The organism is Paenibacillus sonchi (genome assembly GCF_016772475.1).
Taxonomy (GTDB): domain Bacteria; phylum Bacillota; class Bacilli; order Paenibacillales; family Paenibacillaceae; genus Paenibacillus_AQ; species Paenibacillus_AQ sonchi.
This window is the reverse complement of the sequence record NZ_CP068595.1, coordinates 7,317,129-7,374,799: the sequence shown is the minus strand read 5'-3', so window position 1 is coordinate 7,374,799 and position 57,671 is coordinate 7,317,129. Positions and strand designations below refer to the sequence as shown.

General features: G+C 41.8%; 62 protein-coding genes, 1 tRNA gene and 1 pseudogene (2 of these 64 cut by a window edge). 21 read left to right on the top strand and 43 right to left on the bottom strand.

Going from position 1 to position 57,671, the window contains the following annotated elements; all coding sequences use genetic code 11:
* Positions 1-418, top strand: the 3' portion of a protein-coding gene (locus JI735_RS33190) for a carbohydrate ABC transporter permease (RefSeq protein ID WP_039834009.1). It extends 470 nt beyond the left edge of the window; the window shows 418 of its 888 coding nt (coding positions 471-888); its start codon lies beyond the left edge, outside the window; its stop codon occupies positions 416-418.
* Positions 419-521: 103 nt separating this feature from the next.
* Positions 522-2,303: an extracellular solute-binding protein gene (locus tag JI735_RS33185; RefSeq protein WP_039834008.1), complete on the top strand. Its 1,782-nt coding sequence runs from the start codon at positions 522-524 to the stop codon at positions 2,301-2,303.
* Between the two features lie 63 nt (positions 2,304-2,366).
* Here the strand turns inward: JI735_RS33185 and JI735_RS33180 are convergent, their stop codons facing one another.
* Both JI735_RS33180 and JI735_RS33175 read right to left on the bottom strand, forming a co-directional pair.
* On the bottom strand, positions 2,367-3,647 hold the full coding sequence (locus JI735_RS33180; protein ID WP_202676855.1) for a glycoside hydrolase family 27 protein: 1,281 nt from the start codon (positions 3,645-3,647) through the stop codon (positions 2,367-2,369).
* 108 nt (positions 3,648-3,755) lie between these two features.
* Positions 3,756-4,637 (bottom strand): helix-turn-helix domain-containing protein, encoded by an 882-nt coding sequence (locus tag JI735_RS33175; RefSeq protein WP_039834003.1) that lies wholly within the window; start codon positions 4,635-4,637, stop codon positions 3,756-3,758.
* 128 nt (positions 4,638-4,765) lie between these two features.
* Between JI735_RS33175 and JI735_RS33170 the strand changes: the two genes are divergently transcribed.
* From JI735_RS33170 to JI735_RS33120, 11 genes are all read left to right on the top strand, one after another.
* Positions 4,766-5,833: an SGNH/GDSL hydrolase family protein gene (locus JI735_RS33170; protein WP_039834001.1), complete on the top strand. Its 1,068-nt coding sequence runs from the start codon at positions 4,766-4,768 to the stop codon at positions 5,831-5,833.
* A gap of 472 nt (positions 5,834-6,305) precedes the next feature.
* Positions 6,306-6,587, top strand: coding sequence for a YolD-like family protein (locus JI735_RS33165; RefSeq protein ID WP_039834000.1), 282 nt, complete (start codon positions 6,306-6,308; stop codon positions 6,585-6,587).
* Between the two features lie 236 nt (positions 6,588-6,823).
* Positions 6,824-7,942, top strand: a complete 1,119-nt coding sequence (locus JI735_RS33160; RefSeq protein WP_051051613.1) for a DUF4238 domain-containing protein — start codon at positions 6,824-6,826, stop codon at positions 7,940-7,942.
* A gap of 280 nt (positions 7,943-8,222) precedes the next feature.
* The gene (locus JI735_RS33155; protein WP_039833999.1) at positions 8,223-8,822 is read left to right on the top strand and encodes a hypothetical protein; all 600 of its coding nucleotides are present in this window, start codon (positions 8,223-8,225) and stop codon (positions 8,820-8,822) included.
* A gap of 213 nt (positions 8,823-9,035) precedes the next feature.
* On the top strand, positions 9,036-9,776 hold the full coding sequence (locus tag JI735_RS33150; protein WP_202676854.1) for a hypothetical protein: 741 nt from the start codon (positions 9,036-9,038) through the stop codon (positions 9,774-9,776).
* A 299-nt stretch (positions 9,777-10,075) separates the two neighbouring features.
* Positions 10,076-10,549: a hypothetical protein gene (locus JI735_RS33145; protein WP_157771300.1), complete on the top strand. Its 474-nt coding sequence runs from the start codon at positions 10,076-10,078 to the stop codon at positions 10,547-10,549.
* A 274-nt stretch (positions 10,550-10,823) separates the two neighbouring features.
* Complete coding sequence (locus JI735_RS33140) at positions 10,824-10,970, top strand: hypothetical protein (RefSeq protein ID WP_167330790.1); 147 nt, start codon at positions 10,824-10,826, stop codon at positions 10,968-10,970.
* Positions 10,971-11,046: 76 nt separating this feature from the next.
* A complete protein-coding gene (locus JI735_RS33135) occupies positions 11,047-11,217 on the top strand; it encodes a hypothetical protein (RefSeq protein ID WP_202677734.1) in 171 nt (56 codons plus the stop codon).
* A 59-nt stretch (positions 11,218-11,276) separates the two neighbouring features.
* Positions 11,277-12,125 carry a hypothetical protein gene (locus JI735_RS33130; RefSeq protein WP_039833995.1) on the top strand — a complete coding sequence of 283 codons (849 nt, stop codon included), beginning with the start codon at positions 11,277-11,279 and terminating at the stop codon, positions 12,123-12,125.
* Positions 12,126-12,241: 116 nt separating this feature from the next.
* Complete coding sequence (locus JI735_RS33125) at positions 12,242-13,255, top strand: TIR domain-containing protein (protein WP_039833994.1); 1,014 nt, start codon at positions 12,242-12,244, stop codon at positions 13,253-13,255.
* Positions 13,252-13,584: a hypothetical protein gene (locus JI735_RS33120; RefSeq protein ID WP_039833993.1), complete on the top strand. Its 333-nt coding sequence runs from the start codon at positions 13,252-13,254 to the stop codon at positions 13,582-13,584. The genes JI735_RS33125 and JI735_RS33120 overlap by 4 nt, the downstream gene beginning before the upstream one ends.
* A gap of 127 nt (positions 13,585-13,711) precedes the next feature.
* Here the strand turns inward: JI735_RS33120 and JI735_RS36675 are convergent, their stop codons facing one another.
* The 32 genes and pseudogenes from JI735_RS36675 to JI735_RS32955 form a co-directional block, all read right to left on the bottom strand.
* The gene (locus JI735_RS36675) at positions 13,712-14,725 is read right to left on the bottom strand and encodes a hypothetical protein (RefSeq protein ID WP_233476183.1); all 1,014 of its coding nucleotides are present in this window, start codon (positions 14,723-14,725) and stop codon (positions 13,712-13,714) included.
* 95 nt (positions 14,726-14,820) lie between these two features.
* Positions 14,821-15,321: a type IV secretory system conjugative DNA transfer family protein gene (locus tag JI735_RS33110; protein WP_233476182.1), complete on the bottom strand. Its 501-nt coding sequence runs from the start codon at positions 15,319-15,321 to the stop codon at positions 14,821-14,823.
* Between the two features lie 151 nt (positions 15,322-15,472).
* Positions 15,473-16,636 carry a VirB4 family type IV secretion system protein gene (locus JI735_RS33105; RefSeq protein ID WP_202676851.1) on the bottom strand — a complete coding sequence of 388 codons (1,164 nt, stop codon included), beginning with the start codon at positions 16,634-16,636 and terminating at the stop codon, positions 15,473-15,475.
* A 4-nt stretch (positions 16,637-16,640) separates the two neighbouring features.
* Positions 16,641-17,474 carry a C39 family peptidase gene (locus JI735_RS33100; protein ID WP_233476181.1) on the bottom strand — a complete coding sequence of 278 codons (834 nt, stop codon included), beginning with the start codon at positions 17,472-17,474 and terminating at the stop codon, positions 16,641-16,643.
* Between the two features lie 3 nt (positions 17,475-17,477).
* The gene (locus JI735_RS33095) at positions 17,478-18,158 is read right to left on the bottom strand and encodes a TraC-like domain-containing protein (RefSeq protein WP_202676850.1); all 681 of its coding nucleotides are present in this window, start codon (positions 18,156-18,158) and stop codon (positions 17,478-17,480) included.
* Between the two features lie 18 nt (positions 18,159-18,176).
* Entirely contained in the window at positions 18,177-19,916 is a 1,740-nt protein-coding gene (locus JI735_RS33090; RefSeq protein WP_202676849.1) for a DUF8193 domain-containing protein, read from the bottom strand.
* A 71-nt stretch (positions 19,917-19,987) separates the two neighbouring features.
* Entirely contained in the window at positions 19,988-20,338 is a 351-nt protein-coding gene (locus JI735_RS38050; RefSeq protein WP_411830149.1) for a DUF6550 family protein, read from the bottom strand.
* 332 nt (positions 20,339-20,670) lie between these two features.
* A complete protein-coding gene (locus JI735_RS33080; RefSeq protein WP_039832485.1) occupies positions 20,671-21,216 on the bottom strand; it encodes a hypothetical protein in 546 nt (181 codons plus the stop codon).
* Positions 21,213-21,605 (bottom strand): DUF4320 family protein, encoded by a 393-nt coding sequence (locus JI735_RS33075; RefSeq protein ID WP_039832486.1) that lies wholly within the window; start codon positions 21,603-21,605, stop codon positions 21,213-21,215. The genes JI735_RS33080 and JI735_RS33075 overlap by 4 nt, the downstream gene beginning before the upstream one ends.
* Before the next feature lie 34 nt (positions 21,606-21,639).
* A complete protein-coding gene (locus JI735_RS33070; RefSeq protein WP_233476180.1) occupies positions 21,640-22,017 on the bottom strand; it encodes a hypothetical protein in 378 nt (125 codons plus the stop codon).
* Positions 21,945-22,514, bottom strand: a complete 570-nt coding sequence (locus JI735_RS33065) for a hypothetical protein (protein WP_202676846.1) — start codon at positions 22,512-22,514, stop codon at positions 21,945-21,947. Before JI735_RS33065 ends, JI735_RS33070 begins: the two co-directional genes overlap by 73 nt.
* A 15-nt stretch (positions 22,515-22,529) precedes the next feature.
* On the bottom strand, positions 22,530-23,279 hold the full coding sequence (locus tag JI735_RS33060; protein ID WP_202676845.1) for a JAB domain-containing protein: 750 nt from the start codon (positions 23,277-23,279) through the stop codon (positions 22,530-22,532).
* Positions 23,260-23,496, bottom strand: a complete 237-nt coding sequence (locus tag JI735_RS33055) for a hypothetical protein (RefSeq protein ID WP_039835030.1) — start codon at positions 23,494-23,496, stop codon at positions 23,260-23,262. Before JI735_RS33055 ends, JI735_RS33060 begins: the two co-directional genes overlap by 20 nt.
* Before the next feature lie 15 nt (positions 23,497-23,511).
* Positions 23,512-24,450, bottom strand: coding sequence for a type II secretion system F family protein (locus JI735_RS33050; RefSeq protein WP_202676844.1), 939 nt, complete (start codon positions 24,448-24,450; stop codon positions 23,512-23,514).
* On the bottom strand, positions 24,447-25,796 hold the full coding sequence (locus JI735_RS33045; RefSeq protein ID WP_202676843.1) for a CpaF/VirB11 family protein: 1,350 nt from the start codon (positions 25,794-25,796) through the stop codon (positions 24,447-24,449). Before JI735_RS33045 ends, JI735_RS33050 begins: the two co-directional genes overlap by 4 nt.
* The gene (locus tag JI735_RS33040) at positions 25,793-26,359 is read right to left on the bottom strand and encodes a hypothetical protein (protein ID WP_202676842.1); all 567 of its coding nucleotides are present in this window, start codon (positions 26,357-26,359) and stop codon (positions 25,793-25,795) included. The genes JI735_RS33045 and JI735_RS33040 overlap by 4 nt, the downstream gene beginning before the upstream one ends.
* Positions 26,317-26,658, bottom strand: coding sequence for a hypothetical protein (locus JI735_RS33035; RefSeq protein WP_202676841.1), 342 nt, complete (start codon positions 26,656-26,658; stop codon positions 26,317-26,319). The genes JI735_RS33040 and JI735_RS33035 overlap by 43 nt, the downstream gene beginning before the upstream one ends.
* Positions 26,651-27,400, bottom strand: coding sequence for a Flp pilus assembly protein CpaB (cpaB, locus tag JI735_RS33030; RefSeq protein WP_039835704.1), 750 nt, complete (start codon positions 27,398-27,400; stop codon positions 26,651-26,653). Before cpaB ends, JI735_RS33035 begins: the two co-directional genes overlap by 8 nt.
* A gap of 27 nt (positions 27,401-27,427) precedes the next feature.
* Positions 27,428-27,868: a prepilin peptidase gene (locus JI735_RS33025; RefSeq protein WP_039835703.1), complete on the bottom strand. Its 441-nt coding sequence runs from the start codon at positions 27,866-27,868 to the stop codon at positions 27,428-27,430.
* Positions 27,865-28,203, bottom strand: a complete 339-nt coding sequence (locus JI735_RS33020; RefSeq protein WP_039835702.1) for a hypothetical protein — start codon at positions 28,201-28,203, stop codon at positions 27,865-27,867. Before JI735_RS33020 ends, JI735_RS33025 begins: the two co-directional genes overlap by 4 nt.
* A 10-nt stretch (positions 28,204-28,213) precedes the next feature.
* The gene (locus JI735_RS33015) at positions 28,214-28,423 is read right to left on the bottom strand and encodes a hypothetical protein (RefSeq protein ID WP_039835701.1); all 210 of its coding nucleotides are present in this window, start codon (positions 28,421-28,423) and stop codon (positions 28,214-28,216) included.
* Between the two features lie 4 nt (positions 28,424-28,427).
* Positions 28,428-29,209: pseudogene (locus tag JI735_RS36670) on the bottom strand (conjugal transfer protein TrbL family protein).
* Between the two features lie 111 nt (positions 29,210-29,320).
* On the bottom strand, positions 29,321-29,551 hold the full coding sequence (locus JI735_RS33000) for a DUF6133 family protein (protein WP_039835699.1): 231 nt from the start codon (positions 29,549-29,551) through the stop codon (positions 29,321-29,323).
* Between the two features lie 65 nt (positions 29,552-29,616).
* Entirely contained in the window at positions 29,617-29,895 is a 279-nt protein-coding gene (locus tag JI735_RS32995; RefSeq protein WP_202676838.1) for an Mbov_0395 family pilin-like conjugal transfer protein, read from the bottom strand.
* A gap of 65 nt (positions 29,896-29,960) precedes the next feature.
* Positions 29,961-31,559 (bottom strand): VirD4-like conjugal transfer protein, CD1115 family, encoded by a 1,599-nt coding sequence (locus tag JI735_RS32990; RefSeq protein ID WP_233476544.1) that lies wholly within the window; start codon positions 31,557-31,559, stop codon positions 29,961-29,963.
* Complete coding sequence (locus JI735_RS32985; RefSeq protein ID WP_202676836.1) at positions 31,516-32,055, bottom strand: hypothetical protein; 540 nt, start codon at positions 32,053-32,055, stop codon at positions 31,516-31,518. The genes JI735_RS32990 and JI735_RS32985 overlap by 44 nt, the downstream gene beginning before the upstream one ends.
* Entirely contained in the window at positions 32,027-32,866 is an 840-nt protein-coding gene (locus tag JI735_RS32980; protein ID WP_202676835.1) for a hypothetical protein, read from the bottom strand. Before JI735_RS32980 ends, JI735_RS32985 begins: the two co-directional genes overlap by 29 nt.
* Before the next feature lie 33 nt (positions 32,867-32,899).
* The gene (locus JI735_RS32975; RefSeq protein WP_233476543.1) at positions 32,900-33,616 is read right to left on the bottom strand and encodes a hypothetical protein; all 717 of its coding nucleotides are present in this window, start codon (positions 33,614-33,616) and stop codon (positions 32,900-32,902) included.
* 15 nt (positions 33,617-33,631) lie between these two features.
* Positions 33,632-34,282, bottom strand: a complete 651-nt coding sequence (locus JI735_RS32970; protein ID WP_051051932.1) for a hypothetical protein — start codon at positions 34,280-34,282, stop codon at positions 33,632-33,634.
* Between the two features lie 189 nt (positions 34,283-34,471).
* Complete coding sequence (mobP3, locus tag JI735_RS32965) at positions 34,472-35,707, bottom strand: MobP3 family relaxase (protein ID WP_202676834.1); 1,236 nt, start codon at positions 35,705-35,707, stop codon at positions 34,472-34,474.
* Positions 35,688-36,380 (bottom strand): hypothetical protein, encoded by a 693-nt coding sequence (locus tag JI735_RS32960; RefSeq protein ID WP_202676833.1) that lies wholly within the window; start codon positions 36,378-36,380, stop codon positions 35,688-35,690. The genes mobP3 and JI735_RS32960 overlap by 20 nt, the downstream gene beginning before the upstream one ends.
* Positions 36,370-37,356: a DUF3991 domain-containing protein gene (locus tag JI735_RS32955; protein ID WP_202676832.1), complete on the bottom strand. Its 987-nt coding sequence runs from the start codon at positions 37,354-37,356 to the stop codon at positions 36,370-36,372. Before JI735_RS32955 ends, JI735_RS32960 begins: the two co-directional genes overlap by 11 nt.
* A 56-nt stretch (positions 37,357-37,412) precedes the next feature.
* Between JI735_RS32955 and JI735_RS32950 the strand changes: the two genes are divergently transcribed.
* The 5 genes from JI735_RS32950 to JI735_RS32930 all read left to right on the top strand — a co-directional run bounded on the left by JI735_RS32950 (position 37,413) and on the right by JI735_RS32930 (position 44,580).
* Complete coding sequence (locus JI735_RS32950) at positions 37,413-39,560, top strand: ATP-dependent nuclease (protein WP_325175561.1); 2,148 nt, start codon at positions 37,413-37,415, stop codon at positions 39,558-39,560.
* Positions 39,561-39,565: 5 nt separating this feature from the next.
* Positions 39,566-41,497, top strand: coding sequence for a UvrD-helicase domain-containing protein (locus tag JI735_RS32945; RefSeq protein WP_051051392.1), 1,932 nt, complete (start codon positions 39,566-39,568; stop codon positions 41,495-41,497).
* 294 nt (positions 41,498-41,791) lie between these two features.
* Positions 41,792-42,460 carry a hypothetical protein gene (locus JI735_RS32940; protein WP_039832577.1) on the top strand — a complete coding sequence of 223 codons (669 nt, stop codon included), beginning with the start codon at positions 41,792-41,794 and terminating at the stop codon, positions 42,458-42,460.
* 2 nt (positions 42,461-42,462) lie between these two features.
* Entirely contained in the window at positions 42,463-43,431 is a 969-nt protein-coding gene (locus tag JI735_RS32935; protein ID WP_039832576.1) for a PD-(D/E)XK nuclease domain-containing protein, read from the top strand.
* Between the two features lie 18 nt (positions 43,432-43,449).
* Positions 43,450-44,580, top strand: coding sequence for a hypothetical protein (locus JI735_RS32930; protein ID WP_039832574.1), 1,131 nt, complete (start codon positions 43,450-43,452; stop codon positions 44,578-44,580).
* A gap of 83 nt (positions 44,581-44,663) precedes the next feature.
* Here the strand turns inward: JI735_RS32930 and JI735_RS32925 are convergent, their stop codons facing one another.
* From JI735_RS32925 to JI735_RS32900, 5 genes are all read right to left on the bottom strand, one after another.
* The gene (locus JI735_RS32925) at positions 44,664-45,002 is read right to left on the bottom strand and encodes a hypothetical protein (RefSeq protein ID WP_157771227.1); all 339 of its coding nucleotides are present in this window, start codon (positions 45,000-45,002) and stop codon (positions 44,664-44,666) included.
* Between the two features lie 355 nt (positions 45,003-45,357).
* Positions 45,358-51,930, bottom strand: coding sequence for an N-6 DNA methylase (locus JI735_RS32920; RefSeq protein WP_039832573.1), 6,573 nt, complete (start codon positions 51,928-51,930; stop codon positions 45,358-45,360).
* A 38-nt stretch (positions 51,931-51,968) separates the two neighbouring features.
* Complete coding sequence (locus JI735_RS32910) at positions 51,969-52,397, bottom strand: DUF6075 family protein (protein WP_202676831.1); 429 nt, start codon at positions 52,395-52,397, stop codon at positions 51,969-51,971.
* Entirely contained in the window at positions 52,397-53,437 is a 1,041-nt protein-coding gene (locus JI735_RS32905; RefSeq protein WP_202676830.1) for a ParB N-terminal domain-containing protein, read from the bottom strand. The genes JI735_RS32910 and JI735_RS32905 overlap by 1 nt, the downstream gene beginning before the upstream one ends.
* Positions 53,427-54,218 carry a ParA family protein gene (locus JI735_RS32900; RefSeq protein ID WP_202676829.1) on the bottom strand — a complete coding sequence of 264 codons (792 nt, stop codon included), beginning with the start codon at positions 54,216-54,218 and terminating at the stop codon, positions 53,427-53,429. The genes JI735_RS32905 and JI735_RS32900 overlap by 11 nt, the downstream gene beginning before the upstream one ends.
* 233 nt (positions 54,219-54,451) lie before the next feature.
* Between JI735_RS32900 and JI735_RS32895 the strand changes: the two genes are divergently transcribed.
* Positions 54,452-54,537, top strand: a tRNA-Leu gene (locus JI735_RS32895).
* Positions 54,538-54,627: 90 nt separating this feature from the next.
* Here the strand turns inward: JI735_RS32895 and JI735_RS32890 are convergent.
* Positions 54,628-54,918, bottom strand: coding sequence for a hypothetical protein (locus JI735_RS32890; RefSeq protein ID WP_039833139.1), 291 nt, complete (start codon positions 54,916-54,918; stop codon positions 54,628-54,630).
* A 136-nt stretch (positions 54,919-55,054) separates the two neighbouring features.
* Here JI735_RS32890 and JI735_RS32885 point away from each other — a divergent pair, with 136 nt between their 5' ends.
* Complete coding sequence (locus JI735_RS32885) at positions 55,055-55,267, top strand: helix-turn-helix domain-containing protein (RefSeq protein ID WP_039833140.1); 213 nt, start codon at positions 55,055-55,057, stop codon at positions 55,265-55,267.
* A 321-nt stretch (positions 55,268-55,588) separates the two neighbouring features.
* Here the strand turns inward: JI735_RS32885 and JI735_RS32880 are convergent, their stop codons facing one another.
* The 3 genes from JI735_RS32880 to JI735_RS36665 form a co-directional block, all read right to left on the bottom strand.
* Positions 55,589-55,828 carry a hypothetical protein gene (locus JI735_RS32880; protein WP_039833141.1) on the bottom strand — a complete coding sequence of 80 codons (240 nt, stop codon included), beginning with the start codon at positions 55,826-55,828 and terminating at the stop codon, positions 55,589-55,591.
* Between the two features lie 170 nt (positions 55,829-55,998).
* Positions 55,999-56,556 carry a class I SAM-dependent methyltransferase gene (locus JI735_RS32875; protein WP_039833142.1) on the bottom strand — a complete coding sequence of 186 codons (558 nt, stop codon included), beginning with the start codon at positions 56,554-56,556 and terminating at the stop codon, positions 55,999-56,001.
* An 86-nt stretch (positions 56,557-56,642) separates the two neighbouring features.
* Entirely contained in the window at positions 56,643-56,939 is a 297-nt protein-coding gene (locus JI735_RS36665) for a hypothetical protein (RefSeq protein WP_233476179.1), read from the bottom strand.
* Between the two features lie 334 nt (positions 56,940-57,273).
* Between JI735_RS36665 and JI735_RS32870 the strand changes: the two genes are divergently transcribed.
* A protein-coding gene (locus JI735_RS32870) for an RES family NAD+ phosphorylase (protein WP_157771264.1) crosses the window boundary here: on the top strand, positions 57,274-57,671 show its 5' portion. The gene runs 634 nt beyond the window's last position; only the first 398 of its 1,032 coding nucleotides appear in the window; the start codon lies at positions 57,274-57,276; its stop codon lies beyond the right edge, outside the window.

Here is a 57,671-nt window from a genome sequence, read left to right as displayed (position 1 = left end):
CTTCGTTGAATCTACGCCGATAGCCCTGCAGGAGTCGGCACAAATTGACGGAGCCGGTTATTTCAAGGTGTTCACAAGTATCATATTACCACTGATTACACCGATTCTGGCTACTATTGCCATCTTCTCGTCGGTTACCCAATGGAACAGCTTCACCGATACACTATTTCTGGTCACGGATCAGAAACTGTTCACACTTCAGTTCATTCTCTACCGGTACATGAATGAAGCTACGTCTATAGCCCAATTAATGAAGCAATCTACAGGCGCTATGGATCTGGATCTGGCCAATATGGCAACACCGACCTCCATTCGCACCACCGTATCTATGGTCGTTGTGCTGCCGATTCTGCTCGTGTATCCGTTCTTCCAGCGGTTTTTTGTCAAAGGGATTATGATTGGCGCAGTCAAAGGTTAAGCTGTCCTGCTTACGCTTGAAGGGGGTGAATTTCTTCTACTGAACGGTGTTGTATTCAATATTTAGAATTCCAAAGAGTATGAACAGGGGAGGATTTAGCATTATGAAAAAGAGATGGGCCGGGACTGCGCTTACCGCAGCAATGTGTGCAATACTCGTATTTACTTCAGCGTGCAGCAGCAGTAACAATGGTGGAAATGCGGCGAACAGCGGAACAAATACACCATCCACTTCTGCTAACAACAGTAATTCAGAAACTGCGGATAAAAAAGAAATCACCATTGATGTGTTCTCCATGCTAGCTAACTATGCCGGGGAACAGCCAGGATGGTTCGCTAAGCTGGTCAAAGACAAGTTCAATATCAAGCTCAACATTATCGCCTCAAACCTTGCAGGCGGACAGCAAAAAGTCGCTACAATGATGGCCTCCGGCGACCTGGGCGACCTGGTAGTGTTTGGTACTAACGGCAAGGATTATCAGGATGCCATCAAAGCAGGTCTACTGCTAGACTTTACGAAGAATGATATGCTGAATAAATATGGTCAAGGCTTGCTCGCCAATGCTCCAGAAGCGATTGAAGCCAATAAGAAGCAATTTGGCGGCGGCACGGCGGTATACGGAGTCGGATTTGATGTGGGAACAGGAGAAGGGCCATCGGAAGGGGCGACGATGACCTACGGACCGAACCTCCGCTGGGATTTGTATCAGAAGCTTGGTAGTCCGAAAATCACAACACTGAATGATTACTTGCCGCTGCTTAAGAAAATGCAAGAGCTCGAACCCAAGAGTGAAAACGGACGCCCGACTTACGGAATTTCACTCTGGTCCGATTGGGATGGCAGCTATATGACACTTGCCAAAGTTATCGCCCAGTTCCACGGCTATAATGAAGGCGACGGTCTGAATCCGGCTGGATTGACACTGACCCACCAGAATAAAGATGAATGGCAAGGTGTGCTTGATGAGGATGGATATTATCTTCAAGGGCTGAAGTTCTACTACGATGCGAATCAAATGGGACTTCTGGATCCGGATTCCTTAACGCAGAAGTTCTCGGATGTATCCAACAAGATCAAGGACGGGCAAGTCTTGTTCTCGCACTTCCCTTGGGTGGATAACGTGTACAACACTCCTGAACGTACAGCTGAGGGCAAGGGGTTTGCTCTAGTACCTTATGCCGAGGAGAAAATCACCTCTTACGGGCAGAGCCCTTACGGCGGAAACCGTGTTTGGGCGATTGGTGCAAAAGCGAAAGAGCCTGAGCGCATTATGGAATTCCTGAGCTGGCTGTACTCGCCAGAAGGTGTAATGGAATCGAATTATGGCCCTAAGGGATTGGCATGGGATATTGATGAGAGTGGTAAACCGTTCGTCACCGATTTCGGCTGGAAGGCACTGCCTGCCAATGCTGAGCCGGTTCCGGCGGAATATGGCGGAGGCACGTTCAAGGATGGAACGAACCAGATCAATAATACAACCTTGAAACTGACCAACATCAACCCGGATACCGGAGAAACGTATGACTACAACTTGTGGACTTCTACGCTAAACCATAATCCGGACCCGGTTACGAAGAGCTGGCGCGAAGCGATGGGAGTTATGACGGCGAAAGAATATTTTGTGAAGAACAATATGATTGAAGTCTCGAAGCCGTTCTTTACAACGGAAACCCCGGTTACCGTACCTGCTCAGCTGCAGCAGAAGATTGACGGAATCGGCAAGATCATCAAAGAGTACTCTTGGAAAATGGTCTTTGCTAAAAATGATGCTGAATATAACAAGCTCAAGGAAGAAATGATTACGAAATCCAAAGGCCTTGGTTATGACGAGGCGGTAGCCTTTGAAGTCGGAAATGCCGAAAAAATGGTATTCCCGAACAGATAAGCCTCTATATTTGCAGAATAAGAAAGCCGGTTGTCCAGAGGAATCTGGTTAACCGGCTTTTCCTTACAAGAAGCTATACAGGCGTACGCCATGTGGCGGTACAGTGGTCTGAAGCACATTGGCGTCAACTTCGGCTGGCGTCCCGCTCCACAATTCGGTGCCGGAGGCTGCACTGCTGAAGCCAATCTCTTCAAGCGCCAGTTCCAGCGGTAGCGGGCTGTCGCCGACGTTGAATATAGCAGCATACCGGGTTCCATCGCTGTGTCCGGCAGTCCAGACGATAAGTTCATCCTGGCAGAGCGCCTCTCTGGCTCCGCAGCTCTCGCGGTGCATGCGCAGCACCGCGCGGTTGGTCAGCAGCGACAGTGTCCAGTCGTCATTGTCACGCAGTTCGCCACCGAAGATCAGCGGAGAGCGGAAAATACTCCAGAGCGACATCATCGTCAGCTGTTCGTCGCGCGTGAACCGGGTCCAGCGGTCTTCCCCGCCACCATCCACAGAGCGGATGCCGATATGACCGAGCGGGAGCATGTCGCAGTCCGGCCAGGATCCGGCTTGTGGAACGCCCTGCCATTTCCGGCAGCGGTCGAACATGTCCAGCAGCAGCGGCCACAGGTCCCAGAAGTCATCCGTTACGCGCCACATGTTGGCATGCTCTACGAAGAAGTCCGAGTATTCCACCGGAGCAGGACCAGGTGAGAGGCTCAGCACCATAGGCCGGCCGCAGCGTTCGATCGCTTTGGAGATCAGGGCGATTTCCGGCTGATGAGTATCGTACAGCCGGGAAGCCGCGATGTCATCGACCTTCACCAGGTCAACGCCCCACTCTGCGTACAGTTTAAAGAGCGAATCGTAGTAGGCCTGTGCCCCTTCTTTTGAGGCATCCACACCGTACATATCCGTATTCCATGGACAGATGGAGTTCGTATGCGCAATATCGCGTGCCGTCGCGACTGTACCCAGAATCGGAGTGGCAGCGTGGGCGGCCTGCCGCGGAATACCGCGCATAATATGAATGCCGAATTGCAGTCCGAGACTGTGGACATAATCAGCTAACGGCTTGAACCCTTGGCCGCCGGCTACAGAAGGAAAGCGGTTCTCGGCAGGCATCAGCCGGGAATATTCATCCATCACTAGCGGGACGAAGGGACGGTATTGTGAAGAATTTGCCAAGGGCTCGTACCATTGAATATCGACGGTAATGTAGCTCCAGCCGAAGTCCTTGAGATGCTCGGCCATGTATTCCGCATTGCCGCGGATTTCCTCTTCTGTTACCGCTGCACCGTAGCAGTCCCAGCTGTTCCAGCCAAGCGGCGGAGTAGTTGCTGCAAGCTTATGATCCATTGTAAATCTCCTTTACTGATGTATTATTGCTCTTGTTACATTCATCATAATAAAGGGAATTAGCAATATCTATAGTAATCTTACAAATCCAATAGCACTATATTGCGGTTAATCGAAAAACAGGCGGCGGTAGGTCAGGCTTTCGCCCCCACTGCGGAACTCTCCCGGCGTAAGTCCGGTAAGGCTGCGGAACGCCTTAATGAAGTAACTTCCGCTAGAGTAACCGATCTGCTCAGCGATGGCTTCAATGCTCAGGCTGGATCCCCGAAGCAGCTCCATGGCCTTCTCGGTGCGGACACGGGTTAGATAAGCACCGGGCGTCAGTCCCGTGCTGGCCGAAAACCGGCGGATCAGATGATATTTGGATAGGGAGACATGCTCGGATAGCAGATCGATGCTGATCATCCGTGAGTAATTGCTCTCTATGAATTCAGCTGCGCGCCTAATATTCGCTGACCAGTTATCCCTGTCCCGAAAAGTGGTAACCTGCATTCTCGCCAGCTCTGTCACGAACTGATAGACACAGGATGACGCGATCAGCGGATCCGAGATTCTTCCTGCACCCGCATCAACTACAATCATTCGCGACAGCCGGACAGGCGTGCTGTCTGCGGGCAGATGTGGCACTTCCCCTGCAACGCGCAGGAATTTGCGCCAATGGGGCAGAATCAGGGTAGGCCGGAACAGCAGAAACAGGAATTGCCATGGCTCTTTTGAATCCGGGTGGTAGTAATAACGGTGGGGGCCGGGAATTTCGGCCAGAAAAGCCTGTCCGGCAGAGACCCGGTAAGTCCGGTTCTCCGACTCAAACACGCCTTCACCGGAGAAAGTGTACTGGAACAACAGAAGAGGGCCGTCATTGCGCTCCAACCCATCCCAGCGGTAAGCGGGATCGGTGATTGAATCATAACCGGCCGCAAATAATACGCACAACTGCAGCTCCTTATCTTCGGCGAACCTAAAGCCGTAGGTGCCTCTGGGGATATCCATGAATGTCCTCCTAGTAATTCATTAAAGATGCTTCAGCATTGATCTTAACATAAAACATGCAGCTTATTGAAAACAGAGAACGCCTTTGTTACTGTTACAAATATGAATCAGAGAAAGTAGGTTTAAGAATGTCTCAGATGCAAGTGTATAAAGCAAAAGAGAACAATGTGAAAGTCATCGGGCGGACCCACTACTGCAATAATGTGCTGTGGCTGGCGCTCTCGGGCGGTGGTGTGGAGTTTTCATTCCGTGGTACCAAAGCGGTGATCACCTTAATGGGTGATGCTGTTGCGTCAACCGGTAATAATCTGGCCCGGATTGGGATCAGCGTAAACGGTAAACGGATGATTGACGATCAGGTGGATCAGCCGCTCAAAACGTATACGGTGTTTGAAAGCGATACAGAGCAGGATGTCACAGTAAGAATCACAAAGCTGTCAGAGGCAGCGATGTCAACGGTTGGAATTCAGGAGATCGCTGTTGATGCTGCGGATGGTATTAAGCCAACCCCGCCTAAAGTACATACTATTGAATTCATCGGGGATTCCATTACCTGCGGCTACGGCGTAGATGATGAGCATGAGCTGCATTCTTTTTCCACGGCAACAGAAGATGTTACGAAAGCCTATGCCTATCTGACCGCAGAGCAACTTGAGGCTGACTACAGCATGGTTTCGTACAGCGGATACGGCATTATTACAGGCTATACGGAAAATGACGAAAAGCTGCTTACACATCTTCTTCCGGATTATTATGAAAAAGTGGGCAAGTCTGAAGGGAAGTTTGACGATTGTCTGTTGCCCCAAGATGTACCCTGGGATTTTAGCAAATTCACCCCCGATATAATTGTCATCAACCTTGGAACAAACGATGATTCCTATACCCAAGAGGATAAAAGCAAACAGACAGAATATGCTGAAAAGTATGTTGAGTTCCTCAAAATGGTCAGACGCAATAATTCCCGGAGTCTCATTCTCTGCACGCTGGGGATCATGGGGGACAGGCTATATCCCTTTGTTGAGCAAGTCGTGAAGCAATATACTCAGGGAACAGGCGACAGCAATATTTCGACAATGAAATTTGACGTACAACTGGCAGCCGATGGATACGCAGCTGATTTCCACCCGTCCCAAGCCACACATTGTAAAGCAGCGGAAAAATTAACGGCTCATATCAGGGGATTATTAAAGTGGTAATTATAGGTGGGGAATAATTGATATAGTGGATTTTGAGTTTGGACTTTTGGAATTGTTATGTGCCGTTTCTTGTGCGATTTGGTGTGTTTACTTTTAAGTACTAGGCTTTATAGTAATCTGAATAAAATATACTGATAGATGTATATATTAAAGAAAAGTTGAATATACTTTAATATAGAACCATCAAATAGGCGAAGCTTGCTGCTAAGACAAAGACTGTATACTCGTTGTTGAGTTACAGTCTTTGTTTTTGTGTAATCAAAATTCATTTTAGCCATTTCGAAGGTACGTTAACTACTACTGATGTAAGTTATCATTTAATAAATTTATAACGCCACCACTGATCAATATATGCAAGTGATACTTGCTAAGTTAATCATTGATAAAAGATGTTCGCATATATATAATACAAACAAATGTTCTTTTATAGTGTTTGCTAGACTTAATGTACAAATTATCAGGAGGATAATAGATGATAAGAAAAATAGATGGGGATTTATTGGATAAAGAAAGTATTATATTACGTACAAAACCTAAACTTACTATGGTTCAATTACTAGTGATAAAAAGTGCCATAAATAAGTCTATTGAAGATCATAGTCCATTATGGTTAAAAGTATTTTATTTTAATTATGATAGAGTGCTCCACGGTATCGTAATGACTGCAGATTATCAGTTACAACGAATTGAATTGAGAACTATTGGGGATCAATCAGAATGGATAAAAATTGAGGATATCTTAAACGTAAATTGAATCGAAGGGCTAGGCCTTAGTTTGTTGACCTTTTTACAGTAGATTGGCGAATTGCTTTGTGAAATATTGCTTTTCAAGGGAAAGTTTACAGGTGTACTGTATGATAACATTTTTTTCGCAAGCGAAAGTTTCCGTGTGGTTTTATTTCGGAAAGAATTCGGATTTAGGGTTGATATATAGAATTGTGGTTGAAGCAACTGAAGATGATAATTTGACATTAACGGTAGGTGATTATAATGGGCGAAATAGTGAAAAATCAACATTATATTCCACAGAATGTTCTTAAACATTTTGCTGATAAGGGTAGAGTTTCTGAAGTGTTGGTTGAAAAAAATGCCGATCCGTACCAAATCCCTTATCGAAACTCTATGTCAGAACGCTTTACATATGAGCATTCACAATTAGCGACCAACGCAATAGAAAACTTTTTTCAAAAAATTGAGGATGACTTTGGGCCAGCTATTGTTGAAGTATTGCGTTTACTAGGGCAGGTTGATTGTGGTGAGGGGGAATTAAGTAGTGTTGAAGAATATATCCGTTCCTACCTTAATGCAATAATAATTTACTACTATCGAAGTGGTGCGTTATTGTATGAATTTGAACATGAGACTGCAAGTAAAGAGAATCGGATTTCAATGATGCTTAACAAATTATCGAATACGAATTACATAAACAATCTTAGCGAAACTATCAGGAAATATTATGATTTTGCTATTATTAGAAGTGAGTCTGGGAATTTCTTAATCAGCGATCAGTACATCTCTACAGCTGCATTAAGAATCAAAAGTAGATTCTCTGATATTAGTAATAGACATTTAGTACTCATTGAGGTTCTAATATTGGTGCCTCTTTCGAATGAGTATTATGCAATTTTCTATCATGGGCATAAACCAGAATATATTCGACCTCAAACCATAAATTATCTTACTGACGAACAAGTACTCGAAATTAATAAAGTTATCATAAATAATTCCTATAAAAAATGTGTTGGTAAAGAAAAGGCTACACTTCAAGAGACCCTACCTTATTTTGAATGGCGATCTCCTTCTGCAATTTATATTGGGCATAACTCTGGCAAAGTAAGTGGATCAACACTAAAAAAGGAAGTCTTCTTTTATGAGAAGGAGAAGAGAGCTTGGGAGCTTTTTACTGATCCTATGCATTTTAGAGACTTCAATAATTTGGGTAGAAATGACTATTGTGGTTGTGGGAGTAATAAAAAGTTTAAGCTATGCTGTTTTGAATATTATGTGGAAGTCAAACGAATATGGAGAACTATTAACGATAAAAATCTAGTATTTAAAATCGGAGTACATCCACGTGCGCAAGTTGAAGAAAGTATATTTTCATTTTGAGTTGTGAAAAGTGAAATAAAGTATACTTTTATTGATAGGCGTAAGTTTATTGTTCTGATCTTTTAATTAAGCGTTGAGTTTTATGATATTATACCTATTTAGAAACCTAACCTAATATGGGGAGATAACTATAAGAAGAAGTATTCTAAGGAAATTGATAATATGGGGGACCAACATGGTTAATGAAATATTGCTTTCCGAATATACTTTATTTTCTTCTGACACTTGCTTATACGATAAAAGTTTTGGTATATTCAGGAAATGGTAAAGGAGGTCTATGATGAGTTGGGAGATTGTAAGAGAGAGTAAAGAGCCCTGTGGGTGCGGATTGGGTTTTGTGCTAACTGTAGTAAGATCAGATGATTGGAATCGGACCGACGAAACTATTAGTCTGCAATGTTCAGAGTGTGTAAAGAATTACGTGAGATATTCGTATGATTATCAAAGATCAGGAATGATTGAAACTGCAACTTATTGGGTGAAAAAAGAGGACTACAAAGCATTTCTTCAATCGAAGTCAGAGGTTGATGCTCTGCAGGTTATTGCGAACAAGGATTTAACAGAGTATCTTCGATTGCATTATTTAAAGCCGTGGATGGATCTATTTAGTGATGTTCCATGGAATAAAAAATCTATATGGAGTAAGCTGAAGTTGCTTGGATTAACAAGTTATAGTTATTCTACTTTTAGCGGTAAAATTAAAGTAAAAGATTTAACTGAATTTGTTGAAAGCTTTGTTACATATAGTTCGGTGAATCAGATAACAAAGATTTTATCGATTAATGATAATAATATTGAAACTATTGCTCTTTCCACACAAAGCGTCCGTCAACGATATGAAGAAGCCCGAAAAGTGATGATGGGGAATGCATTTAGTTAATGACTATAACTCACGAGTACATTGAAGTGGTTTTGTAGGTGAGTGTTAAAAAGAGTATCTCCGATTAAGTCTCTTCATTAACAAAGATGCGAAGGGAAGACGATATGTTTAATCGCTTATTTCCTTATTTTTTTGCGCGTTTTAGAATTGTGGGATTTTAGTACATAGGATTTAAGCCATCACTTAGCACATATGTAGAGGGATGATAATTTGTTGATTGCTTCTGAAAAATTATGCGATATCCATCAAATTCACGACTGGTTGAATCAATGCGCGCAAAGCTATCATCAATTAAAAATAAGAGACAGAATCACAATTGATTTGTCGCAGTTAAATTATGTGACACCGCTTGGGTGTACGACATTATTATCCACTTTATGTTTTTTAGAAAAACATTTCTATTTGGATACAGTAGTTCCTCAAGTCCGTAGAATTGAGGATACAAATGTTGTTAGTTACATGGAAAGAATGAATTTTTTTCAATTGTGCCCATGTGATGTACGGCTATCATTTGAAAATGAACTAGATATGGGGGTTTTGTATAGTCGTAAGCGCTATAATAAAGAAAATTCTTTAAACGAAATAACCTTGTGTAGCTCAGACATGGATGTTGAGAAATTTGATAGTTCTTTGAAGCGGATTTTAAGGAATAAGGGTATAGCAGCAAATCAAGTATCTAACATTAGTCGTATTGTGACAGAACTAGGATTGAATTCGGTAGAACATGGTAAACATAATGATGAGGTCTCTTGTTATTATAGTGTTCAGTCGTATAGTGCGGGGAAAATGGGGATTGCTATTTGTGATAGTGGAGTGGGAATTGTAGAGAGCTTAGAATCACATATTGATTCTTATGACGATGATGATGTAGTGAGACAAGCTATCTTCACAAATGCTTCTTCGCGGGGAAAAGAGAGGGAAAAGGCTTGCCTGATGTTAGAAATGTGGCCTTAATGCTGAATAATGCACAAATATATTTAAGAACTCATAGCAACGCGTATCAAGTCTTTAATGATAGAGTGGTACCCCTTCATAATGGAAGCTACTTTAATGGAACTTACTATTATATTATAGTAAACGCTTGACTTGAATTAGTCTGAATTGATATATTATTAATGGATGGATTTCAATTTTATTTTTGAAGTCAAATAGAATGGTGGATACTTATGATCTATTTAAACTTAATAAGTGAAGGACAGGAGACGGTCAACTTACTGTTTAGGCCTAAGCTAATTCCAATTAGGGAAAGGCTAATGGAAGAAATGAAAATTGCTTCTCCAGGAACCGTTTTTTATTATGATATGAACCAAGTCGAGGGGATTAATGGTTCTGGGGCTGACGAGATTATTGTAAAACCGATACGAGAGTTTATTAAATATTACAAAACAGAAGATAAGTATTTAGTTTTAATGAATCTAAGCAAAGAACACGACCATGTCTACAATATTGATTTAACTCTTAAAGAAGAGAATGTCACTGTAGTTGGTAAGCAAGACGGAGAAATGGCTATTATTGGGAACATTGGTGATTCTCTTAGAGAAATTCTTGTGATCGCACATGAACTTGGAGAAGTAACCGCACGTGATATTACTGAGCGTTTGGATAAGAAGCTTAATTTAACAAGTACACAACTCAACAAGTTGAATGAAATGCGGCTACTGAAACGGTACGAAGTGCAGCTTGAAGAAGGTGGTAGGCAGTACGTATACCGTAGTTTGTTTTATTAGTGGAGGGAGACCTCCATTTTTCATTAGTCGATTTCAAAATTATAATTGAACTCTCTATTGAAGAGAGTTATAATCAAATTAGAGTTCAAAATTAAAATTGAAATCGAGAGGTGATAGAACTGAACAAAATAAAAAATCATAAGTTCATTTGTCGAGAACCTACGATTTAAGAGCAATAAATCTATCGTGTATGTTTATGGAATTAGAGGTGATTTCATAATATCACGATGGTGATTTTTCGACAATCTATCATGATATGAAAGGAAGGATAATTATGCTGATATGCCGCAAATTTATTACACGTAAAGATGGTACTCGAGTCTACGCAAGTCAATTAGGTCTTGAAGCGATTTGTTTTGAAGTTTCTGAAGAAAAGCATCAGGCTTATCTAGATAAACAGAAGAAAGATAAAGAAAAATAAAAGCTAGAACAGAAGATAACCTCTGCACTAAGGAGATTCATCCTTTATAACTTATAATACGAGGCAGGTGTGGGAAATGGCTAAAAACACAGGCAACGGTTTCCGTAAAGGTGCTGTAACAAAACGCTCTCAGTTTCAAGCACCAAACGGAAACTTTGTAAAAGAGATACTTCGAATGGACGTTTTATGGATCAAAAAACGTCGGGAGGTACATTCAAAGGCGTTAGTAAAGAGAGCTAGTTTATAGAGTAAGAGTGGGTTAGGGTTATAATCCACTCTTCTACTCAAAAAGAGGAGGGAAATTACATGGTTGAGTGGTTAACGAACTATCTTGAACTTAACTGGATTGACATGATTAAAGATGTGCTTATTGGTTTAATATCAGGTTTGATTTTAGCACAAAAAAGTCAGAATGATGGGATTAACAATCAAACAACTATACGAGAGAGTGTACAATACATAACTCAAACAGTCGTTGTTAATTACCCGAATAGTAATGAAAGAAGAACAGATAATAAACGCAAAACATCAGATGATGACAATTCAATTCTTGGAATTATAGCTGTTGTTGCGATGGTATTGTCTTATTTATACGTTAAGTATCACTCTGAACTAATGGATTTTATGACCAGTTTGATTGTCATTGGTGTTGTTGGAACTTTGACAGTTGCCATTAAATTGTACCAAAATAATAATTATGACAAATTGAATCGTTTATGGACATTACAACTGTTTGGAATTTTGATGTTTGATTGTATTCAATTGATTGTTATGTCAAAACAGGATGTTTCTTTAATATCTACACTTAGCTTTTCAAATTTTATTAGCTCAGCTGGTATTGATGGGGTTGCTAGATTTGGAGTAATTGGTGTGGGTTATATTCTGAGTCTTTTGCCTAATGTACTGCTTTTTATATTGCTAATACACATGTTATCTGTGAATTTGAACCGTGCGTTTAATGACAGAGTGACAGCGTTCTTCATACGTCGTACTGTCAAATTTACGAGCAAACCGTATCACATGTTAGTGGCTGTGACTTTAGTTTGTTGTTTCTCATTGTTTTATTCAACTGGGTATGTGTACGATTTAATTCAGAAACAACAAGAAAATACGATGCTCTTCATTGAACAGTCATCAAAAGTTAATAATAAATAAGGATAAAAGCGACTCGTAAGGGTCGTTATTTTGTTTATGACTTCTTCCCTACCTATGGTTAATATTGTACACTTAAGATATTGTTGGAATATACCTTTAAGGGGAACGTTGATACAATGACCAATCGCAAAGTAAGAGTATTTATTGGTAGCTCAAGAGAAGCAACAGACTACGCAAGAGCACTAACAACTCAGTTAGAGTATGATGCAGAAGTTAGTCCTTGGTTCGCGGGCACATTTGGAGCTAACTCATACACAATGGAAGCACTTGAGGCAGAGTTGGACTCAAATGATTTTGCAGCATTTCTATTTGCACCAGATGATGTTGCTAAAATAAGAGGTAAATATGTATTTATTACTCGCGACAATACAATTTTTGAGACTGGTCTTTTTTGGGGAAGATTAGGTAGAAAACGTGTCTTTGCAATAGTTCCGCGAGAAGTTGCTGAACGTGATGATCTAATTAAGGGTGAGAATGTGAGTGACTTTCATATTCTGTCAGATTTAAGTGGATTAACGTTGGTACATTATGTTCCGCGTCAAAGTGATACGAAGTATGAAGCTGCTTTAACTACAGCAGTCAGTGCGATAAAACAGGCCATTAAGCATGAAGGATTTTATGTGGACCCTAGAATCAAAATATTTGAAAAACAAGGTATACTTTCGTACTTTTGGCATTATAATAAAAACCTTCCAGAAATTGAACTGGAGGAAAGATATTCTGCATTTGCAATAGGGCTTCGTAATGGACTGGTTGTTCCAGCACCTTTTCAAGTTAAGGGAGCTGCTATATGGAAAAAAGATGAAAATGATAAGATAAAGCAAGTTGCAGGAGATGTAGGGAAAGGAAAAGAATATGGCTTGAAAGATAATGAGGGCTTAGAGGAACATGAACAAAAAATCATGGTGGTAGAGGTCTTTAATACAGGTCGGTATGACTTTTATGATGTTCAAGGCTTTGCACAAGAGTCGGTACTATGCTATCCTTTAGATAGGATTAAAACGCATGTGGCCTCGGTGCATATTGGTGGGATTGCATCGCTTACTCCCGAGGAAATGGCAGGTATTGTAACAGGTAATGGTGAGCTTTTACGGACTGTCATGAACATGATAGGAGGTGTTTTTAAATGAATCTTCGATCTGGTAAAGGAAAACGGAGAGCCATTGGTTCGTCAAAACGATTTGCTGTCTCTAACAATAATCTTAATTCTTCTGTAAAATATTCGGGAATTCAAAAAACTAGCTCAGAAGTGATAATTAGCCAAAGTAAAGGCGTAATCCGTAAACGTATTAGTGGTGGCGCCAACAGAATGAAGGTTAGTGCATCTTCTGGTGCTTGGACTATTCATAAACCAAGTGAGGGAGTCTTTATAGGACCTTCTGTAGTTGGAGTGGACAAAAAGTACGTAAGAGTTATTAGTGGTGATATAGATGACAGGTTGCCTTCCTTCGCTAAATAAATTTGATTTAAAAATTTATAGTCGTACAGCTCAAGCGTACCGATTTCCAATCGGTACGCTTGTCTGTTGTCTGGATAAACGAATAACATACGATTTATTTATTGAAAAAATGATACCTAGAATAATTTTATTTGAGATGTAGTATCCTCCTATATGAATCGAAATTTGCTTTAGAATCGAACAAGTCGTGCGTGCTTTTACAATAAATAATGTCCTGAGTAATAATTTTTTTTAGATTAGATTTAATATTATCAGGTACAAATATTCCTAATACTTGTATCGAAATATCTTTACAACGCTCCATTGTTCGGTATAATCTTGCCAGTTCATAAGGCATTGCTGAGCTGCAAAGGAGCCGAATGTCAGAGTTAGTAAAGTCCTCTTGAATCGTGCCCTCCCTTATTACACCGCAGTCCATGACTATGAAGTTATATACGCGATTTAACTCTTTCGTAAAATAAAAATCAGCTCCCTCCATTACATAGGCATTTCCAGATTGCTCCGGTTTAAACAATTGAATGATATGAGCCAGATGGTTATTCGAATTTGCCTCTACATAACATGCCGAGCCCCCATGAGCGTTTATCCAGCAAACTAAATTAAACGCTGTTGTAGTCACCCCCACACGTCGGTCACATCCAGCAATTGCGATCGTGACATTTGAACAATTAAATTGGTATTGGACTTCATTATCCGAAGGTGTAGTATGAAAGTTCTCTTCGTAAATAATGAATTGTTCATGAGTGGGGATATATCGTTGCAAACCTTCTTCAGTAAAACACTCACGGATTTCATCATTTATTCGATCTATTTCTGTTTCTGTAACAACATTAGTGATTTCTGCTTGTATTAACTCTTGTAAAAAAGGACTGCTCTCTGGCAGCCCTTCCGAAATCACAATAATTCGCATTTCATACATCATCTGAAAAGATAAAAGTGCTTGTACCATTTCTTTGTCAGTCTCTTTTATTGCTCCACGTTCAATTGCTAAATAGCGAACATGGCTATAAAATCGCATATCTTTTACAACAAAGGAATTAAGTGAAAATGAGCCGATCAGTTTTTTTACCGGCAATTCCAATTCGATCTCAATAAAATCAAGCAGATTAACTTTGTTACTACTAGTTAGATATAGAATCATCCCTTACCCTTCCTTCATGAATAACAATATAATCCCAATGACCACTAGACCCATATAGAAAAAAAGCTCAATGAGCTGTTTCTTTTTGTCCACGCTCATCGTCCTCCTGCAGTTCCCATATAAGAAAACTTATATTCCGGGATATCAAAGTGGATATGCAGCCTCTTGGAGCCGATCATCAACAAAGCATGTTCGCGTTTCTTGCTGGCCAGAAGTTCTTCCTCTGCATCGGTTAGGTTATAAAGCTCTCGTGTTTCCTGGAGGTTTTTCCCGTCTGTTCCCATCAATATTTTGATACAAGGTATATCCAGTAGCGCTTGCCCGTACATCTTGACTTCAGGGGCTAGAAAGTCCACGACACTATGAGAGATAATCGCAAGGCTGGCTTCATATTTTCGAGCGCGTTTCTCTACATTTCGTAAGAATACTAGGCTCTGCGGGACGTTAGGGTCGATCATCAAATAACACTCATCACAGATCAGCAGCACCCGCTCTGTCCGATCCTGAGACATTTGCTCCCAGCACCAGGATAAGAGGTTAAAGTATTGGGTTCGCTTGATATTCTCAGAAGTATTCTGAAGAGTATGGGTGTCCAAGCAAATGCAGCGGCTATGGGTTTGGATGGTGCTGTGACCATTCCATAAAAAAGAGTCCCCACCATGTGCAATATCATGCAACAGTAGGGACAACTCTTTATAAACTTCATCTCCGAACTTCTTTTCCTTGCCATGAATCAGAGCGTAGAGGTCAGAAAAAGTAGGGAAGTCGCTGCTGGCTGAGTTTCGTAATATCTGTGGTCCACGTAATTAGAAACTGATTATACAACTCAATCAAACATTGCTTAAGGACAGCTTTTTGCATCATGGTCAGGTCAGGGATATAGAGGTTAAAGAAGATTTCTAGATTTTTCAGATGCAGCGCCATATCAGACATACCGTGACCTTCATCTTTATAAAGCGGAAATTGCTCATCCTCTTCATCGCGGGGAGCTGGACGAATTTGCAGTGGATTGATTCTACCATTCGATCCACCGCCGGCGTTAATCCAGTCGCCATTTAGCCTCTGGCAAAGCTCCCTATATTCCGATTCTGGATCAATAAAAATAATTTTGGTACCCTTCATGTATTCACTAAGTGCCACATGTTTTACAGCTGTAGATTTACCTACGCCAGCTACGCCCATAATGACGATGTTGGAATTGGTCCGGTCGCCCCCGCGTTTCCATGTATCGACGATGACCAATCCGCCGCTAGCGTCCTTAGCGAAATAATAACCCGTTTCGTCGTTGAAGCCAGAGCTTGCAAAGGGGAAGCCTCCCACGAAGGTACTCATCGGCATGATTTTGTTAAGGATATCTCCAATTTGATCTTGTGCCGGGTACATGGGGGATAGGTGACGAAAGCCCTCTTTTTGAAGATGGGCCAGGTTTCGAATTTTGCAGCGCATCATACTGAAGGTATTTTCAACACGTCTACATGCCCGAGTAAACTGCTTTTCATCTTCTGCAAATGGCATGACCATTACATTCATAAGGCCAACCGTTTCACCGTTTTGGTCGATCTGCATCATAATGTTCTCACCATCGGTAGCCGCCTTGTCTGCTCGTTGACGGGTTAGAGGATCTTTAACACTGTCGGCCATGCTGCGATTTTGTGTAATAGATTTGGATATTGCTGAGATTAAGGCGCTATTGTCTATAGGTTGAAAACCAATGGATACCATGGTAGATGGCATATTGGTTAGAGTGGAGAGCCAACCGACATCGGCTTTGGGAGGATACTGAATGACGCCATACATTTTAGCTGTTTGTTCACCAATCACAAGGCCGTTCCGAGAAAACTCCAGGCCCATAGGAGTGACTGCGTTTAAAAGCGAAGGATTCACAGATAAAGATGGAGATGTGGGTTTCAAAATATCAGTTCTCCTTTCCGCTTATGATCCAGAAGGGGCCACCTGCTGCTGCATTTTTTCGGGCTTCATTTAAAATAATGGAGAAATCCCATTCCTGCTCGCTTCGCTTTCGACTGGCTGGATCGGCGACAAGAATCTTGCCTTCAGATGTGACGCCTCGAAGGACCATGAAATGCCCTGAAAAAGTGAAGTGACCTTTACCCATAATGGCAACAACCAGTTTTTCACTAGATAAGGCATTAATGATGGTTTGTTGGTCTTTTTGAGTAGCTCCTTGAACATTCAAACCAAAATGCTGAGCACCATCAGGAATTAAACTATGGTAGCTACCAGTTCCTTCTGCCAAATAACCATTTTCATAGGCCCACTTAGTCATAGTCACAGGATCGATACTTTTCTCTGTAAACGTCGATACAACAATTGCTAATGAAGTTGGACCGCATCCAGACACTCCAATGGTATCTCTAGGACCGTAAGGCTTATTTGCCCAACGGGAGTCCATTTGGTTGTAATAGACAACTTCGCGACTTCCATCCTTAAACGTTACTCCCTCATATTGCTGTCCCTGGCTTTCCGCATATCCTTCGTCGGTGTTTTGTAGAATTTGGGTGAAACCATAATCGATACGCATTTCATTTACAATGGGAGTTTCATCAGCCGAGAGCCATATTTTGAGTGACTCTAAGGGGGAGGTAAGCAGTTGTAGAACCATAGCGATGAGAACTAACAAGGTGGCTGCCGGTACTAAAATAAGCATCAACATTCGTTTGCGAGTTTGTTCGTCGGAAGCAATTTTCAGGGCTATTTTGGAAAGTAACTTCACGGTGAAGGGATCCAAATTCTACACCTCCAACTTCGCAAGAAAAGGAATCACATTTTCAGGTTCTGTCGTTTCGAGGTGGGTGTAGGAGGGATTATTAACTAGGTTGCATAACTGAACGATGTCTTGCTGTTTTAAAAGTTGGGTCTGCACTTGGCCATCTTCAAAATGCTGGGCAAGCCGTTTAGTTTTGTCCAAGAGGTCCCGTTCAGTTCCGTCAGTTTGTCGCTGCCAGAGGATTAAATAAAATTGTCGCTCAACTACTTCACCTGAGAGAGTGAGCGTGTTCATCTCCAGCATTTCTTGCCGGAGTAGTTCTTTCTGCTTAGGGTCTGCGGTAGTGAGTAAAGCACTGAGTTCTGAAATTAGAGGGGAAATATCTACGGGGCGGCTTACCGCAAGAAACTTAAATGGATAGTTGAAAGAGGATAATTCGGCTGTCAGCTTGCTAATAAGCATCTTCTTTTCAGAGGTACTCAATAAATCCAGGCTAATCGGGAAGATCCGTAAATAGCTCATCAGCCAACCGTCTTGTGTATGAAGGAAGTTCCCATGAATGTCTTGTATTTGGACGAATTCTTGTGCTGTTTGCATAGCAAGATCAGTGGTGATATTGGATTTTGCTTTGCTTTTCATAAGGCGAAATAAAACAGCTCCTCCGCCAAGAAGGCAGAGGAGCAGCACAATGATGGGCAGCAGCATAAAAGCAGCACCAACTTTCTATTTTGTTTTTTTCGGTGCGATATGCCAATCAGAGAAAAGGTTCCCGGAGATCGTAATCGTTTCTTGCAGTTGAAGAGTCAACATGCCTTCAGGTGTCCAGGCATCCAGAATGCGTGTGATTGGAATATACGGTCCATCAGGGAACCAAACCGGCGTAAAGTGAACTCGACTTTGGTAAGTCGAATATTCATTAGTCTTCAACCAAAAATTGGCGTTCACTCCACCTGATTTTAGGTCATGAAGTCGCCAGTAGGTTTGATAAGAAAACTCCGGAAAATAGGTGACAGTATACTGTGCACCGGTGATGTGACTACTAGGAGCATTAGAAAAGGTAGCGCTATTGGTGGTTATTTCAATGCCATATCCTGATTTCATCCTTTTGGAGGAAAGAACTGGTGATTTAGAATCAGGTACGACTGATTGGGTGGCAGAGAGGGAAGCGAAGTAGCTGGTCCAGATATAATCCCACCAGCCTCGATCTTTCCAATATCCATAATCTATCCAATATCCGGTGTCCTTTCCGGTACTGTGCCACTGCCAGTTAGAGATCCAGACCCAGTATTCATGCCAACTGGCCGACCATATTCCCCAAGAGGCAGTAGTTATTGATGGATAGTTAGGGAACGCAGGGAGTTGAAATGAGTCATTACGGTCTGTGGCAGTAGGATTGGGCGGGGGATTCTGGTTAAGGTCGATGAGAGAAGCTGTTATAGAGGAAACGCTAAGTAAGCCATTTGTTGAGCTCACCTGAATAGAGACTGATTGTGGTGTGCTAGGTGTGTGCCATTTTATCCAAACTAACTGGCTGTCGCCTTCCGGAATGACGATATTCGTCACCGTGTAAGTGCTGCCCATAATCGCAAATGTAACGCTTGCCGGATTATCGGGAGTGATTTCGGCAGAGGTGGAAAGACGCACGGAGGTAATCACATCAGTATCTGTCCGGTATTGGTAGCTCGTTTGACTGGGGGAAGGGATAGTAGGGGCGTTATTGAAGCGGACGATGCCCAAACCAAGGGAAGCAATAATTTGATCGTTACTGACACGACTGCTGGTAGAACCATTCCAAGCGGGGAAGCCCAGATCGGAGGTCTCTAAGAACATTGAGAGTGGTAAATTCTGATGGGTAAGGCTAACCATTTTGGAACGTAAGCCACCGTTTAGAATTTGATCGTATAATGCAGTTTCATGAGCTGTCATTCCCATAAAGCCACCTTCAAAAGTAAAGTAGGCTATCGGCTCTAAGAGTAGCTTATAGTTGCCACTCGTTAAGAGGGCATAGTCTATCCCAGTATCATTTGAAATCATTTTTATTGCCCCTTCAGAGCAGAAATACTTTTTTATAACCTCAATATTCGTTATGCTTCCACCTGAACTGATGATCTGAGGCATTGGCAATGCAGGAGTTTGGTAAGCATATCCCCCAACCTTAACGCTAAGATTTGTTCCATTGCGATATTGCATTTTGCTGACCTTTTCAAAATGAATTAAGTTCGATGAAGGTGTCTTATTTGTATAATCCACAGGAGTAGAAATTGGCGCTTCATCTGATATACGAATAACTGTCACTCTAACCCCATCGTAGCCAGGTACCCACTTATTTTGGGACGTTCCTGACCCCATGCCGCCCCCACCATTATCAATATTTCCATCACCAGTGCCATCAGCAAAAGAAGTAAGCTGAAAAAGTGAAAGCACAAGTATTGAAGAAAGTAGAAATAATAAAAACTGTTTCAAAGGGTTCACCTCCAAAATAAAAGAGTACAGGATTATCGCCTGTACTCTTCTTTAACATGGATTAAATTGGACTAGTCCATTGACCCTACCTGTTTGTTCCAATCGCCATCTGATTCACTGGTGTTCCCCTTATTGTCTCCTTGGTCCTCAACCCATCCAAAGCCAGGAACGTATACCTTCCCATCATTATTTTTGGCTCCAGCTTTGGGTTCATCCTTTTGTTTATTTGGTTGAGTTGTCTTTTCCTCATAAGCTGGAGTAGAAGCAGGAGATTGAGGTTTTGTAGATGCCTTAACTTTTGGCTTAGGCGGCTGGGTAGGTTTTTGTGTTTTTGCAGGTTGGGTAATAGGTACTTCAATATTCTTCTGTCCCTTTTCCGGCTGAAGTACAGGAGTTTCAGATAGGGTAGGCTGAGGGGTAATTTCGGCAACAGAGATGGGGAGGAACTTGGGCTTGGATTCTGGGAGGAGGTAGTAGGGCTTGGCTCTATTTCAGGAATATTGATATTAGAAGGATCTACCGCTGATACAGTATTTGTTGATTCAGGTATCTGACTACTGTCCTGATGTGGCCATGCCGCCCAAGTGACTATAAGGCCAACAATCACAATTCCTCCGGTAAAAGCCCATATCTTTCTCTTCATCGTTCTCGACTCCTTATAGCATATTGGTGTTCTTACAAGAGGATCCCGTTCTTCTATTTTACTGTATAATTCTGTAAAATCCAATGAAATCAGCTATCACAATAATATTTATTAGGTAGATTTGGTGAACCGAGGCATATATACTGCTTTAACATGTAATTCTGCCTTCATTGGAGGCAGATGCCCCCAGCCAAAGGAAAGTGGCACTTCCAGCTGGATTACTGCTTCAGCCGTGAATTGTTCCATGGTGCTCGGAGATGAAGGAGCAAAAGGTGCATTGATGAGAGTTACGTTTAATCCGGAGACGCTATATTCCGCTTGATCTCCAATTAGTTTGGCATATCGTGTCTCTTGATAGGTGAGTCCTAAGTTTTCTTGCAGCCTAGGATAGATATGCCCAATGGAGACTTGCTCTTGCCACTCGTTACCGGACCTTAGATAACCGCCGGAGTAACTTTGTCGCAGGCTGCTGTATACATTACTGTAGTTTTCAGCAACCACGGCAACAATAGAACTTTGTACAGCATCCCTTACACCGCTGGCAATAATCGTTAGTCGCATGTATTCAAAAATCACACAGGAAAACATCAATATTGCCAACACAATGGCTACAACTAACGGAAAGCCATTTCCGGATTTGTTAGTCACCCACTTCATTTCCAATACACCTCAGACTTTCCTTGAGCGCTAGCGGAGAGTTCAATGGGGAAGGAGCCAAATTTCCCAAATAGTCCGATGTTAACAGTGGTTTTCAAAGTTACAGTTACTTCTTCGTTAATTTGAATTTCTCCGGTTCTACTCCACACAATTGTAGGGTATAGGCCAGTCTGTGTTTGTAATTCACTAGCACGCTCATTAGTCTCACTGCCAACTCTACCGGATATCTCAGCTTCTCGTACCAGTTCCGCGGCGAAAGTGTCTAGTTGATTCTTTATGACAAAGACCGGAAACACCTTGATAGCCAGAGCTACGCATAACATGGCAGCCAATACTAGCACCACCACATCGACGTAGCCTTCTCCGCGCTTACTTCGGAGGATGGACACCTTGCATTCCTCCTTTCCTTCTGGATGGTATGCATCAGAATAATTTGCCCATCGCCCGCATGATCTCCATGCCCAAAATGACAATGTACATTAACATAAAGCATCCGAGCATAGAGAAGGAATACTTGCGTACTTTGCCTGGACGTTTCATTGCAGTAAGCTTGAGTCGTTGAATTTCTATCAATTTGAAGTCATGTGCGAGCATTTCAAAATAGACGACTCCCTGATCACCACGCAATACGGCTAGCAACCCCCGTACAATATCAGATAACATCGTGCTGCCAATACGTGTCTCGAACCTCAGCAGGGCTGTCTCCTGATTGCCGCTCTTTATATCCGCTATAGTAATAAATAATTCGCTCTGCAAGCTGACCCCGGCATTTTTGGCGTAGACCTCAAGCATCCGCAGCACGTCTCTGGTGGCTTTAAGTTCTTGCGCGATAGTGGCCACAAATCGGGGAGTTCGGCTTCAATTTCTTCTCTTTTTTTGCGAACGGACTCACTTGCCACACCGATATTTTTAAAAAATATAGCGATTGCCAAAAAAATAAAGAGTGGTGAAATCAGCGGTGAAATTGGCAGGCTGACTAATCCTCCACCCAAAATCAAACCTGCTTTTACAATGGATTGAGCTACATAGGATTGCGGAGTTAGTGGAATACCAGCTGACTGAAGAGTTGCAGCCGTTTTGCGTTTATAGTAATCGCTTAGTGGAAGTTTAGGAGCTAACCAGGAAGACATACGAAAGATGAGAGCATCAAAGGTAGAGCTGCCTTTCTTCCCAGTTCGTGCGACTCGAATGACAGCCTTCGAGGCAGCAAGTGTAGGAAGTTTAATCAGGTCCGCTAGTACGAGATAAGTTCCAGCAGCAAAAAGCAAACCCATGAACAATAGTAATCCGGACATCATAGACAGTCACCTCCTTTAGCGCTCCCATTCTTCCTCACGTACTACACCATCCCATATGGGTTCTGGGTAAGGAGCGGGAATATACCGTTCGACTTCCTCCAGACTTTTGAGGGTGATAGCCTCGTAACTAATCACCTCTTCAGCTGCTTTTGGTAATTGTCCCATCTGTGCAAGTGAAGTAAAGCCAGCATTACCAATAATGATGTGATCCAAAATACCAATATGGAGCGGTTCAAAGATCGCAACCATTCGTTTAGTCATTTCCATATCCTCCCAAGATGGTTTCAGGCTTCCCCCCGGATGGTTATGTGCCATAATGATGGATGTGCAGTCACAATTCAGCGCAGCCTTTAAAATATTGCGGGGATAAACGGGAGCTTCGGTGAGACCACCTTCAGAAATAATTCGTGTTTCAATCACATGGTTACCATTATCTAAGAAGGCAACCATGAAGCGTTCTCGATCTCTAAGACCTAGTAAAAATGCGGAGAAGTAGCTTCCTGCCAGATCAGGAGATGTGATTTTACGCTGTGTATTTTCCACTTCCCACTGCAGAACACGATGGGAGATGAGAAATTCATTGAGCTGTTCTACTTTCTGTAGTTGCATTGAAGTAAGTTCCAGGGAATGGGGATGCTCCAGAGCATTCATCAGGTTATTGGTATTTCCATAGTTCTCTAATTTATCGAGTGGAATTCCCGTTAACTGATGAAGGGATTGGATATATTCTTTGACCATTCTATTATCAAGGTAGTCTTGGCCCATCGAATTCGCTCCTTTCTGGAGATGGGCCTAGCTCCAATGCATTTAAGATCTTCTTTACTGCCTGCAGCTTGCTTTTCAAATCGCCAGACAGTTCCTCTTCTTCCAACCGGTCCCAAAAGGTACGGAACCCGTATTCCTCAATCAGGGATTGTAAGATGATCTGCTCTTGCGGGGATGCCTCAATCAAATTGCCTAATAACCGAATGGAATCGTGCATTTGAATTCTCCTTTCTTACCGTTTATATTCCAGAGGACGTGTAAGTCGGATCACTGCTGCCAGTGAGACAAACAATGCCAATGCGCAGATTGAAAGCACGATATGCCCAGGAGTGCTGGTAGTCAATGTATGGAACCAGTCGCGATTCAGAAAATAAAGTAAGGGAATATTGCCGACGAGTAGCATAGCCATGGTTAGAAATTCTTTTAACGGCTCATAGAGTAAATAGTCAAGCTCCGCCGAGACAACACGCATATCGGATAATTTGGCGACAATGGGCATGAGTGTGGATTTCAACGTTCGATCATCCTGACAGGTAATCAGGGCATCACACCACTCTTGAAAGACGGTATTATTAATCCGTCCTTTAAGCTGTAGAATCGCCAGTCTAAGGTTGGCATGAATCAGTTTAGTTTCAGCTAGGAACACTTGAAACACATCTGCTACGGGAGGATTCAAGTAAGGGAGATTTTCTTCAATGGCTGCCAGAATATTCTCGTTACGCAGGTAGGAGGTGGTAATGACGGAAAGAGCCGTTTCTAATTCACTACCAAGCCGCTTCTTGTAGAATGTGGAGCTGAACAAGACACCCCAAAAAGGAAGCAGGGCAAATCCTCCAGCCATTATGGGTAACAGCCATAAATTGTTCATGAAGATTGCCAGCATAGATCCTATAAGTGCTAAGGATAATGAACCGGCGATAAGCAAACCAAACCGTTGACTATGCCCCGTCTGTTCTAGAATGGCTTGAGCTTCATGGACTGTAGCTCTCCAGCCCTTAAGCTTTTTGGGGTGCTGAACAGCACGGATTCGTTTTGCTAATGATTGACTTCGAATAGACAAATGGGAGAGTAGTTCGGAGAGTTCTTGAGCTAATGCATAAGGAGTGAGTTGAAGGATCAGCATGCAGCCTGCAGTTAAACCGATAAAAGCTAACAGCAGCATAAACATCATGAGGCTTCACCTCCTGATAGCAGACGCTGCAATGAGGATAAGGGTAAACCGTTTTCGAGCAAACGTTTTTGTAGGCCGATAGAGATGTCACGAACTTTCTCATAAGCGCCGTCGATGCAAATGCCTCCAGCTTCTTCACGAGTAGCATGGACGGCAAACCGGAATAACGTATGAATGACGCGCTGACCATCTGGGAGTATGCAGCATTCTGTGATTTCCATCATCCTGCGGGTATTGTCCTCTAGTTTCTTCACAAACAAAATGAGTGGAAAAGCTTCTGTTACCAGGTTGTACAGGGTCTGGTCATTCATTTCATATTTCTGGGTACAGAGCGTCACCATGCGGTAGTAGGTAGCAAAACATGAATTTGCATGGGTTGTGGTAATCACAGTATGACCGGTTCGAGCTGCTTCCTGAGAGGCAAAAGCTTCGGCAGATTTCATTTCCCCGACGCAAATTACATCTGGGTTGGCAGTCAGGGCAAATTCCAGTAGCTTTTCCTGATCGATATGCTGGCGGGGATCTTCGCTAGAGCGTGTTACAGTATGCACCACGTTGTTCAGAACACGGCCGTTTTCATCGGTAATGACCAGATCAAACTCACGGCAATCATTTTCAATAGTGAAGATACGTTTGTCATAGGGAATGGTGGAAAGCAGCCAGCTCATCAAGGTTGTTTTACCGCTGCCAGTGGCTCCAGTGACGCACATAGATACCCCATACTTTAGACAGAGGCTGAGGAAGTCCAGCATTTCTGCGGTCGCTGTTTCATTCTGAATAAATTCATCTCGCGCTAACTTTTGCGGGTTAATGATCCGTATGGAGGCAGCGATACCCTTATCTTTATCTGTGATCGGAGCACCGAACACGGTAATGCGAATATTGTTGGCCAAATGGCCTCGCACAATGGGCTGGGAATAGTCCAGGATCATACCGGACTGGTGAAGTAGTCGCCGTATGACATCTACCGCATGCTCTGGAGAAGAAAACTGTTCTTCAGCGGGGAGTATGCGTCCATCCGTGTAGCTGATTTTTACGTCATTGTAGCTGTTAATATTGATTTCCTCGACATCTCTTGAAAAAAGATAACGAGTCAAAAAAGAATACTCCACCATCTCGGCATACAGTCGGTCAATCAGTTCATCGAAGGTAAGTCCTGGCACATGTAACCGTTGATCGGTCAGATATTGACTCATGTAGGAGACGATCTGTTGTTTTTGCTCTTCGGGGTGGCGACTCATCAGTGTGGCATATTTCCCGGAAAGATAGGTCTGGACTTCCTTTAGCACATCCGCAAAGGGCTTGGACTGAGTAGCAGAAAAAAATATAGAAGAAGCTTGATTCATTGACCATCACCTCGGCGCTTTGGAAGGAATGATTTTAGCCAATTGAGGAGATTTAAGGTTGTCGTATTACTGGTAGAAGTCTTAGAAGAGTTATCTTTTGACTTCGCTACTTGCTGGTGTTCTTCCGGTAAAGCTAGTTGAATTAAATGTTCCACTCCACTCAGATAAGTCTTTGCGTCTTTGCCACTTAAATCATCGAGCAGCCGGGCATCTGCCGTTTGTTGCTCCAGCTCAGTCACATAGGGAAGGGTTACTTCAATGCCTCCGAAAACTTGACTGTATTCCTTTTCGTTTTGCCCTGCTTTAACATTGGATAGTACAGAGACATTCAAAGAACGGCGAAATCGTAAATCCGTCAACAATGGTAAATAGGAAGCATAGAACATCAGGCTTTTCAGCTCACAACTATGCAGCCGAAAGACGGTATCCGCCAGTTCTAGTGCTATCGTGGAAAGGGGATCGGCGGACAGATAGCTGGAGCAGTCAACCAATATCACATCTGCCAGATGTCTTGCCAACGTTAGAAGATCGACAGCCCGCTCCCTGTTGTAAGAAGCATACATATAAGCGGTGTCCCCTTTTTGTAACCAATCAGAGCAATATGAGGAGAATCATCCAGTGGGAGAGCATACCGTAGTAATTCTTCTTGGGTTAGAGAAGGTAGACTGAGTAGTTCGCCTAGGGAGCGTTGTTGCTTAGCAGCTTGCGGCAAGATTGTGGAAGTGGAGGGGCAAAGCGCATCACAGCAAAGAATGAGAACATTTTGTTTTTTTGCGGCAAGGGCTTTAGCTAGCTTGATCGTCGTTAAGGTCTTACCGCTACCGGGATTGCCCCAAACAGCGATCAACGGATTATTACTCATTGGCATCCCCTTTCTTAAGCTGGGCTGTGAAGTAAGCATCTTGTTTGTCGGTAAAGGCTTTAGCAGATATAGGGTCGCCGCGGTACACGAGGGACGTATGCAGCTTGGCTTTGTTCTCAAGATCAGCTAAAAGCTGAGCCTGCTCTGGTTGAACGAGTAGTGTTAAAGTCGAAGGGAGTTCATTGTCCTCATTGTCATCGGAGGTGGTGTCAGTACCTGTTTGGGCGTCCAGTCCGCTGCTTGTAGTGACAGCTAATACTTCAAGATACTGCAGTTCTGGAGGAATGGAGGTCGTACGCATTTCTCCGTAATCTGATGCTATCAAGGTCACGATATCTCCAGGTTGAAGTTTCCCGGATAGCCCCGCCGCAAGGCTCTTAATTGTGACGGACATGGCTTGTTTATGCCCATCCAGTCGATTGAGGTAAGCATCTAGTGGAACAGCAGACAACTTAGAGGGAAGCAAATAGTCGCCAGATTTGAGGTCCACCGCCGCATATTGTCCAACGACGGCCTCCGATACTTTAAGAACAGATGCAGGCAAGTGGAGTTTTCCTACCTCTACGGTTTCTACCTGCGCAGACTGGATTACCGCTCCTTTAGCGACATCCTTGGTAATACGAATGATTTGAGTGGTATCGCCGGTTGCACGATTTAAGAGTGGTGCAATGCCAAAACAAATGATGAGAGAGAGTAGAATACAAGTTACTCCTAATACTGAACGATTTTTAAATCTGTACATAAGAGACAAAACCTCCTGAGGAAGGGTTTAGAGTTGGGGCATGATAACCGCAAAAAGGCCGCCGGCAGATAAAAACGGGGCCAGCGGCAGCGACGTTTGTTTAGCAGATTGGTAACCGGATTTGATACCAATTCCTGCAGCAATGAATAGAACAAGTGTTAAACCAATGAGGCTTTGAAGCGTGCCACCTACAGGACCTAGCACAAAGCCACAAGCAGCCATGAGCTTGATATCACCGCCGCCAAGCTTACCTTTGGAGATTACAGCAGCAACAAAGTAAGGTAAGCCAGTCAGGAGCATCCCAGATAAGGAGAAGAGAGGGGAGAAGTGGATGAATCCTACAGAGGTAATAGCTACTGAAAGAGAATCAGGAATCTGACGAGTTTTGATATCCTGAATGCTAGCACAAGTCAGGAGCAAGGTGAGAAGTAAATCTTTCAGAAGGATGACATTTATGGAAAGACTCAAAGTTGATCCTCCTGCGACGGCCATTCCGGCAGACTTCTGTAGGGATATACCTTTTGGCTTTTGGCAAAGCGAACCATGAAGCGTACTTGATCGAGAACAGCCAGATTATTTCGGTCTTTCGTGGTCATCATGACTGAGGCGGAAACACCAGTTAAGAAGGTAACTAATGCCATCGGCACGCTGCCATTGATGAGCCAAAGAAGTAACGCCAGAAATACAGTGAGCAATGAACCGATAAAAGACTGACCTAATTGCTGCTTGCCAAAACCGGGAAACCATTCGGCTTCCGGCTTCACACCCATCGGAATATACAACGTTTGCGAATCTTGAGTCATCTCATGCCTCCTACTGGTAATAGAACAGAATGATATCTTTCACTTGCCAGATGCTTTCAGCAAGAATGTAAAAGAGTACAACATTCCGGCTGCGTTTCTTGTATTTGGACGCTTCCTCATCAGCTCCAGCCAGACGTACCATGCAATACACAAAGCGACAAGCGCAGCCAAGACGGATTAAGGCGATAAGAGCTTGTGCCAACTCATCCAGGGTATCCATGCTGTCACCCAGCCTTGGTCATTTTGCGGGCCATCCCTACGAGTTTGACGGAGTGATAGACATTGTTAACAACGCCACCACCACCACCACCTGATGTAATCAAGAAATCGGAGAGAAAACGTGGTGTCTTAATCGCGAGCATCATACAGGCTAAGCCCCAGAAGACATGGGATTGCAGCATCAGCCCTACACCTAATTTGGCTAAGGCGATTTGAATGACTACCGTCAGCATGGATTGCATAAATTTCTGAGTATAGGCACGGAATACACCGCGGTCATTATCCAGTAATCCAGCGCAGGCTAGCGGAATACCAACACGAAGGATGAACATCTCGAGTCCGCGCATGAGAAACTGGAAATATAGAATAAAGAAACAAACCACAAAGACCAATCCGAACAGTGCTGTCACAAGTCCGAGTGAGCTGATGCTGTTAACCCATACCTGCCAGTTGTAGTCGGTCGATTGTCCGATAACGGTCAGTAACTGATTGGTTAACTCTTCGACCATTTGACCGATCCAGGTATAGATGGTGGGGAAACAAATGGCGACAGCCATTGCTCGAAAAAATTGGTCAGTAGAAACAGCGGTTCTTCATCCGGATCGCCATCGGTCCACAGGACATAGATCTCAAAGCCCTTTTTCAGAAATTTGAGAATCATTACTGCAACTCCAAAACCAAACAAAATATCGTACAAGCTTTCCAGTAGATTCGTTCCGGTTGTGAGGGTCATGTATTTCTCTGCATACAAGGAAATGGGGAGGATATCTTTTAACAAGGTGTCCATATAAATCAGCGCTCCATTAAGTAGAGCAACGACGAGCAGGAGCAGGATCTTCTCCATCTGTTCCTCCTTTCTGAAGGAAGCGGCTTGAAAGCCGCTTCCCTTGAAGGCTGCTTAACCTTTGTAGTTGAACATCTCCTTGATGCGTTGAGTAAGGGTAGGCAGGATTGTTCCTTGAAACAGCAGATAAAGGCCACCAAGAACGAGTGCGCCAATTACAACTGCCATCAGGATCTTTACGGCCGTATCCACAAAACCTTCCCCGCTTTGGTTGTTAAGCACTATCTTTGCATTGCTTCCCATGTGATCAAATTTCTTCGGTACAGCCTTCATCCATTTTTTCATTATTCATAACCTCCAATTATCAGTGTGAGAATAGAAAAGAGCCTGCTGTAGTCAGCAAGCTCGCTTTACTTGTAGTAGCCAATGATGATATTCAGGGTTGCTGCACCGAGTACCGCACCAATGCAGGATACAACGGCAACAATGATGCGGTTGTTCCATTTTTTAGTGTCCATCTCATCTGCGGCAGAGCGCCGGATACTAAAATAAACAATGAGCAAGCCGGAAACAACCGGAGCCAGGATCATCAGCCAGGTTGTAACATCACCGATTAATTTCTCGGTCCCGCTCACCAGCTTGCTACCCTTAATGTCGCCGGAAGCATAAGCAGATGCGGATTCAAACAAATTGTAGTATAGCGTAAAAAGTATGGCTGCTGCAGTTCGTATAACCGAGGAGAAGCGGCCGGATCTTAATCGTCGTCTGAACCCGGAGGGAAGAATGCGCTTTGAGCGGCTGCTTGTTGCCGCTGTTCGGCCATCTGCCGGGTAATGTCTTTCTGATAGTAGATCCAAATGTTCCAAAGTTTCACCTCCTCAGTAGTATTCGTTCGTATGATTCGCCGCATTTCTCGTTCTTCTCTTACTTTGCGATTGTGCTCCTTGTCCCCAAGGCCCATCATCTTGTTAAACGCCCAGGAGGATAGATCGGGAGAATACATCATCGCGGGATGAGAACGAGAAATTACAATCTGGTAAGGGCGTGAGACACGGTGGACCTCGTCTACGGTTAGCAGCTTGCGCTCAAGCAGATTCAAGCTGTGTGAAGTGCTGGGCGTCGAATATTTGCCATGCGATGCAGAAAGCTGGTAACTGGACGTTGTATATGTTCCGAGCTTCTCACTGACTTCCCGCAGTGTCTCTAAATCGTCAGCCTGCAAGTATATCCAGGTCTGACAATTTGATTTGATCGTACTGGCTACGTGGTCATCGTATTTTTCTTTCAATTGTTCAAAGCTTTGTAGAAACAGGTTAAAGCGCATTCCACGCCCACCGCCGACCGTCAACTTATTCGTGAAATCGGCAATCGGTGTAAAGTTACCGAACTCATCAAGGATAAAATTGACCCGTTGTTTTAAGCGTCCCCCGCGTTTGTCTGCTTCGGTAGTTAATAGTTCATACAGCTGGGATACCATAAGCGAGGCCACAGGATAAAAGGTTGTTTTCTCATCGGGGAGGATAATAAAAAGCGCCTGTTTCTTATTGCCGATGTCGGCTAAAGAAAAGTCGCTTTTGTGTGTGATGGCATAAATGGATTTGGATGTGAAGAGGCGCAATGTGGTCAACGCTGAGGTATAGAAACTACCTTTGGTGCGGGAGGGAGCAATGTCGGAGATGCTGAGCAGAGCCCGAGCAGGATGGTTCTGTGGCAACCGTTTAATGTACTCCTGCATAGGTGTTTTGTTGCCGATTTGTTTGTTCATCTCCGCTAAAAACCAGTAGACATTGGTCATATTCTGAAACTCCGGGCGCTTGACGTTATCCCACACGACACTAAGGATCGAGGCGGCGATGACAGACATTTCTCCGTTGGTCCAGATTTTTTCACCCTGAGCTTTGCCTACCAGCACATTCGTCATGTCCCAAGCGAGCATTTCTGCTTGCTCTTGGTCTCCAGCCAGCGTTGCGTCGATGATAGGTTGAAGCAGATTATAATGGTGACTCTTTTCAGGATGGCGGAAATCGAGAGCAAATACTTCATAACCCAGCTTCTCCAGCAGGACGCTACTATAATGAAACAGCTCTGCCTTCGGATCGGAGATAACCAACGACTCTCCGGCTAACGCCAAGAGTCCGATGGATTGAAGGACCACTGTTCGAGATTTCCCGCTGCGCGTCGCGCCGATACAGAGAGAATGAACATCGTCCCCTATAAAGAAAAGACGCTCCTGACTTCGCGCTTGTTGTAATCCTAGGACAATGCCACCTGATTGAATGAGAGGTGGTGTTGCAGTTGGGCGAGGATTGTTAACCGAGGTGTTCACTTTCGGAATAGACTTCGGATGAAGCATTCTCAAGGTTATATTCCTCCTTCAAATCTGTTCGTAGAAAATATAGGTCATCATAGCCGGTTTGAATCAACTGGCGAATAAAGGGATGATGTAGATCGAACAATTCGCAGTCGAAGGCATGAGCCCATTCCTCTTCCTGGAGCCATCGTGCAGAACCATGCTGGTTTTGTCCGACGACCACAGGTGTTTCAATCCCGGGGGCGATTTGCTTAAGTTTGCTTTGATATGGCCGGTTATTGGAGACGAAAAAGAGAGCGGACAGAAGTAGAGCAAATCCTTGAAGACAAAGGAAAAGCAGAAAGTGAATTCTGTTGGTAATAACACTAATTAGGCTTGTATTTAGGGAGGGGACAGTGAGGGTTGAAGTTGAACCAGATAAGGCACCATGTAAGGCCGTGGAGAAAAAAGATTGAAGATCGAAACGATGATTAATAGAAGCGTGCAAAGCAGCAGCTTTTGTTTCGTTTTCACCACTCCGGCTCCTCTGTGGGTTCAAAAAAATTATCAGGTCGTTCTCTCAGGGAGATAGAATCTTGATGAGATTGCGGGAAGTCTTCGTATTGTTCAGTAACAGGGAAGCGGGCCTCCTGATCCAGCTGTATTTGTAGAAAGAGTGATCGCGGAGCCGGCTGATCATAAATACGGCCCCATTCTTCAACATGAAGATTATGCATCGTTACATAGACGGGATGATCCTCGCATAAGGTGTGCACCAGGCTATCTTCGTTGATGATTTGTTCCAGCATTGCGGGATGAGAGGCGGACAATTCATAAACCGGAATGGAGCAAGCATCGAGTGGATAAAACAGATAGTTTTCTTGACCAGCTGCTACTTCCTGTGCCATCTCCGACAGACAATGCTTTGCGATCGTATGATGTACCGCGAGTGCCCACTCTCCGTCATGATTCACCATGGAGATACCATTATAGAACTCTTGGCTCTCCGTAATGTCTCCCCAAGGTGTAGTTGCTGGTGGGGTCATTCCACCAAAATACTCTGGAGCAAAGAACTCTCCATCCTGGGCCAATTTTTCTGGCGAGACGCACCATACTTTGAATTCCGGATCCGTAATTGCATCCTTCTTGAGCAGTTCATAGGCAGGGATGATACTTTTGGTGTCGTCGAAATAGATATGATCACCGTTTGACTCTCCAGCTTGCAGCGCTTCTTCACTGAGCACTTCTTTGGCATAATCAGCATCCACAACAATGCCGCTATTGCGTTCGGCCATCAAGCCGTACACATGCAGGCCAATTTCCGCGCAGGTTAAAATATTACCCCATATCGAGCTTTCGGGCTGAGGCATGGACTCACTTCCTTCTATACAAAAGATGAGTTATTACCGTCCTTCTTCGGTAATTTCGAGCGTCTCCGAGTTACCATCAAAATCATGACTAAATTCTTGCTCGTAATTCAGCTGGATTTCCCGATCTTTAAGCTCGGGCAGTAGTTCCTCCAACCGGTCGATCAGGATCTGGACCTGTTCGAATTGGTCCATAGTCTTGTCGTTGGGACTGATAAGGAATTTGACCATCTCATCATGAATGAGAATAAGCTCATTTTCGCTGAATAGTTTCTTACCATCTACCAGGCCGCTGCGGACGGCAAAGTTCTCCATCGCTTCATTTCTGTCATAAAAATATTGGCGTTGTACCGGTATTCCATTCTCTGGAGCAAGACGATAGGTCGAAAATACATATTCGAATAGAGGATGATGTTTGCAAGCAAGAATGACATCCCCGTATTCACTAAGCTTGTAGACACCATTTGTGATCTTCTCATCCTTATCGGTGTATGGCTTTTCGGTACAAACGCCCAGCTGCAAGGCTGTTTTCCGTGCTAGGTCTGAAATGCTGCTCATAAGCCGATCTGGGACAGTAACAAAAGGATTGCGTTCAATGCTGTCCATCCGCGTATAGAAGGCAATGATCTGGCCCTTCAGATACAAATCTGCTAAATAGTCCGCAGATGTGGAACGCCGAACCTCAATCCCTTGCTGGGATAGGGCAGCAAAGAAGCTTTTATAAAATTCACTTTTACTTTTCGTTCGAATCACATCCTTCAAGAAAGGCTACTGTTCGAGATCCAGTTCAGCTTGAAGCGGCGAATGAAGGGGATTTGAAGAATGGGGAGTCAGTGACTCGATTTTCTGTAGAAGGAGGTCGATGGATTGTTTTTCGTTATGCCCTAGTGTGGAATCATTGATACTGCGATAGAGCAGAGCGGCGTAAAGCGAACTGAGCTGATCGATATCAAACAGTCTACCCTTGTCGAGTAATCCACTCCGCATTAGAAAATCGTCCTTTGCCTTCTCGTATTCGTTGCGATAAAAATAATGGCCCATGGCAAATCCAGTCCGCTCGCTATTCATCTCCCATGTAACAAAGCGAAACTCACCGTCCCCGTCGTAGCGGCCGGCTAACACATGATGGTTATATTCCAGCATACTTCGGTAACTGTTCAAACTGGAGATTCCAAGCTGGGCAGCATTACGATAGGTACTCTCTATCTCCCAGATCTTTCCGACAATGATTGGAATCTGGTGAGCAAGTGCAGCTTCGGCATTAGCTGGATAATGAATTTCACCATTATCATGAATAAATGCGATAGGGTCATTCTTTTGAAGAACGGAGAGAAGGGAGGACGATTCACGCCGTATATTCAAACCCAAACGGGAGAGTTCTACTTCCAGCACCTCCTTCATTCGATTATTGATCTCCATTCGCCGATTGCTCCTTAAGCTGAGATGGACTCTCCTGAGAAGGAATTACTTGAGGTTGTTGTTTCGGTTTGTCTTCTGAAGGTGGTCGATGTTTCCGTGGAGTTTGACGCATCAGTTTCTCAAACGATTGCAGCTTTCCATTGGTAAAAAACATTTGATCATTCCTTTCGGTGTGGTTGGAGACTCACATTACCTATCGAATCCTTTATCCTTATTCCGTAGGAGCCATTCTTTCTTAGCCTGCTTCGATAAGTCACCTCCCATTAGCTTGCTTTTGTCGTCGTAATCCATTTGGGCATTCATCGCCAAGCCTTCCATCATGTTAAGCAGCTCAAGCACTAATTGCTCTGTCATGGCATACTGCCAATTAGCTTGTTTGATATTAAAGCTGGCATCCTTCTCTAGCTGGATGATGTTGCGAACCGTGGAGAGGATGCGGTTGGCGATACGTTTCTCTGCTTCAGCCTGATATTTAGCACGCTGCCTATTCAAATGATCTGGAATAGAATCATAAAGCATTGCCAGGTTTATTTTGGCCTTAACGTAATCATCTACCATCTGATCCAGATAGCGATTCTCTTGCAAGATGTTCTGTACAAACTTATCCAGCAGTGTTTTCGATTCAGGAGGCAACAGCTTGTACGCAAGTCGTCCGGATTTCGGCATTTGTTGACGCAGTTGAAAAAGCTGTTCAGCCAACTTCTTGACAGAAGAGGGCTCCACCAAATGATGTTTGGGAAAGAGGAGAAGAGAGTCTTCATCATCAATTTCGAATCGCTGCTGGAATGCTCGAAATGCTTTTGGGTTCAACTGCTTCAGATAGTTCTCAAATTCTGATACCAATTGATCGGTAATCTCGGATACTCCAGATTTGGCCTGATCCCGCATGGCAATAAACTGTTTGATTTTATAAGCGAACGTGTCTTTAATCAGCTGTTTGCGAATACGATTGGGGACTTGGGGAGAAGTGTAGTTCTTCATGATTTCTTGTTTCTTATCCCAGAACACTACATGAAGATGAGGATGATCTATTTCGTTATGAAAGGCGGCAGCCCAGCATAGATTCTCTGTTTTAATCTGGTTTTGGGCTGCAAGTGTGGCAATGTGCTGTTCGATATACTGCTGCCATGCCGTGAAGTTTGATAGTCCTAGTTCCATTGCAGTTTCTCTGCGGAAAGAAATAATGCCACGAAACATGTTTTTGCCTTGCTGCGAAATATCTCGGACAGTTCGTGCCACTTCTTGCCAGGAATCAAATATCTGCATCTCGCCGGGCTTTAGTTTTCCGAATAGACCATGGTTTTTCGCATCATGCCGAACTGCACCGGGGCGGGTGGCGATATAACCAATATGACAGTAATTGCTGACTGCAGTTTTGGGCTTATTAGGATGGAAGAAGCGTTGCTTATAGATCAGAGCCGACATCGATATCGCCTCCGCGCAGTCGCTCAGCATCCTGCTCAAAACCATCACCGGAGAGGAATAGCTTCTCCACATCAGTGAGCTTCATCTTCATGTATTCCACTGCAAGCTGCCGAGCCTTCTTCTCAATCTCCCGGAATGTTGTATAACGATTCATATCGATTAAATCCGCAATGATAGCAATGGTGGAGTAATAAGAGGCGGCGGACATGATGAGGTCTTTGCTAGCCAGTCCGGCTAACCGGTTACTCAAACTATTGATGGCAATGGTGATCTCCTGGCGGATAATAGTAGTGATGAAATCAATCTCTTCGGTATAGGCATCTACAGACATCCCCTTTTGAATAAAGGCACGTACGATATCTGCCATACTGAGATGCTTGGTAGCTGCATACTTTTTCAATGCTTCATATTGTTTCTTTGGGAGCTTGACGGTGATCTGTATGGTTTTCTCAGCTTGTGCCATGGCATCTCCTTCCCTTTGGGGTACTCTTAAGCGACATTCGTTTGCCGGGTGAAAATCACTAAAAATGTCGGTGGAAGCTCTGCTTCCACGCTGTTTTCTAGCAAAATGACATTTTGCTATTCCTGCCTTTACACCACCACCACCGGGCGGTGCCCTCTGGTAGTGGGACGGCAGTTCTCTTATCCAATGAGAAAAAAGTCTAAAGTTCATAATCACAATCCTCCTCATGAATAGGTGATTTCGCTTTGAGTGGGGCCTGACGCATAGAAACCAGATCTATATTGAAATCCTTATTAAGTGGTGTCTGGATACTGGTCTGATATCCTAACTCATCATACGTATGGGCAAATTTAAAGGCAGCCTCTTGTCCCCAATTGGGAGCCGGGCTGCCATCTCGATAAGTGGCGTTATAATCATTGTCTAAGCAAAAGATGATTTCATGAATAGTGTGTTGGGATAGGAAGCGCTCTAAGGCATTATCTGATAAACACCCGAGGGAAATTCGATGATCTGCTCGCCAGTCCAGCCCGTTCAGCTTGGTGAGTGTGGCATGGCTCATGGCGTCGATGGGGCTTTCACATACGTAAACCCGCGAACTGTTGTTACTACCAGGAATGAGAAAGGGGTAGCTTTTATCTGAATGTATTCGATCCTGCTTAAAAGGGCGATTAGGGTTGCAACCTCTCATCGAACAGTACTTAGGAATTCCATCAGGATCGTATCCGATGAAAACACAGTTTCCGGTTTTGGATTGCTGGTAAAGCTTTTTATCGTGCATGAGTTGGGACATGATTTCGGAGTCAATTCCTCGAACGTGTACGAGATACCAAGCGACTCGCCTATAGTTGGATGCCTTGTCTGGAAGGGTGAGTTGGCCGGCTGTTTGAGGAGAATGGAGCAGAGGAGTGAAGCGTGGGATTTCGCTCTCCAGTAGAAAAGCTATAGCTTCTTTGAAATTCATATTCCAGAATTGCATTACAAAGTCAATTGGGCCGCCGTGGGTATCGGTGGAGAAGTGATAGTACTTATTGCTGTCTTTGAAAAAGTAAAGACCGCCACTTTGCTTCGCATGAAGCGCGCGGCGGCCACCATTTTCGAGGATGTAGCCATGCAATTTAGCAAATTTGATAAGGTTGATACTATGGGCTTGTCTGATTTGAATTTGCATAAGAGAAGGTTTTATCATAATTTCCTCCATAAGCAATGAAATCCAAAATAATATTTTTATTGTGATCTATTAAAATGAACTTTAAAAAAGGAATAACTAGGGAATTGTCGAAATTAGTAATAAAGTCATGCAAATTAGGTATAAAAGTAGCATTTGAGTTTTTATTAATCATTAATAGTAAAAAAGCCATTGGGGGAAAGACCATGCAAATATCAAAGTTATACTTGAAAAATTTCAGAAGTTTTGGTGATGAAGGTACTACAATAACGTTGAAAAAAATGTCTGGATTTGTGGGAGAGAACTCTTCAGGTAAAACTGCATTAATACATGGTTTAGTAAAACTTTTTGGTGTGTCAGCACATGATCGAACAATTGAAAGATCGGACTTTCATGTTCCATATCAAAGTACAATAGAGTCGATAAGGGAACAAAACTTATCAATTGAAGCACGAATAGAGTTCCCTGAATTAGTAGATAGTCCAAGAGAAGGTCATATAGTTAATACTATCCCCCCTTTTTTTAATCATCTAGTTGTTAATTCAACTGGCGAAGCGCCATATCTGCGTGTGAGATTAGTTGCAAATTGGACGATTGGTAATACCCCTGATGGTGATATCGAACAGAAGTTGTACTTTGTGACCGTAGCTGAAGAAACTGATGAATCTGATGAGGATTTGGTACCAGTCACTCCACATCAACGTTCGGCAATACAAGTTATCTATGTGCCTGCAGTAAGAGAACCTTCTTTGCAACTTAAAAATGCATCAGGTACAATTCTTTGGAGAATTTTAAATAACATCAGTTGGCCAGATAATATTGACACAACTATAAAAACAAAGATGGAGCCTGTTAACGAATTTTTTGATGAGATAGATGGAGTTGCTCAGATTAGAAGTGTTATTGGTGAGGAATGGAAGAAATACCATAAAGATGTTCGATATCAAGATGCGAAACTACAATTTAACAGTTCAACATTAGCTTCAATATTAAAAAAAATTGAGGTCTCATTTTCTCCAACTCATGAATTAGGGGAATATAGTGTTGATAAGTTAGGCGATGGACTTAGGTCTTTGTTTTATTTATCATTGGTATCGTCGTTATTAGAAGCGGAAATGAGAATTACTGGAAGTTCAATTGCATCTTTGACGCTTCTTGCTGTAGAAGAACCGGAAAATCATATTTCTCCACACTTATTGGGTAGAGTTATGGGGAATTTAAAGGATATAGCACTAAAGGAAAATGCACAAGTTGTATTAACGTCTCATAGTGCTTCAATTGTTAAACGAGTTGATCCAGAAGATTTAGCACATCTGAGAATTGATTCCTCTAGTTTTACAACAAAAGTCAGAAAGATAATTTTACCTAATAAGACATCAGATGCGTTCACATATATTAAGGAAGCAGTGAGAGCCTATCCAGAAATATATTTCTCGAGATTAGTCATTTTGGGAGAAGGTGATTCTGAGGAGATTGTTATTCCTAAGATATTAGAGATGTATGGAGTTAATCCCGATGATCATGGTATTTCTATTGTGCCATTGGGTGGTAGACATGTAAATCACATGTGGAAACTACTTAACGAGCTAGATATTCCGCATATTACACTACTAGATTTGGACCGTGAACGGGGTGGCGGTGGGTGGAGTCGAATCAAATATGCCATTAAGCAGTTATTGTTAAATGGTCGAGAACGCGAGGAACTATTAAAGGTATGGTATCCAGAAGATAATGATAGAGAAGAAATTCTTACTGACGTTGAACTTGAAGAGTTTGACGAATATTCAATGGAACCAGATTGGATAGAATCAATGAATAATTTTTGGATACCAAGATTGATGGATGATAAATTTAATGTATTTTTTTCAGCACCAATGGACTTGGACTTCCTTATGCTAGAAACTTTCCCTACTTTCTATAAAGAAACAGTTCCTAGAGGGCCTAGCTTCCCAAATCGTGTTCGTACACCCAAAAAGTACGAAAAGAAAATAAAAGGCGGGATTATTGCAGCGTTAAAAAATGAAAAAGCAACGGGACATACATATTCAGAAGAACAACAGAAACTAATGGTTTGGTATAACACTTTATTTCTTGGGCGAAGCAAACCAAGTACCCATATTGAAGCCTTATTAAAAATAGATGAGGATACATTTCTCACATTAATGCCAGAAGTTTTTATTAAGCTTGTTGAGAGGGTAAGGGAACTGATAGAAAGGAATGCATAAACCTTATGATATATATTAGTCCAGAAGACTGGAGACCGGTAGATGGGATTTCGCTGGAATCGACTGCAACAATAGCGGTCAAAGCTGAGATCAATAATCTTATCTTGGCAGGTCCTGGTGCCGGGAAAACTGAGCTACTAGCCCAACGCGCTTGTTATTTATTGCAAACAAATTTATGTTTATCTCCTCAGAAAATATTAGCTATTAGTTTTAAAGCAGATGCAGCGGAAAATTTAAAAAAGAGAGTGGAATTAAGGTGTGGTAAGGAGCTTGCGTCAAGATTCGAATCAAGGACATATGATTCATTTGCAAAACACCTTCTTGATCATTTTAGATTAGGGATTCCTGAATCTTACCGACCAGAAAAAAACTATAATTTAGCATTTACTCAAAGAGAAATACAAGATATTTCAATTGGATATATAACTGAGCGTCATCCGAATTATCCTAATTGGCAATATGAAATTAATTTCAATGTTTTATTTAGACGTCTGTCAGAAGATAGCTTGCCCATTTTTGAAGATGGAGATGATATATATACCTGGATTTTAGAAAAACTCTGGGATATTATGGTGCATGGAAAAAATGGGCTGCCAAGTACGTTGACGTTTCCAATGATATCTAAACTTGCAGATTTTCTACTGCAAAATAATCCTTTAATAAAAAAAGCGATTCAGAAAACCTATAGTCATGTTTTTTTGGATGAATTTCAAGATACAACCTATCTTCAATATGAGTTGGTAAAGACGACTTTTTTGGAATCATCCGCAGTTCTGACAAGTGTAGGAGACGATAAGCAACGAATTATGGGATGGGCAGGAGCCCTTTCGGATTCCTTTGAACAGTTCAAACGTGATTTTCATGCAGGCCAAATTGAATTAACTCAAAATCATAGATCCGCTCCCAGGCTTATTGAAGTTCAGAACGTGTTGGCGAAAATAATTAATGAAACTTCGACTGAGGCCGTAGTTTCATTAAATAACATGGAGAAAGACGGAAAATGCGAAATTTGGAATTTTAATACTCATATTGATGAAGCTGTTTTTGTGGCTTCAAGTATCGTTAAAAGAATTCAGCGAGAAAATGTGGCTCCCCGAGATATTTGTATACTTGTAAAACAACAAGAACTGGTATATGCAAACTTTGTAATTGAAGAGCTGGGGAGAAAAGGGGTCCACGCCAGAATTGAAAAGGAATACCAAGATCTACTTACTGAAGAATGCGTACAAATAATCATTGATTTTTTTAAACTGGCGACAATGGGTAAATCTCATGAATCATGGATAAAAGTATCAGACTTGTTAGTTTATATTGATGGGTACGATATTGAATTAGAACATCACCAAATATTTAGGATGGAATTAGAACTTAATGAACACATTATACAAATAAAAAGTGCATTAAACGAAATGCCTAGCGATAGGGAACTTTGTGAGCAAGGAATTGAGATGATTATTGATGGAATTTTCTCTTATATAGGTAAAGAGAAGTTATTTCGATTGTATCCAAAATACTCGAAGGGAACATATTTTAATAGACTAATCAAAGATACTGTGGGGAAATTAGCCGATGCTTATGAGAAATATATAGATTGGGAGAGTTCTATATCTGATTTCCTAGGTCTTTTTAGCGTACCAATTATGACGATTCATAAAAGTAAAGGTTTGGAATATGATACGGTTATATTTTTAGGTTTAGAAGACGATGCATTTTGGACGTTTAGAACACAGAGACATGCTGATATGTGCACTTTTTTTGTTGCATTATCAAGGGCAAAAACACAGTGCTTCTTCACTTTCAGCAATTCAAGAGAAGTATTGCGCTTCGGAGATATCCAAGTAAGACCTCAGTCAAATAATAATATTTCATCTTTGTACCAACTCTTGCAAGAAGCAAATGTTAAGGTTAGAGATTTCACTGGTGAAAATGAGAACTGAGGGATTTTAAGGGGAGTTAGCAATATTTATTTACTATTTAAGGGGTTTCTGATTTTTCATTATTCGACATTATTCCCATAAAGTATTTGATATAATGATCGAGCTACCAAATTATATTGAGAAGATAAGTACAGATTTATTAAAAATATTAAAAGTATTCATGCTTCGACTTTATTGGAAGTATAATCCTTGTTATAATAATACAGAACACTTGTTCTTGTTTGATATCTGTTTATTGTAAAAAGCAGATCTATAAGGTCTCAAGTTTGTATTATTAAAGAAGAGGTGTATTTTATGTTTACTGCGTTATATCGGACATTTAATAGCTTTCCTGTAAATGTTTTATATGAGTTAAATGAATCTTCGTCGCTAGAAAATTCAGAAGAATGGATTACCGATTTATCTGTTAATGAACAAAATATTACACTAGAGTATTTTCGAACTTTTCGTTCTGTAGAACTACTCTATGATTTTATCACTGAACAAGAAACCCCCGAAATTTTGAGTAAGACTTATAAAGCTAGTTGTAGTATCTCTCTGTATAACAAACGAATTGTGATTTACGGTAGCAAAGCGGCATGCAGTAATTTAGAAAGATATTTAGAAAAGAAGGCACATATTAAACTATTTTCTTCTAAAGTTGAAATGCAGGGAATCCTAAATAAAATCTCAACCAAAATGTACCAGATTAAAAGTGTAGAATACTGCAATGTTGAATTTTTGAATGTGAATTTAAATTCGCTTACTTTAAATGTTAAAACAAATATAGATGCTCAACAAATTTTGAGTAAAGTACCATCATCTCCATCAAAAACGAGTATAGAAATTTACTATGGTAAAACGTGCTATAAACTAAATATTGATTTTATCAACGGTTCAATGAAACTGAATTATGATTCGTTTAAAAGTAATGACATAGAAGATTTAAAGGAATTGATTCTGAGCTTTTTTGAGGAGGAGTAATTTTGTCAGAAGAACAACAATATCAAGGAGATAGATGGACAATACAATCAAAAACCATCTTACAGAATTTGGGATGGACCCAGGTCGGTGACTCCAATTTTGATATTAGCTGTGTGAACAAAACTGCACACAAAACAAAGACAAGGGATAGGGTTAATCCTCACGGAATTGACCTAGTGTTTTCTTTTTATGATCCCTATAGTAAAAAGGATATCGGACTGATAGTTGAATCTAAACATCGAAAATGGGATGGAATAAACATAACGCAAATTGAGGAATTTGTTAAACAGCTGCAAATGACAATTGAATGCGCTGGTTCGAGTGAAGTATTACAACAATTGGAATGTCCAACTGTAAGAACAGGACTTCTAATGATATGGTGCAATGAACCTGAGCTATTTGAGGAGAATAAGTATAGAGAGTACCTCAAGAGATTAAGACTTACTGCAAAGAGAAGTAACCCTGTTACTATCTATGTGGCTTCAAACACTGAAATTTTAAAGTGGTGTTCTTTAATACAGAAAATGAACGTATTACGTAGTAATTCCGATACTACGGAATTTAAATTTTTCTATCCAAGTGATACATATAGTGGGGGGAAGAGTTCGCCTACAAGAAGAGATCATGTCAATATAGTCCACCTATTCTCAAGTTATATCTTTGCTAAAAGCAAAGAGAAGAAGGTGTTTAGAGGAATTAGTCTTTTAAGTGAAGTCAGCCATGTTTTCTTTTTTACAGCGCCAACCTTAGAAGAATTGAATTTCATGTATTCCTGCATACAACCTTTCCAACTTGAAGATGCAACTGAATTAAGAATTCATTTGTATAATGACGACACAATCTTTAGACCACAAATCGAACAGTTCATTAGATCAAAACGAAATGAACTGAGCCAACAAGAATCTGATTTAGAAGTTAATATTGATTACATGATCAAGCTTGCTAATGTACCTGAAGAATACAATAAATAGTATAAGTGAGGAAAGAATATGCAACTAAAAAAATACCCTAATAGATTTCATGTTAGAAAGGTAATTGAGCAATTTATGAACAACAAAGACTCAAGAAGCTTCTTCCAAGAACAAGGAATACTTATTCAAGCAGTAAAAAGAAAGGATGTCGCAAAAATCGGAGCAGACCACTATTTTTCACGAAACAAATTTCTGAAACTTAAGGAAAAAATTGAAACAGAACATAATTACAAAAAGACCGGAAGGATCGAACTGCCAAAGGAACAAATTGATGATCTTAAGAATGTGCTGTTGGAAATGAATGGAATACAACTAGAGAATGATGAAGAACATACAAAAGTAACTGTAACAGAATATAGTACTGGGGGATGGAAATTCACGATTGATTATACAGAATATAAACCTAGTATGATTGATTTATTAGATAGAACAGATAGAAGGGTAGAAGTAACTGTTAATTATCAAAAGGACACATGTAGTTTAGATTTTGATACGGTGGCTAGTAACGATTACAGCAAAGTTACTCAAATAATCAACTACATCCATCAAAAGAATAATGATTTAAAATTGGATTTTTCTGAGATTAGCTTAAAAATGTTATCTTGTGAGAAGAGAATCCAATTGTTTAATGAATTTTTTCAGCACGATCACTCGCCCTGGAGATTTGAAGAAATTAAGAAACTTAAAGTGAAACGTGATGAGGAGGGGGCTAAATCAGAAGAGAATCCTATTTCTGCAGATCAGCTTCAAGGGATAAATTCGGCAATTATAGATGGCAAGAACCTTATTGAAAATAGTTTTGTACAGGGTACACTTGATAGTGGTTTTTATTTTTCGATGGCAACAATGAGATTTGAAAATATTGAAGATGCTCGATTTATTGATGTTGCTATTGAATTTAAGAGCAGACCAGAAAAATGTGAAACCAAAATGGTTAACTCAGGATTTTTTGTTGAGGAATTTGAAGAAACAGTGGAAGAAAGTACGGTTTTTGAACCGAGAACTCAAGATGATATTTTGTTTGAATTTAAAAATGTACTTTATCAAATTTTCCGGAAATTATTAAGAGAGAGTAGAGCTTCTTTTTCTGCAAATGGAGCGGAAGTGAAATTTTTTGACGAGGCTGGAGCGACTAGAGAGTCTCAATAATGAGATATTTAAGTTGAACTCTATGCTGTGTCAGCATTGTTTTAAATAGCGAATCTTATTGACTCTTAGATTTTCAAATATCGTTAAAGCTCTAGTTCAATAATTTTAATAATTCCATATCTCACTTGAAATCTGTGTAACCATTCATCATATAAAGTTTTACAATCAAGATTTAATAAAACTTCAATTGATTGATGAGCATTAAGGTTTCCAAAGCAAGCAGACGCTGATGCTTGAATTCGCTTTTTAAGTTCTTTATCACTAAGTTCTGAGGAAGGAATAGCTAATTCATCAGGGCTTACTTTCTTAACTTTTTTGCTCCTTTTGAAGTGAGGAATAAAATCAATATTATTATCTCGTGAATGTGAGGTTAAATTAGCTAATAAATTATGTTCATCAATTTTGACCTCCCTCGAAATCAATTCTACTGTTTTTTGTTTTCAGCGACTTCAGCATCACGAAAAGTACATTCCTCAAACATCAGCTTTTCAATTACTTGAATAGGAGGATGGATTTTTGTCCAAGCAGATCCTTCATAGAAATGGGCTTCTATACGTTTTCATAGTTTAAAGAAGGACCCTAAATAGAAGTATTATTTTGTATTAGTAATACATACAAAATACGATTTTTCATAATGAAATTATCCTCCGCTCACATTGCGAGGGTTAGAGTGACACCTAAAGCCATTTAGCACTATTATATATTTTGATTATAACTGTTGGAAAGTAATATGTTTGAGCCAAATCTACTGATTGCTTTATTTCGATATATATTTTATTAATTACTAAGTTCTTCAGCTTCTTGATGCAATTGTTTTACCTGATTATCTTTGTGCTGTTCTTCTATGATTTGAGTTTGGTTATTAAATTCCTCGAATTCTAACTCTAAGTTAATCTCCATTTGACGAGTCACCATGTTCTCGAGTTTTTGTTCAAACTCAAAAGACTTGCTTGCTTCATTCCTTGCTTCAGTAAGTTGAATTTGAATATCAAGCAACTTTTGCTCAGTAGAATGGAGGTTCACCGGTATTTTCTCAATAATATTCTCTAGACGGGTAATATTTCCTATCTCTGACTCGCCTAAATCAGTCGAGTATGTCTCAGCACCATTGAGGTTGATGCAGGAATTATTAAAAGCGGAGCGACCTAAATACAGCTCAAATCCACGGTAACGTCCTATATGTTTTGTATCTCCGGTGTTAAACTCATTCACCTTCGAAAGAAGGAGTATCAACTCTCCAGCCTCTAGTTTCTCATTATAGATTTTCCCTTCAAGCTCAATGGAAAATTCATCGCCTCTTGTTTGTTCAGCCAATTCAACATCTGCTTGAAAATGAGCAATGCGATGTTCACAAGCTTGTATCTCCCGTGGATATTGCTGTGAAATTTGTCTTTCCATGATCAAACGCTCATTATTCCAATTGGCCTTAAGTAGCTTTAATCGGATCACTTCATTATCGACCTGCATTTTTTCTGCTAAAAGAGGATTAGCTGTAGCGATAGCCTTCACCTCGGCAGCTGACAACACCGTTTCATCTGCATCTTCACAGGAGCGGGAAATGCTTTTATCGGTCATGACTTGTGAAATATAACGGAGCTTCTGCTCTTGAATCTGCCACAGGTAGCTATCAAACGTACCCTTAGTCACATAGCGAAAAATCTGGATCGTTTCGTTTTTATTGCCTTGCCGAAGGATTCTTCCATCACGCTGAGTAATGTCTGCTGGTCTCCAGGGACAATCAAGGTGATGGGCGGCAACAAGCTGATCCTGAACATTTGTGCCAGTTCCCATCTTCTGTGTCGAACCGAGCAAGATACGTACTTCACCGCGGCGAACCTGTTCAAATAACTCCTCGCGTTGTATATCCGTTTTAGCATCATGGATAAATGCAATCTCTTGTTCAGGAATTCCTTTATTGATTAGTTGTGTTTTGGTTTCATCGTAGACATTGAAGTATCCTGGCTTGGGTGTGCCACTATCAGAGAAAATGACTTGAGTAAGTCGATCAGATCTGGATTGTTCCCAAATATCAAAAACGTTGCTGATACATCGACTTAACTTGGAATCAAATTCAACCGGAGCCTCAGGGTTTACCAGACGGGGATCAATGGACATGAGCTTGGCTTCATTCGTTAATTTCAGCATATTGTCTTCGGTAGCCAGCACATCATTGTTACGGATTTTCTCAGCACGTTCGACAAAGCTGTCCATCATCATTTTTTGGAAGGGAGAGCATTCAGTGACGACAATCTCCGGCTTCCCATCTTTCAATTCGGGAACCGGAAGCTTGAGCATTTCGGCAGTTTGAATATCAGCAACGGTGCGAAATATGTTCATGAGTTCCGGGAGATTATGAAATTTGGCAAACCGGGACTTCATGCGATACCCACTGCCTTCAGGTGTCATCTCGAGCGAGGAGACAACTTCTCCAAAGGTGGCTGCCCAATTATCGAAAAAGTCCAAACCGAGTCGCTTTAAAACCATTGGCTGCAAATAACGCTGCATCACATACATCTCAGACATGCTATTGCTTATCGGTGTCCCTGTAGCGAATACCACACCTCTGCCTTGATTTATTTCCTGGATGTATTGACATTTTAAGAGCATATCCATGGCACGCTGACTACTTGTTTTACCTATACCGGCCACATTGCGCATTTTGGTGAAAGTAAAACAGTTCTTGTAGGCATGCGCTTCATCAACAAATAACATATCAACGCCAAGCTGTTCAAAGTAGAGCAAGTTATCTTTTTTATCCTCATTGACCAAACGCTCCAATCGATGCTTAAGTTGATTTTGGAAAATGACCATCTGTTTAATCGTCCAGTTGTCACCCTTTTCCCTTTTGACCTGATCAATCATCTGGGTAACTCCATTGATTTCATTTTGCAGTAATTGTTCCTGACGCTCATGAGATATAGGGATCTTTTCGAATTGGCTGTGGCCGATGATAATTGCGTCGTAATCACCCATGGCGATTTTAGAGACAAAGCGATTTCGGTTCTGCATACTGAAATCCTTTTTTGTGGTTACCAGGATGTTGGCAGCAGGGAAGAAGCGCATAAACTCATTGGCCCATTGTTCAGTTAAGTGGTTGGGAACACAATAAAGTGGCTTTTGAATGGCTCCCAGCTGCTTTAAATACATGCCTGAAGCAATCATAGCAGCGGTCTTACCGGCTCCCACCTCATGAGCCATAAGGGCGGTCCCTGAGTATATAATTCTTGCTGCAACGTCTTGCTGGTGTTGCCGGAGCTCCACTTCTTCACTCATACCCTGAAACACAAGATGGCTGCCATCATAAGTACGTGGACGGAGAGTATTAAACTTCTCATTATAGATACCCAGTAATATATCTGCCCGGTCTTTGTCCTTGAACAGCCAAGATGAAAAGGCCTCTTTGATTTGCTGCTGCTTGGCGCGGGCAATCATCGTTTCCTTGGCGTTCACCACATATTTGATTTGTTCATTTCCATTCTGGTCGAAATAGGTTACCGGATCACGAACAGTAATACTCTGCAGGTTCAAACAGCCTTCATAAATGTCGTATGCATTTACCCGCGATGTACCAAAAGTGCGGTTTACTTTTATTGATTCCCGTTCCAATGATTTGCCGGAGACGCGCCAGGAGTTCGCATATTCCATGTACTCAACATTGATATTTCCAGCAGATTGATGATATCCTGCCGTTCCAAATGTCTCATACATGAAATCACGGTAATACTTGATTGGAATCCACGGACTTCCAATCCGAAAATCAATATCACCCGGTAATAGTGGAGCAGGTTGCACAGCACTCAGGGCGGTTACATTACGCTCAAACAACTCGGGATATTCCGATGTTTTCAGCTTGGCATAGGCTAATTTGTCTTTTACATTTCCGGATAAGTATTCTTCATCCAGTTCCCAGCCTTCGTCTCGATTGCCAACATATTTCTGGGGATTAAGGAACAGCCGGTCTCCAAGTTCATCTAAGATCTCTTCTGTTGATTTGCCATATAATCTCGACATATAGGATAGATCTACTTTGAGCTTCTGATTCAGGCAGATTTGAAGAGCTTGTAAAGCTGAATCAGCATGTACCGGCATGCGATTCGGACGAATCGTGGGTTTAGTGAATACCTGAGCTTTTACCCAATTCTTCTCGGGTGTCATATCCTCAATGGAGCGTAGTAAGGGGAGTTGATCATCATCTGAAAAAGCGGCAGTATTGGCTCGATCATTAATGGGCCCGTGTCTGTTGACAAATTTATCGTAGACTTCATTTAGTCGCTGCTGTCCCAGTTGGAGTTCAGAGATGTTGTAACCATATTCTCGGGATTGAATGTCGATCACCGTTTTGAGGGCATTCCGAATGTCACACAACCCTTTAATGCGTTCTGCTTTTTTGCCCTTGATGTCTTGGAAAAGCAAATATCCATTTTCGCAGAAATAGATCTGATTATCCTTGATCACGTAAGTGAAATTCTTGGTTCCTGCATCCGCTGGTTGCGCTTGTTCCTGTCCATCCTCTAAGTCCTCAATTTGAATGTCATCGGATATGGCTGAAAAATGAGCTTTTAGAGAATGAAGAGCAACGCTTAAGTCTGCATATAGATCCTGCTGAGGTTTAGGGAGGCAAGCAGTAGTTCGTTCTGAACCATACATGCTGCGATCCCAGTTCATATCTCCAAGCACCATTTCGGGATGATGAACAAAATAAGTATTGATCGGAATGCCATCGGGTGTACGGGAGACCGAAATCCAATCTGGGAATTGTTCAGGGTCCAGTTGCAGGGGGTGATCCAGTTTCTGCAGGAATACCATGTCGGTAGTTACTTCAGTACCGGCAACTGCTTTGAAAGCAGTATTCGGTAAGCGAATAGCACCAATGAGATCAGCTTGTTCTGCTAACTCTTTGCGGATCGAAGAGTCTTGTTTATCAAGTGTACCTTTACTGGTGATAAAGGCTATGATCCCGCCCGGCTTCACCAATTCCATTGATTTTATGAAAAAGTAATCATGGATCAAGTAGCTTTCTTTAAAGCGATGATCGAAGACTTGGATGTTATTGAAAGGGATATTGCCGATAACAGCATCAAAACAGCTTGGAGTAAAGTTGGTTGTCTCAAAACCTTGAACATGGATTTGTGCTGAGGGGTATAATTGCTTGGCCATCCTACCGGTGATTCCATCCAGTTCAACGCCAAAAAGCTTTGCTTGCTGTAAGGTGTCAGGAAGTACAGAGAAGAAGTTTCCGGTACCCATAGCAGGGTCAAGGATTTTACGGTGTTCTCCGTCATTTAGGCCAAAGCGCTCGAGTGCTTGATAGATGTAACGAATTAACTCCGGCTCTGTGTAATAGGCTGTAATCGTGGAGTTCAGTGCTTCAGTATATTCTCTTTCATCCAGCAAATGTTTTAACTCCGCAGCTTCATGTTCCCAATCTTTTGCATTCTCATTAAAGGCATTTGCTAGTCCGCCCCAGCCCACATACCCAGCTAATATCCTTTGCTCGTCAGGTGAGGGAACACGACGTTCAGATTCAAGCAGTTTCAGAAGACGGATTGCTTCTATGTTACGTTTGTATTTGCTTTTAGCTCCGGAAGGATACAGGGATACTTCCGGATTATGATGGAAGTTTTGAGGTGTGGAAGCAGGAACTATAGGAGGGTCTTGAGTTACAGAAGGAGTACTTTCAGTTTCTTCTTGGGACTGAGGAGGAAATGATTTGTGATTCTCGGTGGATCCGATTTCTATAGGTTCAAAGTGGATAGGGTCTCTAGGAGAATCAGCCTGATTATTAGTGTCTTTCACCTGCTGAACGTAATCAAATAATGTCCATTCCACTTCTTGCAGGGGGAAGGCGGGTAGGCTATCGTCATAGCTTCCATTTTGAATGAGCTGCAGGAGGGTAGTAGCTATAGTTCTCCAGTTGATAAGCACCTCATGGGAACCTGCAATGTCTGACCACATTAGTTCGATTCCTTTTCCAGAGTGAGTATATCCGGTCAAGCCTTTTCCAAAATTGCCTCTGGCACCACCAGTCCCGTATCGATTTTTAAGCAAAGGAATCAGGTCAGGAGCTTTCGTAACCGAGTGTTCGAATACGTAAGAGTAGATGACTTGTTTTCCTTGCATTGAACCCATACCACTGCGGAGCAAATACTCTAACATTTCTTGTTCCGATGTGATTATACTTTGGTTTTTTTTAGGCAATAAAAAAGAACCGCTGTTTGGCGGTTCAGAAGATAGTGTATGGAAAGGGGGAGTTATCTGGGTCTCAAGATGATCTCGTTCAGTACCAATTCCTCTGCTGTTGATTTGATCTGGTTCAAGTGACGTGTCCGCTCCAGAGTATCTTCGGTCTGAGGTATCGGCTGAAGCCGGAGTAACTGGTCCGTCAGTTGTTGCATCCTCTCGTTCGCTTCTTGGTCGATTTGGTGCATTTTCTTCATCAGATTGCCCTGCATCTTTAGGCTCATTAATCGATGGGGATGATGATTCCTGAGATAGTTTAAGCTCATCCTTCCGTATTTGCCTAATGGCTGTTGGTCGGCCTCCGCCTGACTGGAGATCTGTATCAGAGGATACAAAAGTCCGTCTGTCTGCTGACTGTAGTTGAGATTCAAATTCTCTTTGTTCATAATTAACCATCCTTTCTTGTTGTATTAATTTGATATGCCTACCGATATCGAGCAAAATCTCTTTGGAAATCTCAGTTAGAATGCCGCCCAGTCGGGACATTAGCGGTACATTGTTCCAATCGTTTATAGTATCGAACACCGGAGTTGAATCTGGCTCTGGAAGCCTACACCGAGAATGAATGAAGTAGATGCTGCTGGCGGCAATCAATTCCTGCATTTGTTCTTGCACGCCGGAAATAGGAAATGTGGCAAAAGGATGATTTACCATATCCAGCTCTATATCCTGATATAAGTCAAAAGATGATATATGCTGTTTAACCAGCTGTGTAATACATAACCCTAGATCATTTGTTTCATTGGAGGATAGACCGTGAGCGAGTTCAACCAAATCTAGCCCCTGTAAACTCCAGGGTTGAGGAGGGACTCTCCCATGAGTTTGAGAGACATCGAATAAATAGTCTATATGAGGCCTATTCTCCTGAAAGTTACTGACACCAATGGCTTTTTCTCCTCGATTAATGTACCGGCCCAGTTTGTTCCAAAGAGGAAGGGAGGCCAACATGGTAGCCTCTGGATTCTGCATGTATATGAGAAGAGCATTATCAAAAGAGTACTTATAAATACCAGAAGCAAATTTTAAATAATCCATCCAGTCTTGTGGTGACTGCGAAATTTGTGATACAGCCGACTGATAGATAGATCTTAGTGTTGTAACATGAGCCATGATGGTTATCCTCCCTTCCAATGTATGAAATGTGCTCCTTACTGTTCCAGCTCATCATAGATATCTTTGTCTGGTACAAAGGGAAGCCAATCTCGTTTGATATCCACAGCATAGGCTGGATAGCGAAGCTTGATCCCTTCAAAGAAATATGGCATGAGTCCATTATCGAACAGATAATAGGGGCTGAAAGAGTGGGTCTCTTCTTCATGTTCTCCCGTATAGCCCGAATAGAGGTTAAATGCGAGACGGGTAAGACGGACTGTTGTGCCTGTCTGCCAGCCGTTGTTTAAGCCCTCTAGCCTAATGCTGTCTTCTCTGAAATCATAAAGATCATTAATGTGACGGCGAGTATCTTCTGTAAGGCCTAACAGATAAAACAGAGCGGATCGGTAAGGATCGTGTTGACGCTCAGCGCGAATGACATTACCTTCATAAAACTGTTCATGGGCCAGATCTTTGAATACCATTAAATTTCCTCCTCTTCAATTAAGGGATGTAGTTCAGGCTCTGACTGGAGCGAAAAATATAGGGTTAAAGCTTTATCGATGATTTCCTCAACTTCTGCGGCTTTACTCTCAGGAGAGAAATATTTGGCATATACTTTATGCTTTAGCTTGAATGGAGCAGGAACCTTATTTTTTGGCTTCCGGCTAGACTCACCGGAAAGGATCACTGATGCGGCTTGCTCAGTGAAATTGCGATTTTCTGATTTCGCTCGAAGCAGCTCGGATTTTTTCATATCTACTTTAAAGCCTTGTTCATGAATTAAAGATTCCACGGTTTGTTGTTCTTGCGGTTTCAGGTAAGAGAGATCGACGGCCGGGCGAAGCTTGATTTCACCTTGATCGACTCTTTCCATGAGTTCTGGTAAAAGATGATTCAAGCGCAAATATCGTTTGATATTGGTTGGGCTCATATCGTTTTTCTCGGAAACTTCATCCACGCTCCAAGTTCGCTGTCCCACTGGGACAGTGGACTCAGAATCCTCGGTGTTATAAGGGATCTCGCCGTTTTCAAGCTGAGTTATTTTGCTCTGTTTTTGCTTAGCTTCTTTGCAAGCTTCAAGCTGCATCTCCAGGGCACGAGCAAGTTCACTGGGCAACATATCCTGAATGGAACGTTGATGAAAATTGGTGTCCACCACGATAATTACAGCTTCTGCTTCCGTCAATTGTTCTTTAACAATGGAAGGGATAGAAAGTAACCCCGCAGCTTTAGCGGCATTGACGCGATTATGCCCAGAAAGAATTTCATAGGAATCTTGTTCCATTGGACGGACTATAACGGGAATTAGCACACCGTTCTCTAGGACGCTTTCGATTAAGTCATCCAGTTTTTTGCCCTCATATAACTTAAATGGATGTTTATGAAAGGGAATAAGGCTGGAGAGTAGAAGAGAAGTGACTCCTGAATTTTCAGGAGATGATGTTGTATGGTCTGGTCCCTCAGACAAAAGTAAAAGCTCATCAATGCTTGAAAGCTTAGGCGTAGGTCGCTTATTGCTCATCTTGCATCAGCTCCTTCGCTAAACTGCAATAAGCAGTGGCTACCTTCGACTTAGGATTGAATTCAATAATACTTTGACTATAGAAATTCGCCTCACCGACTTTGACTGAGAGAGGGATTTGAACATCAAAGATGCGGACGGTTTTCTGGTAATAAGCTTTCACTAACCGAAAGGCTTCTTTATATAAATTGGTTCTGGTATCACACATAGTCATTAAAATTCCCGCAATGTTAATCCGCGGATTAATTCGTTTCTTCACCTTAATGATAATTTTCAGAAGCTGAGTTAGGCCTGTTGCTGACCACAGTTGAGGGTTTACCGGAATTAACACACTGTCACTGGCAGCAAGGGCGTTTATCGTTAGTAGACCAAGAGAGGGATTTGTGTCTATAATGATATAGTCATATCTTTGCTTCATGGATTCCAATAATGTGGTGAGAGTCTTTTCACCACCCATTTCATCTCTTAAATTAATCTCAGCAACGGATAGTTCTATGTTGCTTGGGATGAGGTCTATATTGCCATGATTATGAATGTATTCTTCAGGAGCCGGCAGTGGTTCGTCGCTCATGAGGGCGTTCATAATATTGAACATTGAAAACTTAAGCTGATCTGGATTCTCGATTCCAAAGCACATGCTCAGATTGCCTTGTGGGTCGAAATCAACCAGCAGCACTTTTTTATCTTCATAAGACAAGGCGCACGCCAGATTGTAGGCGGTGGTAGTCTTGCCTGTGCCACCTTTCTGATTGGCGATGGTGATAACGGTTGTTTGTGTCATTATAAAAACCTCCCCGGAGGTTTGCTCCGAACATATTGTCAATGGTAGGGAGCGGGCTGGTTCTCTCATTTTTCTCTCCGAGTTCTCTCGCAGTTCTCTCCAAAGGCTAAATTTGCTCTTTCTGTTGCTTGTTGCCGGAAACCCTTGTGGCTCTAAGGAAAACACGGAAAACCGTAAAAAACCCTTGATTCTACAAGGTTTTTTGCGGATTGTAGGTTCCCTTATTTTCCACTGCAGGGGGTTAAAGTCCAAATGACTTCTGGGACTTAAAATCCTGCGGTACGTGAGTACCGTACGGGTTCGACCCCCGTCCTCGGCATCCATAGCTACAGTGGAAGGCGCATTCAAGTGAATGCGTCTTTTCTTTGCACGTAGGCTTAAAAAAGGATAATGTAAATCTTGGAGCGAATTAAGCATGTGGAGAAATCTGTAGTTCATTGAAGAGATAAAGAGCATCTTTAAATCCCTGTAAATAGATGGAGCGCTCAAGAATGGCTTGAAGCGACAACTCAGTGTCCTCAAACAGGAAAGCAGCGTTCTGCTGGTCCTGGGGCAGAGAGTTTCTAAGCTGCTGAAAGTGCTGATTACTTTCCTGAAGAAGCAATTTATAGTTAGAATCGGTGTTCAACAATTCACGGTACATCGCTTCAACCCGTATGCGAATCAACGGATCGGTTAAAGCTTCTAAAGATTCAAACAAATAGGACACCTCCAAGTTTTTAACTTTATAAGGGTATTATATAACCTTATGAGGTTAGTTGTAAAGTTAAATTTTAACTCTATAAGGTCAATTAGCTGTCTGCAATTATCATACATAATAGTTGGAGGGGAACATTTTGTTGAAAAGCAATTTAAGAGTTCTAATGGCTGAACACCGTATAGACGACATCACTGAATTAATGGAGAAATCGGGTTTAAGCCGAAACTCAATTAACAAACTGTATAGAGAAACTCAACTGGAGACTGTTAAGTTGGAGACGCTATTCAAACTTTGTGATACGTTTCAATGCAAGCTGTCAGATTTGATTGAGTATGTGCCGGGAGAATAGAGGTTACTAGAGGAGCACTCGGGAGAGTGCTTTTCTTTTAGACGGATAAATATTCTTCTAAATAAATTTTATATTGATAAGTTCAAGAATTTTGCGGTACATGAGTACTGTACGGGTTCGCCCTCCCCCGTCCTCGGCACTACAGTGAAAGCCTTGAGAAATCAAGGTTTTTTTATAGCCCTTGAATAAAGCTCAAGACAAAAGCTAAAAATTCTGTGTGGGGAGGCAAAATGGAGCGCTACAGCAAAGTGAACTTTCCATCATTCAAAGTGTCCCTTGTGCAAGGGTGACTTGTAAGGGTTTCAGAACAAAATGAGAGATTTAGTCCTCTTCAACAACTCTCTGTTTCAAGTATTTTGGTATTGTTCCATCACAGATGCCCAAATCAAGTTCCAGATGAAAGAGGAAATTCGATATGGCATTATGTTCTTCATCAGTTAGCGAAGTGGCTTCGGTTTGATAATGATTCAACAACGACACTAAACAGAAATCTTTTGGAATAAATACCCCATCTTTGCTCTTGATAACTCCCATCTCAGTCAATGTCTTATCAGAGATCATTGGTTATCCTCCTTTTTATATGATAGAGAACAATTCGTTAAAGTAACATTCAAATGATGCGGCTAACACCCCATTTTTAGGCTCAAGGTTTTCCGAGAAATGGGGCAAATTTATGGAAATGATGGTTGAAGGACATACTTAATAAACTTCAAATAAATCGATTCAAAATCTTAAGTGTTATTTTTTATTAGCAATGGCTTTTTTGCATCTATAATAATGGATACCATTCCTAATTCGTTAATGGAATTCCTTGTATCAAATCGAAATGATCTCCCTATCTTCCCGTCCATTTCATTCCAGTATGTATAATGAAAATCTCCGTTATCATCGCAATACTCCAACAACGTTACTTCAAACCCCACCTTTTCAAATACGGATACAAACGTTTTAGCATCGTATACTATTTTATGAGATGCCGCAGGATGATCAGCTGGTCCAGGACCTCCGACTTGAACCATCTGTTGATACCAATCGTTACGGAAATTTTTATCGGGAACCGCACAACGGATGTACCCACCAGGTTTTAAAAACTGATAGCAATGCTTCGCAGCCGTAATCCCTTCCTCATAAGTTAAATGCTCCCACACATGTTCAGCCAGGAGTGCATCAATACTTTTTGGTGCAGATAATTTGATCCAACTGTCCAAAGCTAGTAAATTCAATTCATCTTCTTGGGTACTGAGCCAACCATCATACTTTGTCTGCCCTGCTCCAATGACTACTTTCATATAAATACCATCTCCATTTTGTTTGGAATAACACAACTTACATTATATGTTATTCAACCAATAAATCAATTGTAGTTGAGACGCTTTCAGATAGAGCAAGGGGGCCACAAAAATGATTGGTTTTCATTATAGGCTGATTTTTGAGGATAAATCCCGGTCTGAATTACTCCTAAATTATCCATTGCCCTTGCTGGCTCGTATCCAGAACTCCTTCCCGGCAAACCATCGAACGGATTATAGAAGAGGCGGGAAAATAGGGGGTGCTGTTTGGTTTCGTTCTGGAGACGATGCAGCGAGAGTATTACATCCACTTGCATAATCATACTTGCCTCATCAATCACTGCGAAACTTTGCGCCCGCAGCGGTATATAACCTTCAGGCATTGTTCTTATCTATGAGTTTCTATTGCGAGGGTCAGTCCATCTTCTATGTGAATAAAGAGGATCAGAAGAGATATCGTTTTGATCGAAGCAAAGCTGATGGTGCAGCTACAGATTAAGCATCAGTCAATTAATGTTTGGCCATCAATAAAATAATCAGTAGTTGAGAAGTTTTCCCATGCGCATAGGTCGGTTGGATACTATTCTTTTTTTCATTCAAATTGTAAGATTAATTTACTTAGATAAGTCAATGAGTCAAGAAGAACACTGTGTTTATTAGGCAGACGCTTCCGACCTTGTCAAACGCTATAAGTTTAAGAAACGAAAGGTGATGATTTTGATCGAAGATGAAATAACAATCCAGAATAAACTAGAGTTCTTTCATATAGTTTTTGCAGAAGAATTTGATTCGATTTTTTCAGCAGATATCATATGTTGTGAAGAATGCGTAGATGAATTTATCAAATACTGGCCGGGTGTCTATATTAACGATCAGGATTTTCAAACCTACTCAATACAAATTTCATCATTGTATTCGATGATGCGATTCAGTGATTTTAAAACTGAAGATGAATTTAATCAATTCTCATCTGGTTTAGTATGTCCTCGATGCAACCAAAAATTACGTGGAATCATCTATCCCTATAATATGCCCTTTAATGTTCCATATGGATTCAAGCAACTCGTAGGAGAAATTGCTAAAATAGCATATGAGACACCTTTTTTACTATTAAC

Excerpts from the sequence above, each read along its gene's own strand:
- JI735_RS33185 (WP_039834008.1), top strand. The coding sequence starts at position 522 with ATGAAAAAGAGATGGGCCGGGACTGCGCTTACCGCAGCAATGTGTGCA.
- JI735_RS33180 (WP_202676855.1), bottom strand. The coding sequence starts at position 3,647 with ATGGATCATAAGCTTGCAGCAACTACTCCGCCGCTTGGCTGGAACAGC.
- JI735_RS33175 (WP_039834003.1), bottom strand. The coding sequence starts at position 4,637 with ATGGATATCCCCAGAGGCACCTACGGCTTTAGGTTCGCCGAAGATAAG.
- JI735_RS33170 (WP_039834001.1), top strand. The coding sequence starts at position 4,766 with ATGTCTCAGATGCAAGTGTATAAAGCAAAAGAGAACAATGTGAAAGTC.
- JI735_RS33165 (WP_039834000.1), top strand. The coding sequence starts at position 6,306 with ATGATAAGAAAAATAGATGGGGATTTATTGGATAAAGAAAGTATTATA.
- JI735_RS33160 (WP_051051613.1), top strand. The coding sequence starts at position 6,824 with ATGGGCGAAATAGTGAAAAATCAACATTATATTCCACAGAATGTTCTT.
- JI735_RS33155 (WP_039833999.1), top strand. The coding sequence starts at position 8,223 with ATGAGTTGGGAGATTGTAAGAGAGAGTAAAGAGCCCTGTGGGTGCGGA.
- JI735_RS33145 (WP_157771300.1), top strand. The coding sequence starts at position 10,076 with ATGGAAGAAATGAAAATTGCTTCTCCAGGAACCGTTTTTTATTATGAT.
- JI735_RS33140 (WP_167330790.1), top strand. The coding sequence starts at position 10,824 with ATGCTGATATGCCGCAAATTTATTACACGTAAAGATGGTACTCGAGTC.
- JI735_RS33135 (WP_202677734.1), top strand. The coding sequence starts at position 11,047 with ATGGCTAAAAACACAGGCAACGGTTTCCGTAAAGGTGCTGTAACAAAA.
- JI735_RS33130 (WP_039833995.1), top strand. The coding sequence starts at position 11,277 with ATGGTTGAGTGGTTAACGAACTATCTTGAACTTAACTGGATTGACATG.
- JI735_RS33125 (WP_039833994.1), top strand. The coding sequence starts at position 12,242 with ATGACCAATCGCAAAGTAAGAGTATTTATTGGTAGCTCAAGAGAAGCA.
- JI735_RS33120 (WP_039833993.1), top strand. The coding sequence starts at position 13,252 with ATGAATCTTCGATCTGGTAAAGGAAAACGGAGAGCCATTGGTTCGTCA.
- JI735_RS36675 (WP_233476183.1), bottom strand. The coding sequence starts at position 14,725 with ATGATTCTATATCTAACTAGTAGTAACAAAGTTAATCTGCTTGATTTT.
- JI735_RS33095 (WP_202676850.1), bottom strand. The coding sequence starts at position 18,158 with ATGCTGCTGCCCATCATTGTGCTGCTCCTCTGCCTTCTTGGCGGAGGA.
- JI735_RS33080 (WP_039832485.1), bottom strand. The coding sequence starts at position 21,216 with ATGAAGTGGGTGACTAACAAATCCGGAAATGGCTTTCCGTTAGTTGTA.
- JI735_RS33065 (WP_202676846.1), bottom strand. The coding sequence starts at position 22,514 with ATGATGTCCGGATTACTATTGTTCATGGGTTTGCTTTTTGCTGCTGGA.
- JI735_RS33060 (WP_202676845.1), bottom strand. The coding sequence starts at position 23,279 with ATGGGCCAAGACTACCTTGATAATAGAATGGTCAAAGAATATATCCAA.
- JI735_RS33055 (WP_039835030.1), bottom strand. The coding sequence starts at position 23,496 with ATGCACGATTCCATTCGGTTATTAGGCAATTTGATTGAGGCATCCCCG.
- JI735_RS33050 (WP_202676844.1), bottom strand. The coding sequence starts at position 24,450 with ATGATGTTTATGCTGCTGTTAGCTTTTATCGGTTTAACTGCAGGCTGC.
- JI735_RS33045 (WP_202676843.1), bottom strand. The coding sequence starts at position 25,796 with ATGAATCAAGCTTCTTCTATATTTTTTTCTGCTACTCAGTCCAAGCCC.
- JI735_RS33040 (WP_202676842.1), bottom strand. The coding sequence starts at position 26,359 with ATGTATGCTTCTTACAACAGGGAGCGGGCTGTCGATCTTCTAACGTTG.
- JI735_RS33035 (WP_202676841.1), bottom strand. The coding sequence starts at position 26,658 with ATGAGTAATAATCCGTTGATCGCTGTTTGGGGCAATCCCGGTAGCGGT.
- cpaB (WP_039835704.1), bottom strand. The coding sequence starts at position 27,400 with ATGTACAGATTTAAAAATCGTTCAGTATTAGGAGTAACTTGTATTCTA.
- JI735_RS33020 (WP_039835702.1), bottom strand. The coding sequence starts at position 28,203 with ATGACTCAAGATTCGCAAACGTTGTATATTCCGATGGGTGTGAAGCCG.
- JI735_RS33015 (WP_039835701.1), bottom strand. The coding sequence starts at position 28,423 with ATGGATACCCTGGATGAGTTGGCACAAGCTCTTATCGCCTTAATCCGT.
- JI735_RS33000 (WP_039835699.1), bottom strand. The coding sequence starts at position 29,551 with ATGAAAAAATGGATGAAGGCTGTACCGAAGAAATTTGATCACATGGGA.
- JI735_RS32990 (WP_233476544.1), bottom strand. The coding sequence starts at position 31,559 with ATGCTTCATCCGAAGTCTATTCCGAAAGTGAACACCTCGGTTAACAAT.
- JI735_RS32980 (WP_202676835.1), bottom strand. The coding sequence starts at position 32,866 with ATGCCTCAGCCCGAAAGCTCGATATGGGGTAATATTTTAACCTGCGCG.
- JI735_RS32970 (WP_051051932.1), bottom strand. The coding sequence starts at position 34,282 with ATGGAGATCAATAATCGAATGAAGGAGGTGCTGGAAGTAGAACTCTCC.
- mobP3 (WP_202676834.1), bottom strand. The coding sequence starts at position 35,707 with ATGTCGGCTCTGATCTATAAGCAACGCTTCTTCCATCCTAATAAGCCC.
- JI735_RS32960 (WP_202676833.1), bottom strand. The coding sequence starts at position 36,380 with ATGAACTTTAGACTTTTTTCTCATTGGATAAGAGAACTGCCGTCCCAC.
- JI735_RS32955 (WP_202676832.1), bottom strand. The coding sequence starts at position 37,356 with ATGATAAAACCTTCTCTTATGCAAATTCAAATCAGACAAGCCCATAGT.
- JI735_RS32950 (WP_325175561.1), top strand. The coding sequence starts at position 37,413 with ATGAACTTTAAAAAAGGAATAACTAGGGAATTGTCGAAATTAGTAATA.
- JI735_RS32945 (WP_051051392.1), top strand. The coding sequence starts at position 39,566 with ATGATATATATTAGTCCAGAAGACTGGAGACCGGTAGATGGGATTTCG.
- JI735_RS32940 (WP_039832577.1), top strand. The coding sequence starts at position 41,792 with ATGTTTACTGCGTTATATCGGACATTTAATAGCTTTCCTGTAAATGTT.
- JI735_RS32930 (WP_039832574.1), top strand. The coding sequence starts at position 43,450 with ATGCAACTAAAAAAATACCCTAATAGATTTCATGTTAGAAAGGTAATT.
- JI735_RS32920 (WP_039832573.1), bottom strand. The coding sequence starts at position 51,930 with ATGGCTCATGTTACAACACTAAGATCTATCTATCAGTCGGCTGTATCA.
- JI735_RS32910 (WP_202676831.1), bottom strand. The coding sequence starts at position 52,397 with ATGGTATTCAAAGATCTGGCCCATGAACAGTTTTATGAAGGTAATGTC.
- JI735_RS32905 (WP_202676830.1), bottom strand. The coding sequence starts at position 53,437 with ATGAGCAATAAGCGACCTACGCCTAAGCTTTCAAGCATTGATGAGCTT.
- JI735_RS32900 (WP_202676829.1), bottom strand. The coding sequence starts at position 54,218 with ATGACACAAACAACCGTTATCACCATCGCCAATCAGAAAGGTGGCACA.
- JI735_RS32880 (WP_039833141.1), bottom strand. The coding sequence starts at position 55,828 with ATGATCTCTGATAAGACATTGACTGAGATGGGAGTTATCAAGAGCAAA.
- JI735_RS32875 (WP_039833142.1), bottom strand. The coding sequence starts at position 56,556 with ATGAAAGTAGTCATTGGAGCAGGGCAGACAAAGTATGATGGTTGGCTC.
- JI735_RS36665 (WP_233476179.1), bottom strand. The coding sequence starts at position 56,939 with ATGCCTGAAGGTTATATACCGCTGCGGGCGCAAAGTTTCGCAGTGATT.